The 56,288-nt window shown below is 41.7% G+C and carries 43 protein-coding genes; 28 read left to right on the top strand and 15 right to left on the bottom strand.

Features of this window, described 5'->3' with window-relative positions:
• From Q0K96_RS06110 to purK, 4 genes are all read right to left on the bottom strand, one after another.
• A partial coding sequence (locus Q0K96_RS06110; RefSeq protein ID WP_297333121.1) for an ArsR family transcriptional regulator occupies window positions 1-214 on the bottom strand: 214 nt, incomplete at its 3' end.
• A gap of 258 nt (window positions 215-472) precedes the next feature.
• Complete coding sequence (locus Q0K96_RS06105; protein ID WP_297333120.1) at window positions 473-2,500, bottom strand: M3 family metallopeptidase; 2,028 nt, start codon at window positions 2,498-2,500, stop codon at window positions 473-475.
• A 28-nt stretch (window positions 2,501-2,528) separates the two neighbouring features.
• Window positions 2,529-3,017 (bottom strand): 5-(carboxyamino)imidazole ribonucleotide mutase, encoded by a 489-nt coding sequence (purE, locus tag Q0K96_RS06100; protein WP_297333119.1) that lies wholly within the window; start codon window positions 3,015-3,017, stop codon window positions 2,529-2,531.
• 118 nt (window positions 3,018-3,135) lie between these two features.
• Window positions 3,136-4,311, bottom strand: coding sequence for a 5-(carboxyamino)imidazole ribonucleotide synthase (gene purK, locus Q0K96_RS06095; protein ID WP_297333118.1), 1,176 nt, complete (start codon window positions 4,309-4,311; stop codon window positions 3,136-3,138).
• Between the two features lie 205 nt (window positions 4,312-4,516).
• Here purK and Q0K96_RS06090 point away from each other — a divergent pair, with 205 nt between their 5' ends.
• A complete protein-coding gene (locus Q0K96_RS06090) occupies window positions 4,517-5,980 on the top strand; it encodes a glycoside hydrolase family 130 protein (protein ID WP_297333117.1) in 1,464 nt (487 codons plus the stop codon).
• Here Q0K96_RS06090 and Q0K96_RS06085 read toward each other — a convergent pair whose 3' ends face one another.
• Window positions 5,981-6,175: a hypothetical protein gene (locus Q0K96_RS06085; protein ID WP_297333116.1), complete on the bottom strand. Its 195-nt coding sequence runs from the start codon at window positions 6,173-6,175 to the stop codon at window positions 5,981-5,983.
• 328 nt (window positions 6,176-6,503) lie between these two features.
• Between Q0K96_RS06085 and Q0K96_RS06080 the strand changes: the two genes are divergently transcribed.
• The gene (locus Q0K96_RS06080; protein WP_297333115.1) at window positions 6,504-7,781 is read left to right on the top strand and encodes an MFS transporter; all 1,278 of its coding nucleotides are present in this window, start codon (window positions 6,504-6,506) and stop codon (window positions 7,779-7,781) included.
• 1 nt (window position 7,782) lies between these two features.
• Here the strand turns inward: Q0K96_RS06080 and Q0K96_RS06075 are convergent, their stop codons facing one another.
• The 3 genes from Q0K96_RS06075 to Q0K96_RS06065 form a co-directional block, all read right to left on the bottom strand.
• Window positions 7,783-8,337 carry a hypothetical protein gene (locus tag Q0K96_RS06075; protein WP_297333114.1) on the bottom strand — a complete coding sequence of 185 codons (555 nt, stop codon included), beginning with the start codon at window positions 8,335-8,337 and terminating at the stop codon, window positions 7,783-7,785.
• Window positions 8,338-8,369: 32 nt separating this feature from the next.
• Window positions 8,370-10,448, bottom strand: coding sequence for a TonB-dependent receptor (locus tag Q0K96_RS06070; RefSeq protein WP_297333113.1), 2,079 nt, complete (start codon window positions 10,446-10,448; stop codon window positions 8,370-8,372).
• Window positions 10,449-10,622: 174 nt separating this feature from the next.
• On the bottom strand, window positions 10,623-11,897 hold the full coding sequence (locus tag Q0K96_RS06065; RefSeq protein ID WP_297333112.1) for a sorbosone dehydrogenase family protein: 1,275 nt from the start codon (window positions 11,895-11,897) through the stop codon (window positions 10,623-10,625).
• A 185-nt stretch (window positions 11,898-12,082) separates the two neighbouring features.
• Between Q0K96_RS06065 and hpt the strand changes: the two genes are divergently transcribed.
• From hpt to obgE, 4 genes are all read left to right on the top strand, one after another.
• Window positions 12,083-12,610, top strand: coding sequence for a hypoxanthine phosphoribosyltransferase (gene hpt, locus Q0K96_RS06060; protein WP_297333111.1), 528 nt, complete (start codon window positions 12,083-12,085; stop codon window positions 12,608-12,610).
• A gap of 20 nt (window positions 12,611-12,630) precedes the next feature.
• Window positions 12,631-13,206, top strand: coding sequence for an adenylate kinase (locus Q0K96_RS06055; RefSeq protein WP_297333110.1), 576 nt, complete (start codon window positions 12,631-12,633; stop codon window positions 13,204-13,206).
• A gap of 12 nt (window positions 13,207-13,218) precedes the next feature.
• A complete protein-coding gene (locus Q0K96_RS06050) occupies window positions 13,219-14,493 on the top strand; it encodes a hemolysin family protein (protein WP_297333109.1) in 1,275 nt (424 codons plus the stop codon).
• Window positions 14,494-14,605: 112 nt separating this feature from the next.
• Window positions 14,606-15,616, top strand: coding sequence for a GTPase ObgE (gene obgE, locus Q0K96_RS06045; protein ID WP_297333108.1), 1,011 nt, complete (start codon window positions 14,606-14,608; stop codon window positions 15,614-15,616).
• A gap of 27 nt (window positions 15,617-15,643) precedes the next feature.
• Here the strand turns inward: obgE and Q0K96_RS06040 are convergent, their stop codons facing one another.
• Both Q0K96_RS06040 and Q0K96_RS06035 read right to left on the bottom strand, forming a co-directional pair.
• Window positions 15,644-16,699, bottom strand: a complete 1,056-nt coding sequence (locus Q0K96_RS06040; protein WP_297333107.1) for a nucleotidyltransferase domain-containing protein — start codon at window positions 16,697-16,699, stop codon at window positions 15,644-15,646.
• A complete protein-coding gene (locus Q0K96_RS06035) occupies window positions 16,696-17,448 on the bottom strand; it encodes a nucleotidyltransferase domain-containing protein (RefSeq protein WP_297333106.1) in 753 nt (250 codons plus the stop codon). The genes Q0K96_RS06040 and Q0K96_RS06035 overlap by 4 nt, the downstream gene beginning before the upstream one ends.
• A gap of 179 nt (window positions 17,449-17,627) precedes the next feature.
• Between Q0K96_RS06035 and Q0K96_RS06030 the strand changes: the two genes are divergently transcribed.
• The gene (locus Q0K96_RS06030) at window positions 17,628-19,772 is read left to right on the top strand and encodes a S46 family peptidase (protein WP_297333105.1); all 2,145 of its coding nucleotides are present in this window, start codon (window positions 17,628-17,630) and stop codon (window positions 19,770-19,772) included.
• An 80-nt stretch (window positions 19,773-19,852) separates the two neighbouring features.
• Here Q0K96_RS06030 and Q0K96_RS06025 read toward each other — a convergent pair whose 3' ends face one another.
• A complete protein-coding gene (locus Q0K96_RS06025; RefSeq protein ID WP_297333104.1) occupies window positions 19,853-26,290 on the bottom strand; it encodes an MG2 domain-containing protein in 6,438 nt (2,145 codons plus the stop codon).
• 157 nt (window positions 26,291-26,447) lie between these two features.
• Here Q0K96_RS06025 and Q0K96_RS06020 point away from each other — a divergent pair, with 157 nt between their 5' ends.
• The 18 genes from Q0K96_RS06020 to Q0K96_RS05935 all read left to right on the top strand — a co-directional run bounded on the left by Q0K96_RS06020 (window position 26,448) and on the right by Q0K96_RS05935 (window position 47,635).
• Entirely contained in the window at window positions 26,448-27,806 is a 1,359-nt protein-coding gene (locus tag Q0K96_RS06020; protein WP_297333103.1) for a Mur ligase family protein, read from the top strand.
• 72 nt (window positions 27,807-27,878) lie between these two features.
• Window positions 27,879-28,904 (top strand): Holliday junction branch migration DNA helicase RuvB, encoded by a 1,026-nt coding sequence (gene ruvB, locus Q0K96_RS06015; protein ID WP_297333102.1) that lies wholly within the window; start codon window positions 27,879-27,881, stop codon window positions 28,902-28,904.
• Window positions 28,905-28,939: 35 nt separating this feature from the next.
• Complete coding sequence (locus tag Q0K96_RS06010) at window positions 28,940-29,296, top strand: four helix bundle protein (protein ID WP_297333101.1); 357 nt, start codon at window positions 28,940-28,942, stop codon at window positions 29,294-29,296.
• Between the two features lie 54 nt (window positions 29,297-29,350).
• A complete protein-coding gene (queG, locus tag Q0K96_RS06005) occupies window positions 29,351-30,277 on the top strand; it encodes a tRNA epoxyqueuosine(34) reductase QueG (RefSeq protein WP_297333124.1) in 927 nt (308 codons plus the stop codon).
• 64 nt (window positions 30,278-30,341) lie between these two features.
• Window positions 30,342-32,636 (top strand): NADP-dependent malic enzyme, encoded by a 2,295-nt coding sequence (locus tag Q0K96_RS06000; protein ID WP_297333100.1) that lies wholly within the window; start codon window positions 30,342-30,344, stop codon window positions 32,634-32,636.
• Window positions 32,637-32,689: 53 nt separating this feature from the next.
• On the top strand, window positions 32,690-33,271 hold the full coding sequence (gene ruvA / locus Q0K96_RS05995) for a Holliday junction branch migration protein RuvA (RefSeq protein ID WP_297333099.1): 582 nt from the start codon (window positions 32,690-32,692) through the stop codon (window positions 33,269-33,271).
• A gap of 83 nt (window positions 33,272-33,354) precedes the next feature.
• Window positions 33,355-40,674, top strand: a complete 7,320-nt coding sequence (sprA, locus tag Q0K96_RS05990; RefSeq protein ID WP_297333123.1) for a cell surface protein SprA — start codon at window positions 33,355-33,357, stop codon at window positions 40,672-40,674.
• A 60-nt stretch (window positions 40,675-40,734) separates the two neighbouring features.
• On the top strand, window positions 40,735-41,115 hold the full coding sequence (gcvH, locus tag Q0K96_RS05985) for a glycine cleavage system protein GcvH (protein ID WP_297333098.1): 381 nt from the start codon (window positions 40,735-40,737) through the stop codon (window positions 41,113-41,115).
• Window positions 41,108-41,482, top strand: a complete 375-nt coding sequence (locus Q0K96_RS05980; protein ID WP_297333097.1) for a VanZ family protein — start codon at window positions 41,108-41,110, stop codon at window positions 41,480-41,482. The genes gcvH and Q0K96_RS05980 overlap by 8 nt, the downstream gene beginning before the upstream one ends.
• 46 nt (window positions 41,483-41,528) lie before the next feature.
• Window positions 41,529-42,272: a deoxyribose-phosphate aldolase gene (deoC, locus tag Q0K96_RS05975; RefSeq protein ID WP_297333096.1), complete on the top strand. Its 744-nt coding sequence runs from the start codon at window positions 41,529-41,531 to the stop codon at window positions 42,270-42,272.
• Window positions 42,273-42,520: 248 nt separating this feature from the next.
• Complete coding sequence (cyoE, locus tag Q0K96_RS05970; protein ID WP_297333122.1) at window positions 42,521-43,423, top strand: heme o synthase; 903 nt, start codon at window positions 42,521-42,523, stop codon at window positions 43,421-43,423.
• A 3-nt stretch (window positions 43,424-43,426) separates the two neighbouring features.
• Entirely contained in the window at window positions 43,427-44,011 is a 585-nt protein-coding gene (locus Q0K96_RS05965) for a cytochrome c oxidase subunit 3 (RefSeq protein ID WP_297333095.1), read from the top strand.
• Window positions 44,012-44,056: 45 nt separating this feature from the next.
• A complete protein-coding gene (locus Q0K96_RS05960; RefSeq protein WP_297333094.1) occupies window positions 44,057-45,034 on the top strand; it encodes a cytochrome c oxidase subunit 3 in 978 nt (325 codons plus the stop codon).
• Window positions 45,035-45,065: 31 nt separating this feature from the next.
• Window positions 45,066-45,416 carry a cytochrome C oxidase subunit IV family protein gene (locus Q0K96_RS05955; RefSeq protein WP_297333093.1) on the top strand — a complete coding sequence of 117 codons (351 nt, stop codon included), beginning with the start codon at window positions 45,066-45,068 and terminating at the stop codon, window positions 45,414-45,416.
• Window positions 45,417-45,491: 75 nt separating this feature from the next.
• Window positions 45,492-46,142: a hypothetical protein gene (locus Q0K96_RS05950; RefSeq protein ID WP_297333092.1), complete on the top strand. Its 651-nt coding sequence runs from the start codon at window positions 45,492-45,494 to the stop codon at window positions 46,140-46,142.
• A 6-nt stretch (window positions 46,143-46,148) separates the two neighbouring features.
• Entirely contained in the window at window positions 46,149-46,775 is a 627-nt protein-coding gene (locus Q0K96_RS05945; protein WP_297333091.1) for an SCO family protein, read from the top strand.
• Window positions 46,775-47,371 (top strand): DUF420 domain-containing protein, encoded by a 597-nt coding sequence (locus Q0K96_RS05940; protein ID WP_297333090.1) that lies wholly within the window; start codon window positions 46,775-46,777, stop codon window positions 47,369-47,371. Before Q0K96_RS05945 ends, Q0K96_RS05940 begins: the two co-directional genes overlap by 1 nt.
• 30 nt (window positions 47,372-47,401) lie before the next feature.
• Window positions 47,402-47,635, top strand: a complete 234-nt coding sequence (locus tag Q0K96_RS05935; protein WP_297333089.1) for a hypothetical protein — start codon at window positions 47,402-47,404, stop codon at window positions 47,633-47,635.
• A 2-nt stretch (window positions 47,636-47,637) separates the two neighbouring features.
• Here the strand turns inward: Q0K96_RS05935 and Q0K96_RS05930 are convergent, their stop codons facing one another.
• Complete coding sequence (locus Q0K96_RS05930; RefSeq protein ID WP_297333088.1) at window positions 47,638-49,032, bottom strand: DUF4403 family protein; 1,395 nt, start codon at window positions 49,030-49,032, stop codon at window positions 47,638-47,640.
• 139 nt (window positions 49,033-49,171) lie between these two features.
• Between Q0K96_RS05930 and Q0K96_RS05925 the strand changes: the two genes are divergently transcribed.
• The 3 genes from Q0K96_RS05925 to tsaB are packed head-to-tail and all read left to right on the top strand — an operon-like array spanning window position 49,172 to window position 52,509.
• Window positions 49,172-50,542, top strand: a complete 1,371-nt coding sequence (locus Q0K96_RS05925; protein WP_297333087.1) for a TolC family protein — start codon at window positions 49,172-49,174, stop codon at window positions 50,540-50,542.
• A 10-nt stretch (window positions 50,543-50,552) separates the two neighbouring features.
• Entirely contained in the window at window positions 50,553-51,842 is a 1,290-nt protein-coding gene (locus Q0K96_RS05920; protein WP_297333086.1) for an efflux RND transporter periplasmic adaptor subunit, read from the top strand.
• A gap of 4 nt (window positions 51,843-51,846) precedes the next feature.
• Window positions 51,847-52,509 (top strand): tRNA (adenosine(37)-N6)-threonylcarbamoyltransferase complex dimerization subunit type 1 TsaB, encoded by a 663-nt coding sequence (gene tsaB, locus Q0K96_RS05915; protein WP_297333085.1) that lies wholly within the window; start codon window positions 51,847-51,849, stop codon window positions 52,507-52,509.
• Window positions 52,510-52,511: 2 nt separating this feature from the next.
• Here tsaB and Q0K96_RS05910 read toward each other — a convergent pair whose 3' ends face one another.
• From Q0K96_RS05910 to Q0K96_RS05900, 3 genes are all read right to left on the bottom strand, one after another.
• Window positions 52,512-53,201 carry a hypothetical protein gene (locus Q0K96_RS05910; RefSeq protein WP_297333084.1) on the bottom strand — a complete coding sequence of 230 codons (690 nt, stop codon included), beginning with the start codon at window positions 53,199-53,201 and terminating at the stop codon, window positions 52,512-52,514.
• A gap of 90 nt (window positions 53,202-53,291) precedes the next feature.
• A complete protein-coding gene (locus Q0K96_RS05905) occupies window positions 53,292-54,134 on the bottom strand; it encodes a mechanosensitive ion channel domain-containing protein (protein WP_297333083.1) in 843 nt (280 codons plus the stop codon).
• 2 nt (window positions 54,135-54,136) lie between these two features.
• On the bottom strand, window positions 54,137-56,161 hold the full coding sequence (locus tag Q0K96_RS05900; RefSeq protein ID WP_297333082.1) for a thioredoxin domain-containing protein: 2,025 nt from the start codon (window positions 56,159-56,161) through the stop codon (window positions 54,137-54,139).
• Window positions 56,162-56,288 lie beyond the last annotated feature (127 nt).

Raw genomic sequence — 56,288 nt, 5'->3', positions numbered from 1 at the left:
TATAAATAATTCCCCAATCCATAAGCGCGCGCAGGTTCATACTGGCATTACCACGGGATATCTGAAGCTCTTCCATAATGTCCTCCATAGAGAGCGCATCGGGCGACACCATCAGCAGGGCATGTATCTGCGCCATGGTTTTATTAATGCCCCATTGTGAGCCAAGCGCTCCCCAGGTTTGGATGAATTTATTTTTTGCTTCGTTAAATTCCATGTATCAAAGGTGTATATAAATTCTAAACTTTCAAAAATATTTGAAAATATATTTTATAAGATTTTGCTTAATTATAGTTAAAGAAGAATTTATCATTGCTTCTTTCATCAGATTATTATACTTCATTCTGAATAACAAACAGATAATCAAAAAAGATTTCTCCACTTCGCTTTGCTCAGGTCGAAATGGAAGTAATAAAAACAGCTCCCGCTACAGCGGGAGCTATCTATTATCTTAAATCTATTATCTAGCTGTCTACTATAACAGCCCGGCCCTTTTCAGTAAAGCATCCGGTTTTGGCTCCTGCCCGCGGAAACGCTTGTATAATTCCATCGGGTGCTCTGTGCCGCCTTTAGAGAGAATATGCTCTTTAAAAGAACGGGCAGTTTCAGCATCAAATATACCTTTTTCCTGAAACAGCTCAAACGCATCGGCATCCAGTACCTCTGCCCATTTATAGCTGTAATAACCTGAAGAGTACCCACCCTGAAATATATGGCTGAATGCCGTGCTCATGGCATTTTCTGCCACATCCGGGTAAAGCTGTGTTGAGGCAAACTGTTCCAGCTCAAAAGTTTTTACATCGGTTATGCTGCCGGGGTCAAGGCTGTGCCAGCTCATATCAAGCAGGCCAAAGCTCAACTGGCGCAGGGTTGCCATACCTTCCTGAAAGCTTGCACTTTCTTTAATCTTTTCTATATACTCCATCGGTATCATTTCCCCTGTTTTGTAGTGGTGCGCAAAAAGCTCCAGCGCTTCCGGTTCATAGCACCAGTTTTCCATAACCTGGCTTGGCAGTTCTACAAAATCCCAATACACGCTCGTACCGCTAAGGCTCGGGTAAACCGTGTCAGCCAGCATGCCGTGCAGTGCGTGTCCAAACTCATGGAAAAGCGTAGTAACCTCATTAAAGGTAAGTAATGATGGCTTAGTTTCGGTAGGTTTGGTAAAGTTGCACACTATAGATACATGCGGACGCTCATTAACACCATCTTTTATATACTGTGGCTTGTAAGACGTCATCCATGCGCCGTTGCGCTTACCTTTTCGCGGAAAAAAATCGGCATAAAAGATGGCTGTAAGCTCATCTTTTTCATCTTTTACCTCATATGTCCTTACATCTTTATGGTATTTATCAATATCCTGAACTTCTTCAAATCGGATACCGTATAACTTTCCGGCAATGGTAAAAGCACCGTTCAGCACTTTTTCAAGCTGAAAGTAAGGCTTTAGTTTTTCATCATCAAGGTTAAAAAGCTTCTGCTTTAGCTTTTCAGAGTAGTAAGCCCCATCCCATTTTTGCAGTACATCAATTCCGTCAAGCTCATTTGCAAATTGTGTAAGCTGCTCAAACTCTTTCTGCGCGGCTGGTTTAGCCTTTTCAAGCAGGTCGCCTAAAAAAATAAGCACCTTTTGCGGGCTTTCCGCCATACGCTCCTCCAGTACAAAATCGGCATGCGATGTATAACCGAGCAGGTTAGCGCGCTCGTGGCGTAGCTTTACTATCTGTAAAACAATTTCGCTGTTGTCAAACTCATTTTTATTAAAGCCCTTTGCGCCAAACGCCAATGCCATCTTCTTGCGGAGTTCGCGGTTATAGGCATAGGTCATAAACGGTACATAACTCGGATAGTCAAGCGTAAAAACCCAGCCTTCCTTTTCCTGTGTCATAGCCATTTCGCGTGCGCCTTCAATAGCACCTTCCGGCAACCCGGCAAGGTCTTTTTCATCCGTTATGTGCAGCTGGAACGCATTTGTTTCGGCAAGTACATTTTCACCGAATTGTAAACTTAGCTTAGATAGCTCTTTATCTATCTCGCGAAGTTTAGTTTTTTTATCTTCCGGCAGGTTAGCGCCGTTACGTGAAAAACCCTTATATTTTTTTTCAAGCAGTGTAGCCTGTTCCGGCGTCAGGTTAAGTGATGCGCGTTTATCATATACCGTCTTAACCCTTTCGAACAATTCTTTGTTCAGCCTTACATCATTACCAAACTCCGACAACAGTGGCGATACTTCCTGTGCTATCTTTTGAATCTCATCATTGGTTTCTGCCGAATGCAGGTTAAAGAATATAGATGATATCCTTTCGAGCATTTCGCCACTAAATGATAAGGCAGCAATAGTGTTGTCAAAATCAGGTTCGGCAGGATTGTTAACAATGGCGTCTATTTCAGCTTTTGCCGAAGCGATGCTTTCCTGAAAAGCAGGCAGGTAATCTTCGTTCTTTATCTGGCTGAAAGGAGCTGTATCGTGTTTGGTATTGAATTTTTGTATGAGTATGTTCATGCAATTTTATACTTAGTTATATTGAAAACTATTGCTTATTCTTCATTTCTTCCGATGCCTTGTTCACAGCATCTTTAAGACTGAGCTTATAAGCAAGGATTTTTGCCTGAACCAGCTTGTCATGGCTGCCCAGTATTTGTGCGGCAAGTATTCCGGCATTTTTGGCTCCGTTAAGTGCTACTGTTGCCACAGGCACGCCGCCCGGCATTTGCAGTATAGAAAGCACACTGTCCCAGCCATCTATGCTGTTGCTTGATTTTACAGGTACACCAATAACCGGCAGCGGACTCATACTGGCTACCATGCCCGGCAGGTGGGCTGCGCCGCCTGCACCGGCAATTATTACCGATATGCCTTTTGTATGGGCATCTTTGCTGTATTCATACAACTTATCGGGTGTGCGGTGGGCCGATACAATATCAACCTCTGTCTCTATACCAAAATCTTTTAATATGTTGATGGCATCCTGCATTACCGGCATATCCGAAATACTGCCCATTATAATTCCGACTTTCATATTTTTAGCCCCCTATCCCCCGAGGGGGAATTTGCCTGTAGGGGAAACAGGATTTATATTTTTCTATTTTTAATAACTATCAACCAGTAGCTAATGGCTAATGCCTTTTGCCTAATTGCTACTTATCCCACTCCTGCGTAGGCACGCTGATTACCTTAATGGTGTCCTTAACTTTTTCTGCAATATCACGTGCCTGGCTTATGTCTTTATGCACAATGGTTACGTGTCCCATTTTACGGAATGGCCTTGTTTGTTTCTTGCCGTAAATATGCGGGGTAACGCCATCCATTTTAAGGATTTTCTTCATTCCCTTATATTTTACATCACCAATATAACCTTCTGCGCCTACAAGGTTTACCATTATACCCGCGGCTTTGCTGCCGGTATTGCCCAATGGCAGATTCAGTATTGCCCTTAGGTGCTGCTCAAACTGAGAAGTATAGCTAGCCTCTATAGAATAATGCCCGCTGTTATGAGGCCTCGGCGCAACTTCATTAACCAGTACCTGCTCATCTTCGGTGCAAAACATTTCTACCGCTAAAAGCCCCACGTGCCCAAATGCTTCTGATACCTGTAGTGCTATTTCCTGTGCTTTTTCAGCAACTGCATCCGGTATGCGTGCCGGGCATATAACATACTCTACCTGGTTGGCTTCAGGGTGAAATTCCATTTCTACCACCGGGTAAGTAGCTACCTTGCCTTTTGGGCTGCGCGCTACTATTACCGCCAGTTCATACATAAACGGCACCATAACTTCAGCTATGCACTGCACATCCGGCAGTCCTTCAAAACTTTCTGCCGACCGTATAACCTTAACGCCGTTCCCGTCATAACCACCTTCGGTGCTTTTCCACACAAAAGGCATGGCAATTTCGCCATTATCTACTGCTACTTTTAGGTTATTTATATTTTCAAAACGCCTGTAATCGGCAGTGGGTATATTGTTGGCGGCATAAAAATCTTTTTGTCCGCCTTTGTTTTTAATCAGTTTTAGTGTGGCAGGGCTTGGGTAAACTTTAACGCCTTCAGCCTCCAGTTTTTCAAGGGCTTCTACATTAACGTGCTCAATTTCTATAGTAAGTACATCTACCTGCCTGCCAAAGTTATACACTGTGTCAAAGTCAGTAAGGCTGCCTTTCACAAAATGGTTACAGCCAATTTTGCAGGGTGCCTCATCACTTGGGTCCAGCACATAGGTTTGTATATCAAACTTGCGGGTTTCGGTAAGCAGCATCTTCCCGAGCTGCCCCCCGCCTAAAATTCCGAGTTTAAAATCTGAAGAAAAGTAGTTCATTGTTGTGTTGTAATTTGCAACGCCAAAGATACTTAATGCTGCAAAAATTAACTATTAAAATCTTGGTAATTGTTACAGTTAGATAGGCGTGCCTTTTCTGATAGCTGTAGTATTTTTACTAAACTTTAGCATTTAGCTCTGTGAATTTTCCTGATATTAATTGTAATTTGGTATGATTAATACTTTTATGCCAAAAAACCTGAGTATGAGATTATCTGTAGAACGAAAGCCCGTTAAAGTGTACCCCGACACCAAAAGGGTTATTGCACGTTTCTTTTTTAATGGCGAAGAACGCGCCGTGGAACTCATAAAAAAAATACTGGCAATGGACAGGGAGCGGGTGTTCGGGCTTGTGTCTCCACTGCTTCAGGATTTCTCTAAGCGCCACCGCAGTATTACCAAAAAGCTGCTGCGCCACTGCGAACGCGTAAGGGTTGATATTGAGAGGGCGGGAGCCGACTATGAGACACTCGACGAATATACAAAGCTGTTGATTGGCGCTTACTTTACACACGAATATTCTATAGAATCGGCGGCATTTTTTAATCCTTCTATAGTGGCAGACCCGGACCAGACTAACCTTGAAGAAGGGCAGCTAAGGGTAATTATCAGTTTCAGGGCTGTAGGCGAAGGCCATGTATCTTCGGTGGTTTTCCGCAGGGCAATCATAGACAGGCAGAACAATATTACGGTTACACCCGCAGGCAATTATATTGATGAAGCTGAAAAAATACACAATCTTATTTACCATAAACGCCAGTTTTTACGCAAAGCCAAAGAGGAAGATATAAACGGGGAGTTTTTGGATATTGTTGATAAAAGGCTGGGTGACCGTTTTGATTATGATCAGCTCAAAGCACTTATAATGGAGGTAAAGCAGGATACTAAAGACCCTAAAATTATACGCCAGTATAACATGATACTCTCGCTGTCTGATAGTTACCGCCGTATTTCCTTTTCTAAAGATACCGATATAAGCGACCGCGTAATTTTCCCAATCTCTGATTTTGAGATTAAAGGTATTGAAGATGCACGTTTTGTACGTTTTACAGATGATAACGGCCGTATTATATATTATGCCACCTACACTGCCTATGATGGCGTGCACATAATGCCCAAGCTTTTAAAGACCACCGACTTTTATGAGTTTAAAACAAGCCCGTTGCATGGCGAAGGTGCCCGTAACAAAAACTTGGCGCTCTTTCCGCGCAAGATAAACGGCAAATATGCAATGCTGTCGAGGATAGATGGCTGGAACAATTACCTGATGTATAGTGATAATATTAATGAATGGGATGAACCGATAAAAATACAATCGCCTGAATATTCCTGGGAGTTGGTGCAGATAGGCAATTGCGGTTCGCCAATAGAAACCGAATCCGGGTGGCTGGTTATTACACATGCGGTTGGCCCTATGCGGCGTTACAGCATAGGCGCTTCATTACTTGATATTAATAATCCTGAAAAAGAAATTGGCAGGCTTAAAGACCCGCTTATTGTACCTAACCCTGACGAGCGTGAAGGTTATGTACCTAACGTGGTGTATTCTTGTGGCTCAATAATACATAATGATGAGCTTATTATACCTTACGGATTGTCAGACCACAGTTCAGGGTTTGTTACCGTTAACCTTAAAACTTTACTCGATAGGCTGACAAGTGGTGGGTAGTTAGTTTTTTTTATTCAGTTTTTTGAGGATTTCGCTTCTTTCCGTAGCGTACTGCGGCAGCATTTCGGGATGTTCTCTAAAGAAGTCTAAAAAAGGTCTGTCCATTATCTTATCGTCCTTTATAATGCAATCCCTGAAACCATAGTCCCTGCTGTAAAAATATTCACCAATACATTCAGTGCAGTCGCCTAACATTATTTTTGCGGCATGTGTAAGCCATCGTGTACCATATACATTGGTTCTGTAAATACTGAATTGTATTTTATAACAATCGGGGCTAGGGTTTTGCTCATAATACCTTATCGCTTCAATAGAGTATTATCTGTTTTTTGTTCGGGAGCCTGTCCAAAAGTAGAAACACAAGTGAACGCAAAAACGGTTAAGAGATTCAGTTTCATAAAATTTTAGTTAGCTTGTAACGCTAAAATACTAAAAATCTTCAGTACAGATTTTCAAAAATATAATTGTGTACCTCTGCGTTCAATGCCTGCTGTTGTATATTTGCCGCAAATAACAAGCGGCTATGGAAAATAACGAAGATGAAGGCGGCAGGGGCTTCTTTAAAAAGAACCCCGTACTTAAAATCCGTGAATTCCTTTCGTTTCTCACTATACGTTTCGGGCTCATTTTTGCCCTGAACATGCAGATAACTATTATCTTTTATTGGGTTTACCACCTTACAAACGATAAACTTGCGTTAGGCCTGGTAGGTCTTGCGGAGGTTATACCCGCAATAGGCTGCTCGCTTTTTGCAGGGCATTATGTTGACCTTGCCGAAAAACGTAAAATGGTTTTATTTTGTATTTCGGCATATATATTACTTGGGCTTAGCCTGTTCCTGCTTACAACACCTTATGCGTTGGGTTCATTAGGGCTTTCCAATACGCTGTACCTTATTTACTTTTTAGTGTTTTGCGGAGGTATCATCCGTTCTTTTATGGGGCCTTCCGTCTTTTCGCTGTTCGGGCTTATTGTTCCCCGCAAGCACTACGCAAACGCCACAAGCTGGAGCAGTATGGGCTGGCAACTGGGCGCTGTTGTAGGCCCGCTTGCTGCCGGTATACTTATAGCTGTTAACGGTGTATCTACAGGTATGCTCGCGGTGCTGATTGTAGAGGTGCTAATGCTTGTGCCTATATTGTCCATATCTGTAAAACCCATACTAAAAAAAGAAAAAGAACCCATATTGCAAAGCCTCACACAGGGCATTCGTTTTGTGGTAAAAACCCCTGCTCTGCTTGGGGCACAACTTCTGGATATGTTCTCGGTGCTGTTTGGTGGCGCAGTAGCACTTTTACCCGTTTACCAGAAAGAGATACTGCATGTAGATGAGGTGGGCTTTGGTATATTGCGCGCAGCACCGGGTGTAGGCGCCATAATAACCATGAGCGTGCTGGCTTTCCTGCCGCTTAAAACCAATCCAGGCAGAAAGCTTTTTCTGGCAGTAACAGGCTTTGCACTGTCTATTATCATATTTGGTATCTCAACCAATTTTATACTGTCTTTTTTTATGCTTCTTTGCTCGGGTATGTTTGATGCTGTGAGCGTAGTAGTGCGCAGCACCATTTTACAACTTGTAACACCCGATCATATGCGGGGCAGGGTGGCATCGGTAAACACTATATTCGTGAGCTCGTCTAACGAACTGGGCGATTTTGAAAGCGGCGTAATGGCACACTGGCTCGGTACAGTGCGTGCGGTAGTGGTAGGAGGCTGCCTTACGCTCGGGGTGGTTGCCGTTACTTTTTTCAGTGCACCGCAACTGCGCAATTTTAAATACGAAGAAGAGGAAGAAAAATAAATTAGGAATGGTTGGCTATTTTACGCAGTATATCTTTTGCGGCACTTTTATATGCGGCAGTGTTCTGCGGAAAGTCCTGCGCGAATATTTGCGCAAGCTCCGGGTAAATCCACTCCTGTTTCTTGCCGATAACGTATAAAGCCCGTATCGCATAAGCCTTTGCCGCGACCTTTCCCTCAGGGTCTATAAGCCAGTCAAAACAGGCTTCGGTTACCTGCTGTAGTTGTATTGCAGTAAGAAAGCCGGGCGTTTTTTGGTTGAAGCCGGCAGCAAACAGGCATATTTTGGAAACCGACCGTATTGCGCCTTCGTGCCTGTAATGGTTCAGCGTTTTGCAAAAATCACTCAGGTACGGCTCCAGCAGTTGCAGGTTTGCTTCAAAAACAAGCTCGGCTATCCAGCAGGCTTTATGGTGGTTTTTGTCTTCGGTATTTAAAACAATTTCCATGAGGCAGGGCAGGAGCGTAGTGTCCTGCAACACCATGCCCGAAAGTTCGTCCCTTATGGCGCGGTGTGCCGTGCTTGCTGCAACCCTGTTGTAAAATATACTGTTCATGCTGTTTGGTCTGCTTTCCCGAATGTATAAAATCAGAACGAATAATTTACTGACAGGTTGCCGTAATAATTAACGGGTAGGCCGGGGTAGTAGTAGCGTGGCGCCGCACCCCCAAAGCCTGTTGCGTTTACCAACACCATAGCAGCATAATGCGTATTAGTAATATTGTTTACTCCCGCCGAAAAATGCGCTGACAGATTCTTAAATAATACTGTGCGGTAACCGGCTTTGACATTGAGCAGGCTGTAGCTGTCAGCATACAGGCTGTTGGCATCGTTAAGCGGTATTTTATCGGTAAAATAATAATCTGCCGAAAGGTAAACCCCAAATGGTGCAGTGGCGGTAAACCCAGCATTTATTTTGTTATCGGGTACGCCTGTAAGGTTGTTTCCGCTGTAGTTGATGTCGTTATTAATAAACTCTTTGAACTCATAATTGCCCAAAGAGGCTGCCACATAAGGCTGTATGGTGTAATTGCCATTAAACCGCCAATAATAGTTTATAGCCAACTCTATACCCTGATGTAGTGTTTCACCCGCATTTATGCCTACATACCTGTCATCGTCAACACGCTGTGCAACAAGCAGGTCGTTAACTCTCATGGTATAAGCCGTGACTTCAGCATATAGCTTTTCTCCCGCCAGGTAAAACTTTCCGCCCGCTTCAAAGTTATAGCCGCTTTCGGGTTTAATGTCAGGGTTTATCGTGCCTTCAGGCGTAAGTGTTTCTTCTATGGCAGGCATAGAAAAGCCCTTGCTTGCCGAAAAGTATAGCGTTTGCAGCTTTGCAGGCTTATACTGTAAGGACACGTGTGGCGACCATATTCCGTTATAGCTGTAATTCTGTGTGCCTGAAGTTTCAGCAGAAAAAGTATTCTCGAGCTCAAACTGTGTTTTATTGTAATTGACGCCTGCCTGTAACTCCAGTTTTTTTACAAGTGGTATGCGTGCCTGTGCAAAAATGTTTATAAACTGCCTGTCCTGCCCGGTGCCGGTAAGGCGTTCGCCCTGCAGGCTGCCGTTGCCGTTATTCTGCTCATAGAGGTTGGCAAAGGTGCCGCCTGTAAAACCATCTTTAAAGTACTCCATCCCGGCAAGCCATGTAATTTTAGTTTCATTTAACGGGATATTACCCGTAAACTGCGTGCGTGCCCCGTAGCCTTTCGTGTCCTGCGTGAGTATATCAAATGGGCGTGGTTCATAATTCTCTTTGATGTTCAAAAAGACTGATGTAGCATTTTGCAGCCAATCCGTTAGCTGCCAGTTGTAGGCAAGCCCAGCCAGCCAGCTGTCATACTGTTCGTAGCCTTTGGCGGCATTCCAGGTAAAGGCTGCATTTCGCGGATTATCCTCAAATGTTTCCCTGTCAACAGAACTCGGTATATAGGCTTTCAGATAAGTGTAATTGCCAAAATAGGTAAGGCTGCCTTTCTCACTTTTAAAAACTTCCCCGGCAAGGGTAATGCCTTCGCGGTTATAGGCGCTGTTGCTGCGCCAGCCGTCATTTTCAAGTTTGTGATAGCTGATATTAAGATTCCCTTTTTGTGTGGCATAGCCATAGCGTATGGTGTTTTTAATCAGCCCGAAAGAACCTGTAGTGGTACTGACAGATGCGTTGTGCCCTTCCCCGCTTGTATAGTTTGGCGAAAGTATTATGGCACCGCCGAGCCCTGCACCGTAAATACTCGAAAGTGGCCCTTTGATTACCTCTGTTTTGCCGATAATCTCTACATCTATATCTTCTATAGTAGTTTCGCTGTCGCCCGATGTTAGCGGTATACTGCCGTAAAAAGCCCTTATTTTATTGGTGCCGTATGGCGTTCGTGCCCCAATGCCCCGAATACTGATGCGGTTGGTATTTATGCCGCCCGATTGCATATACACTCCCGGCAAGGTGTTAAGTGCATAAGCTATATTGGTGTTGTCGTTGCGCTGCAAATCTGCTGCCGTAAGGATGCTTATGGCAGCTGGGGCGTTAAGCAGGCTGTCGTTAATGTGATAGCTGCTTATGCTTACTTCCTTAAGCTGTTTTGTGGTATTGATGGTGTCCTGCTGTGCCGATAAGCGTACGCTGAACAGGAGCAGGATAGCAAATAAAATACGTAAAGGCATTGGGTGCTGGTATAAAAGAAATAAGCTGCCTCGCCAAGTACTTTACTTAAGCATCATTCTCATTCTGACGAAGGAAGAATCTCCGGGAATCAATCATTGAGATTCTTCACTCCATTACATTCCGTCCAGAATGACAGTTTTCGAGACAGCCCAATTTATTTAGAAATAATAGTTTTATTTATCTGCCGTTATTTTCCAGATGGTATTTCCGGCATCGTCGTTAACCAGCAGCGAACCATCGTTCATAACTGTTACGGCTACAGGGCGGCCGTAAACCTGTGCTTTTTTCCTGTCGGCAATAAACCCGGTTAGGAAATCTTCGGGCTTGCCTGATGGCTTTCCGTTCTCAAATGGTACAAACAGTACTTTATACCCCACAAGGTTCGACCTGTTCCACGAACCATGCTGCCCTACAAATGCACCGTTTTTATACCTTGCCGGGAATGCATCTTTGTCATAAAAGGCTATGCCGAGTGATGCCGTATGGCTTCCAACAGGTACATCTGGCACTATGGCTTTTTTAACCAGTTCCGGCTTTTTACCTTTCATCCTCGGGTCTTCTATCTGCCCGAAGTAAGAGTAGGGCCATCCGTAAAAACCGCCTTCCTTAACGCTTGTTATATAATCGGGCACCAGCTCGTCGCCAAGCTCGTCACGCTCATTAACCGCCGACCATAATTCATTATTAGCAGGATTCCAGTCCATTCCCACAGGGTTACGCAAGCCGCTTGCATATACCCTTTCGCCACTGCCGTCAGGGTTAATTTCAAGAATATTGGCACGCCTTATTTCTTCATCCATACCATATTCCCCCACATTGCTGGCAGAACCTACGGAGATATATATTTTAGAGCCATCGGCACTGGCAATCAGGTTTCGTGTCCAGTGGTGGTTGTATCCGCCTGCCGGAAGGCTTACAATTTTTTTACCTTCGGTATCTATTTTAAGCGCATCCTTTTTGTAGGGGTAGCGGTATAGCCCATCGGTGTTTGCAACATAAAAATAGTCTTTCAGTATCAGCATACCGTAAGGCTGGTTCAGGTTCTCCAGGAAAACGTTACGTGTTTCATAAGTACCGTCTTTATCCTTATCCCTGAAAACAGTAATCCTGTCGGCGCTGCTGTGGGTGTTAGATTCCGCTACAAAAATATCTCCGTTAGGCCCTATATAAGTGTTGCGCGGATTTTCTAAATCCGTTGCAAATTTGGTTACGGTAAACCCTGCTGGTACTTTTGGCCCCTGCCCGTCGGGCCAGTCGGTCATGCCACTGCGTTTGGTAACCGATTCTGTAGCATAGGGCGCGGGGAGTGTAAGCTCGCCAACGGCTGTTTGCACAGTGGTACTGCCCTGGGCACGTGCCTGTTCTTTTTCTTTTTTGCTTACCTGCCCGTTGCAGGAGCTTAACGATATTAACCCGATGAGCGTTAATAATGTAGCTTTATTCTTCATCAGATACTTTTATTAAATGTGATTTAAGGCTATCTAAATTAAGCAATATCATAAAAACCGGTGTGTAACCTGCTGAATATTAATTATATTTTAACATCTGTAAAATTTTGCAAAATAAACATTGGTTTTCGGGTACCTGTGGCGTAATTAGTATATTTGCAGATTATTACTAACATTGAATTTAATTGATACAGCTACACGATAAGCACTTTGTGCCTTTTATTACAGCAGGCGAGATTGATGTTGCCATTGCCCGCATGGCAAAACAGGCAGAAACAGATATGGGCGATGAAGTGCCCGTTTTTGTAGGGGTTCTTAACGGTGCCTTTATGGTAGTGTCAGATTTCGCCAAACATTACACAAAGCCATGTGAAATAAGTTTTGTAAAGATGGCATCTTATGAGGGTACTGCTACCACCGGGCAGGTTAAGAAATTGATAGGTGTTAATGAAAGCCTTGCAGGCCGCACCGTGGTTATTATAGAAGATATAGTAGATACCGGAAACACTGTGGTAGAGCTGAAAAAAATGTTTGAAGCTGTTAATGTAAAGTCGCTTAAAATAGCTACGCTTTTCTTTAAGCCTGAAGCTTATAAGAAAGACATTAAACTGGATTATGTGGGCATAGAAATACCCAACAAGTTTATAGTAGGCTACGGGCTCGACTATGACGGGCTTGGCCGAAACCTGCCCGAAGTTTACCAATTGCAATAACTAACAACAATAAAACAACAATGACTAACATCGTATTATTCGGCAAGCCGGGAGCAGGAAAAGGTACCCAGGCAGAATTTTTAAAAACGCGTTATAACCTTACCCATATTTCTACCGGCGATGTGTTTCGTTACAACCTTAAAAACGAAACGGCGCTTGGCAAAGAAGCCAAAGAATATATGGACAGGGGTGACCTTGTGCCGGATGAACTGACTATAAAAATGCTACAGGATGAGGTAGAAAAGCATCCTGATACCAACGGGTTTTTGTTTGACGGATTTCCGCGTACCATAGCACAGGCGGAAGCCCTTGACAAGTTTTTAGAAACCAAAGGCTGGAAGGTAAATGCTACCATAGCGCTCGAGGCTGATGATGAGGTGCTTGTGCAACGCCTGCTGGAGAGGGGCAAAACCAGCGGACGCAAAGACGACCAGGATGAAAACCTGATACGCAACCGCTATGTGGAATATAACGAGAAAACAGCCCCATTGATGGATTATTACCAAAACCAGCATAAGTTTTATGCGGTTAACGGTATAGGCTCTATAGCCGAGATTACAGAAAGGCTTAGCCTTGTAATCGAAAAGATTAACTAAAACCACACCTAATTGGAAATAGTAATAATTCTATTGCTGATACTGCTTAACGGTGTTTTCTCTATGAGTGAGATTGCGCTGATATCTGCGCGTAAGAGCCGTTTGGAAAATTCAGCAAAAAAAGGCAATACTAGTGCACAAACTGCTTTGGATCTTGCCAATTCACCTAATAAATTTCTAAGTACGGTACAAATAGGTATTACGCTTATTGGTATTCTTACCGGTATTTACAGTGGCGACAAGGTTACAGATGATGTAGAGGTGTTTTTCATGCAGTATGAGTCGCTCAGGCCTTATGCCGAGCGCATTGCAGTTGCCGTTGTGGTTATTATCCTGACATTTTTTTCGCTGGTGCTGGGCGAATTGCTGCCCAAAAGGGTGGGGCTTACCTATCCGGAATCTATAGCAAAACTCGTTTCTGTGCCAATGAAGGTTGTCAGCATCATAACCGCGCCTTTTATATGGCTGCTTACTTCTTCTACCGATATGCTGATGAAGCTGTTTAACATACGCCCTACGGCAGACGGTAAAGTAACAGAAGAAGAAATTAAGGCAATTATTAAAGAAGGTACCGAAGGCGGGGAGGTACAGGAAATTGAGCACGATATTATGGAGCGTGTGTTTCATATCGGCGACAGGAAGGTTAACTCTTTAATGACACACCGCAAATCGGTTTCTTATATTACTTTCCAGTCAGATAAGAACGAAATACGCGATATAATGCTCGAAGAGCTGCATTCGGTTTATCCTGTTTGCGAAGACAATCTTGATGATGTTGTGGGTGTGGTACAGTTAAAAGACATTTTCGCGAATTACGAAAAGCCGGGCTTTAACCTCAGGGCCATTACCAAAGAGCCGGTTTACCTTATAGAGCATACATCGGCTTACAAAGCACTGGAAATATTCAAGAAAACAAAAGTGCATTATGCCTTTGTTACTGATGAGTACGGCGTTTTTCAAGGTATAATTACGCTGAATGATATTTTAGAGGCACTTGTAGGAGATGCATCCGATTTTTACCATGATGAGTTCCAGCTCCTGGCTAACCCTGACGGTACATGGACGGTTGACGGGCATTATCCGCTGCATGATTTTCTTACCTATTTTGACCTTGACGAACTGACAGGCGATTATGATGTTACCACCGTTAGCGGACTTATAATGACAGAGCTTTCATATATACCCAAAGAGGGTGAAAAGCTGGCGTGGAATCTTTATGAGCTTGAGGTAATAAAAATGGACGGAGTTAAGATTGATAAGGTACTGGTAAGGTCTATTAAAGAGTAAACAGGTAAGAGGCAATAGCGAACAGATAATACCTGCTTATTCAGGTTAATAAAATAGTTAATAAGGATGGGGTTGCAGGTAATAAACCTGGAACCTGAAACAAAAAAATAAAATGACAGAAGGGAATTTTGTAGATTATGTAAAGATATATGTAGCCTCAGGTAAAGGAGGGAAGGGATCTACACACCTGCACAGGGAAAAATTTATTGAAAAAGGAGGCCCCGACGGTGGCGATGGCGGCCGTGGCGGCCACGTATTTATAATAGGTAACAAAAACCTCTGGACGCTGTATCATCTTAAATTTGCCCGCCATATAAAAGCCGGGCACGGCGGAGATGGCGGCAGCTCGCGCAGTACAGGTGCCGATGGTGAAGATCAGTACATAGAGGTGCCATTGGGTACTGTTGTTCGCGATAAGGAAACCAACGAGGTGCTGTTTGAAATTACTGACGACGGAGAGCAAAAGATACTTGCCAAAGGAGGTAAGGGCGGCTTGGGTAACTGGCACTTCCGCAGCAGTACCAACCAGACACCGCGTTATGCACAGCCGGGTTTGGCAGGAGAAGAGCTAGATATTATCCTGGAGCTTAAAGTACTGGCAGATGTGGGGCTTGTGGGCTTCCCCAACGCCGGCAAAAGCACATTGCTTAGTGTGCTTACCTCTGCAAAGCCTAAAATTGCCGATTATCCGTTTACTACGTTAAAACCCAATTTAGGTATTGTGGCTTACAGAGATTTTAAATCGTTTGTTATTGCCGATATACCCGGTATTATAGAGGGCGCTGCTGAAGGCAAGGGGCTTGGTCATTACTTCCTTCGTCACATAGAGCGTAACTCTACGTTACTATTCCTCGTTCCTGCTGATGCAGAAGATATTAAAAAAGAATATAACATATTGCTGGATGAGCTGAGGCGCTATAACCCCGAAATGCTGGATAAAGACAGACTGGTTGCCATATCTAAAAGTGATATGCTTGATGAGGAGCTTAAAGCCGAAATGAAAGCCCAGCTTGACGAAGAACTAAAAGGTGTGCCTTACCTCTTTATATCTTCTGTGGCGCAACAGGGGCTTACAGAGCTTAAAGATAAGTTATGGCAGATGCTTAATGTCGAGAAAGAATAAAAAGCGCCCTTTAAAGGGCGCTTTTGTTTAATATAGTTCTTCTCTTAATCTTACAAGTAGTGCCTCCGCCTTTTTTAAGTCGGGTTTTGCAGGTAATGTTGATATATCCGCTGCAGCCTCGATTTCCTGAATGAGATGACTTGCTTTAGCCATCAAATCATCATACTCTATTGCTCCCGATTTTATTTTTAGAAGTTCTTCGCGGTTACTCACCCTAATATTTAATGAACCATTTGTAAGTATTTCTTTAGCTGATTGCAATAGCCTTATCGTGTGCATCATATTTTTTGAATCGTAGTTTTTTCCATGTAAATTATTGGTGTTATACCGGTCATCATTACGCTTTGCAATCCAATCCCAATATTCTCTATAATCTTTACAATAGGCAGAATAAGCATCTTTATTACAGTACAAATAGCCAGCTTCCCTAGCTTCCTTAGGCACTGATGACAAAGACAATTGATTGGAGTCATCAGACTTGATTAGGCCTCTGTAATTAAAGTCATTACATTTATCAATAAAAATAGCATAGACATCCTTTAAATGAGGAATATTAATTATGCCACACTGCTCTTGTGTTATTTCCTGATGTTTCAACCATTTTTTTAAAGGCAAACTTTTATACCCTGACACTATATAACAAAAGTCTAAAAGATCTTTTCGCTTTTTCGGGAGCGGATTGAGTATCTTCTTTTTTAATCCTGTTGCTTTTTTTATTTGCGTGGCTGCATAACCCGCAAAAGTTTCTTTACATAGCTTAGATAAAAAGAATTCAAGTTTAATTTTACTCATAATTGGATGACTGTAAATAATACAGCTTTCCGGAGAAGCAAGCAGCTCAATAATATTAGGATTGTTTTTAGTAAGTAACTCTATGAACCTGCCCAATTCATAGTAAACCACATCATTTGTCTCATTATTTATCTGTGGAATGTATTCTAATCCAAAAAACTTTTCTTTAGGCAGATAAAAAACTCCTTTTATGTCTGTGTCTGATGTTGCAGTGTCCAATCCAAACGACCTGCTTCCTGCAATTACTTCAAAAAGAATTAGGTTTTGGTTTTTTAAATCTTTTATTGTCATTTATATTGTATCTCATTTCTAAAAAAATCCTCAAGCTTTTTGTTGTCTTTTCTGCCAGAAGAAAGTTGTGATGCATTTGTCTGATTATAATTTATAGTTTCCTTTAAAAAGTTCGTAATAATTTCTTCTCTCGGGTGCAGGTATTTCTCATCATTAACAGCTTTTATAGCCATTAGTTTTTTTGCCATATCCTGAACTTCTTCCGGTGCGAGAATTAATAGCTCATTAAATGATACGGGAGGGATTGTTTGTTTATCTACTATCCATTTTCCGGCTAATGCCGATCTCATAGCATAAAAATAGCTTTTCAGTTTTACATTATCCGCTTCACATACATCCATAAAATTTTTACAGGTGCCTAAGTAGTGGTAAAGTGTGGTGATAGGAGAAAAGTTTTCTTTGGCAAGGGTTTGAATCTGCGATAGAAATCTGTTGTCAAATAAGTAAGTAACAGGTGGAAAAAGCCACTCCAGCAGTGCTCCGTTAGATTTAGCCAGTAGTTGCAAAGTTTTATTAAGATCCCAACCGGCCCCATCAAGGTCATCTTCTGTAATAAATTCAATAGTATCAGGCTTATCCCATAAGGTTAGGTATTCTACATAAGGTCTTTTATAAATAAACCTTATGTCATAATCACTATCCGGACTGGCAAATCCCCACGCCCTGCTTCCAGATTCGACAGCATGGAGAATTGTAATGTTATGTTTCTCTTCTATTTCAGATAATTTTTTCAGAATAGTCTCTTTCATAAAGATTTATTTTAAAGCAAATTTATACAAATGATGTTATGCTTCTATAATTTTAAAGAATTCTCAAAATAAATTATCTTCGCAGCATTATAATAAAAAGATGATAAAGCTACTGTAACAATTTTTAATGATTGTGTACTCATCATCGTAAAACTATTAACCTAAATATTTTCAATTTAATGAAAAAACTGATTTTGTTCGTTACCATGTTCATCATGGTGTTGCCTGTAAGGGCAGACGAAGGAATGTGGTTTTTAATGTTCATTGAACGTTTAAACCACAGGGATATGCAGAAAATGGGCCTTCAGCTTACGGCAGAGGAGATTTACAGCATAAATAACCACAGCCTTAAAGATGCCATTGTGCAGTTTAACGGTGGCTGTACTGCCGAGGTTATCTCTAAAGAGGGGCTTGTTTTAACCAACCACCACTGCGGATATGATGCCATTGCAGAATTGTCTTCGCCTGAGGCCAATTACCTTAAAAACGGGTTTTGGGCTGCTACCCGCAAAGACGAACTGAAGCCTAAAGACCTCTACGTACGCTTTTTTGTGCGTATGGATGACGTATCTAAAAGGATACTGAGCAAGGTTAACGACCAAATGACTGAGGCTGAAAGGGAAAAAGCTATCAACCAGGAAATTGCAAAGATAGAGCAGGAAAATAACGAGGGCGGTAAATATACTGTTTCGGTACGTTCATTCTTCCAGGGTAATGAGTACTACTACTTCGTATATCAGGATTATACAGATGTCCGCCTTGTAGGTACACCTCCGGAGAGCATTGGTAAGTTTGGTGGCGATACAGACAACTGGGAATGGCCACGCCATACGGGCGACTTTTCTATGTTCCGTATCTACGCTGATAAAGACGGTAACCCTGCTGAATATTCTGCAAATAACGTTCCGCTTAAGCCTAAGCACCACCTTCCGGTAAGCCTTAAAGGAGTTCAGGAAAATGATTTTGCCATGATATTAGGTTACCCGGGCCGTACCAACCGCTGGATGCCATCGGGCGGTATAGAGCAAAACGTTAAGTATGCTTACCCTGCATGGGTAGAAGCTTCTAAACTGGGCATGGATAAAATGAAAGTGCATATGGACAAGAGCGACCAGGTACGCCTTAACTATGCATCTCAGTATGCACAGGTTGCCAACTACTGGAAAAACCGCCAGGGTATGATTGATGCGCTTACCAAGCATAAAACGGCTGCTACCAAGGCTAAAGACGAAGAGAAGTTTAACAAGTGGGCTAACAAGAAAGAGAACAAAGCCAAATATGGCGATGTTATTGCCACCCTTAACAACTACTACAGCAAAACAAACGAAAAGGTACGCCACGATAACTACCTTATAGGGTTATTGCGTACCAGCACGTTTGCCGTATTGCCATACAGCCTGGGCCGTGGTTTAGAGGCTTATGCCAATTCTAATCAAAATGGCCGTGCCGCAATGATGCCGGAGCTTCAAGAAGGTATAAACGAAAGCTATAAAACGCTTTATCTTCCGCTTGAAAAAGATGTGCTTGCCGCACAGCTTAAGCTATATGCAACAAAATCTGTGGGTTACCCTATAGCTCCTTATATAGATGAGCTTGGCAAACCGGCCAATTATGATTATACTGCTATTGTTAACAAAGCGTTTGATAACAGTATATTTGCCACTAAAGAAAAACTAATGGCATGGATGCAAAATCCTGACATGGAGGCTTTAAATAACGACCCGCTCTATAAGCTGTCTAATGCTATTATTACCCAGTACAGGGCTAAAACAGATGAGCAGACAGAACTTGATGTCCAGTACAGCAAAGCATTCCGTCTGCTTGTTCAGGGCATGAGGGAAGCTAACCCTAACGCCAAATACTACCCTGATGCTAACAGCACACTGCGCTTAACATATGGTAAAGTAAGGTCGCTTCCGGCTGATAAAAGAAATGATGCCAAAGTAAACTACTACACGACCATGCAGGGCGAGGTAGCCAAGTATAAGCCAAACGATGAGGAGTTTGACCTGCCAAAAAGGCTACTTGAGCTTTATGAGAAAAAAGACTTCGGTCAGTATGCCGATAAAGCAGGTTATATGCCTGTTAACTTCCTTACCGATAATGATATTACCGGTGGTAACTCAGGTTCGCCCGTACTTAACGGTAAAGGAGAGCTTATAGGCCTTGCTTTTGACGGTAACATAGAAGCTATGGCCGGAGATGTTATATTTGACAAAGACCTGCAAAGGACAATTAACGTAGATATCCGTTATGTACTTTGGGTAATAGACAGGTTCTCTAATGCCAAGCACATTGTTGACGAAATGACTATAGTAAGATAATATCTGTCTTATTGATAACTAAACACCTCTGCATTGCAGGGGTGTTTTTATTATGTAATATGTGAATAAAATGTATGCGTCTATTCAACAGCTCTGATGGTAGTTCCTTCACTATGCCCTGAAAACTCAGGGGCATACATACTCTGTATAGTACTGATGCCACTGCTGAATTTTCCTGCGTTATTTACGCGTACATCATACTGCAACACATAGGTGCCTTTGTTAAGCCTGCTAAAGAAAAAATGGGTAGCAGCGTCGCGTGTACTGCGATAGTAACCTATGCCATCTGTATAATGATATCCTGACAGTACATCAAGCGGTTCAAAAGCAGATGCCCTTACATCTTTAAGGTGTACATATTCTAAATCTTCATTTGCTGTAACTGTAAGTTTTATGGTAACAACGCTGCCTAATTTTAAGGGTTTACCTTCTGTTAGTTTTGTATAACTGTTATCTTGCTTACTGTAAATTTCACGCTTAATATTTAATAGCCCAAGCTGTGCAGGTTTAATTTTATCAATATCTTCAAAATATTGCCAGTATAAGCCGCCATAGCCCGGCACACTGCTGTTATTGCTGATTACAGCAGTAGCCATATCATGCTTTATTTCATCTCGGCCCCAGTTAAGCTTTATGTAACCGCTGCCGGCTTCCGGGCCTACATCTTTTAATTTATCGCTAATATTAGCTGTTCCTAATTTAATATTCGTATTATCATTCACTGCGAGCCAGTTGCTTCCACTCATTAAAAGTGCATAAGCAGCCTCTGTAGTACTCTTTGTAGTGCTCCAGTTCTTTCCCTGCTTTTGCTTTAACAACCATACTTTCATTGCATCGACAGATGCGGTATCATTTTCAATTTCTGTAAAAGCCTCAATCAGTAATGCCTGTGTTTCTACTTTTGAGTTATACCAATACCATCCGGATTTGTTGTTTATCCAGTACATACCATTTTCATTATTTAAAGCTGCAGTATCTTTAAGGCTTTTAATAATCTTTCGTGGCGTTTCTGCATCCCCATAACGGTGCAGTACCAAAGCCGCCATTGCTTTTTCGTATAAAGAATAATTTACCCAGTCCTTCTTTATTATTTGTATATATTCATTTGTAGCATTAAGGCTTTCCAGTTCAATAGGACAATTATCTAAATGGTAACTGCGTGCATATAGATAATGAAGTACTCTTCTTATATCAGATGATCCAGGTTCATATTTCTTTTTTTTATTTTGAGTTTGAATTAAGTAATTATCAATAAAAGACTTGGTTATAAAAGCTATACCTTTCTTTGTAATAGTAGTTGTTGTTTCCTCCTTTTGTTCTATAGCACCTATCATTTTCAGGCGGCCTATTCCGGCAATTATATGACGGGTTATAAAGTCATCTTCTTTACCACCGGAAAACCAGGCGAAACCGCCAGAACTTTCCTGGCGTTCTTTTAATTTAGCCAGATTAATTGCTTTATCGGCAGCCATCTTATCAAGGTCAAAAAATAACGCGAGCCTGTTTTTTTGTTCAGCTTCATCCTTTATATCGAGCATCCACGGCGATTCAGCCATGATGACCGATTTAAGTTCTTCGTTTTGTTCAAACTTTGATAGCTTAGTGCCATTTTTTCGCCACTCTTTTAAAACATCAGCAATTTTAGGATTACTATTTAAGATATGGCCTGCTACCGCATTGGCATAGATTTTAGAGAATAATTGCTCAGAACAATCGTGCTCGAATGTCATGAGATAGGGTAACGATTTTAAAGCCATCCACGCGGGGTTGGATGTATACTCGAGCACTAAGTTATGGTTAATGCGTGTTGACGATTCAGCATCTTGCAGATTTGTTAGTGTAAAACTTTTTTCGGAGTTGGGTTTAACCCATACAGGTACAGATTCTGTAACCAGCATGCGGTTGCTTAATACCGGTATTATGTTTTCTTCGCCATCAGAAAAGCTGCCCGCACTTGCTACAATCTTATACTGAACTCCCTGTATGCCCAATGGTATATTAACTGTCCAGCTTACAGCTGCGCTTTCTTTTGCCTGTAATGTAAAGGGAACTATTATGCTGCCTTCAAAAATCCCTTCGAGCGGTTTCATGGTTTCGGCATCAAAAAGCTTAAGCATTGCTTTTCCGGTTTTGGCTTCATTTGTGGTGTTCGCAATTTTTGCTTTAATAATAATTTTATCACCCTCCCTGAAAAAACGCGGCATATTTGGCGATATCATGAGATCTTTTTGTGTAAAGGCCATATAGCTATATACACCTGACTGTGCTTCTTTATTATGTGCCAGCAGCCTTAGGTTCCATGTAGTAAGTGCCTCGGGTGATGTAAAAGAAAAACTGAAATTACCTTCCTTGTCCGTTTTTATATCCGGGTAGAAAAAGGCGGTTTCCTTAAGGTTTTTACGGGTAGCTACTTTAGTAAGCTGTTCCATTTCACTCATCATGCCCTGCCGTGTGGTAATAACTATTACCCCATTAGCACCCTGGTTACCATAAATTGATGTAGCGGCAGCATCACTAAGAATACTGTAACTAACAATATCATTTTGCTTAATGCTCATGAAACCATCTTCATCAACGGGTATGCCATCTACTATAAATAAAGGTTCTGGGTTACCATTCATTGAGCCAACACCGCGCAGGATTATAGTAACATCTTCGCCGGGCTGCCCTGAACCTGATGCGATATTAAGTCCGGCGACCTGGCCCTGAAGGCTTTGCAGAATGTTGGCATTTGCCCTGTCCTCAACACCAAATACAGAGACTGCTGCAGCAGATACTGATTTTCGTGTTGTAGTTCTGTAACTATCTTTAACAACCGCTTCAAGGTAAGTGGGCTTCAGTATTATATCTAAAGTATATGAATAACCCGCCACCATAGTTTGGGGTTGATATGCTACATAGTAAAACTCTACAGTTTCTCCTGCTTTTACCTGTATGCTATAGTTACCTTCTATATCCGTTTGTGTACTTCTCTGCGTACCTACAATAATTACACTTGCACCGGGTAGTGGTCCTAATTCATCGGCAACTGTACCGCTTAAAATAAATGCGCCTTCAATAGTGGTAGTGTTTTCGGGTGTTACACTGTAAAGCCTGATATCTGTATCTGTAATATCAAATTTAAATTCATTAAGCTTATCCGGTTGTGGTAATGTTATCGGTGCAGTTGGGTATGCAGCATAGTAAGGTGTCTGATAGGTGCTGTTTGTCAGTATTCTTCTGTAAGGAAAGTAATTGTAAAATTGATTTACTTTTAAGTTCCACCAGTAATCTGAAGCAAATTCGTCTAAAGAACTGTCATACATGCTCGCCAGGACTTCAGCAGGCAGCCTGTTCGAGTTGGTGAGTGTAAAAGACCATGTTTCTGATTTGCCGGGAGTAAGTTTATTATTAATTACTTTGGTTACAAAACCAATTCTTTCTTCTGGCAGCGCTAATTCTTTAAAAAATTCTTCTTTATCTAATTGATTTTCCCATAAGTAATAAAGGCCAATATCTACCCTGTCCCAATCTTTTTTTACCGGTACTTTTACTGTGGTGCTGCCAGGTTTTAGCTCTTTCCATTTATTATAAACACCTTCGTTTTTATATTGGGCCAAAATATTAATGTGCATGCAAGGAACAGCAGTATAAAGTTCGAGCTCAACATAGCCGTCTTTTATAAAATCGGTATTTAACACTTGATATTTTAGGATATGTGCCCCTGTTATTTCTTTAGTTTTGTTATAAGTAAAAGCAGTAGTTGTTTCGCGGGTGTTACCTTTCTCATCTGTAGCTGTAACCACCATTTCATATTTTCCTGTATTCAATGTGGCGTCCCACGGAACTAATTTTTGATCTTCTTCAGAGATAAAAGATTTTTCATAAACTTTTTCGACTCTTACACGTACAGGCTTTGCTTCATAAGAGTTATAAGGGATATTAGGAAAGTTTTTCCTGAATTCAGCCTCGGGAATAATTTGCAGTTCCGGTGCTGACCATGGCCTTTCTTTATAAACAACATTTTTATCATCAGCAAGCCTGTATATGGTTATGTTGCATTTTGCCGGGACAAACTTGTTATTAAGGTTAGTGGTTTTAACCGTAATTTCAGATTTGTCTCCTGCAGTAACCTCAATAGGCATATTAGCCGAAACCTGAACTGCATGATAACCTGCATACACGTTCGTTTCACATACATGAGCTTCACCTGTAACATCAGTAACAGTACATGTTACACTATAGTTAAATATTGGGAGTTTTGCCGCATCGGCATTTTCATCGGGAGTGGCGTTAAATTCAATTTTAAATTTACCGTCAATACCACCAGTTGTAATTTCACCCTTAGCAATATCTGTAGGTTCAGAATAATGGTATTCGGTTGTAAGCCTGGTATGTCTTTTTACGATATAAGTAACTTTAGCACCTGATAAGGGTGCTCCACTAAAAGAAACGGCATTTCCGGTAAGGGTTATAGTATCATTTATGGTGGCATTACCCGTATATTGTTCTATGGCTGCCTCAAAAGTGGGTCGTTTATATTCCTCAACCCTAAATCTGAAATCTTCATCATCAAAGTATAAGTCGTCCCTGTCCCAAAAAGGATGTTCTTTCCCTTCATATTTATCGTCTTCTTCAACACTTAAATAAAAATCACCGGTCATAACATTCTTCGGAATTTCGAATTCTCCATTAAATGAACCAAATTCATTCGTTTTTAGACGCATTTCTTTTAACTCATTGCTGGTGGCGTCATGAATAGTTACAATTACATGAATGTCAGGAACAACGGTAACAACATCATTCGTGTTTTGAGTAACAATACCTTTAAAATATACTGTCTGCCCTGGGCGGTAAATAGCCCTGTCAAAATAAACTTTAGAAGTCGCATCAATAAAATCAATTTTTTCCTTTTTTTCGGAGCGTGTATAAACATTATGATGCTGGTTTAAATATAATGTGTCTGTACCGTGAATTACAAGACTCTCATGATTTCCCGATTTTGTTAATTTTAATTCTGCATAACCGTTTCTGTCAGCATAAATTGTTTTACCGTTACTAATTATCTTAGCTTTTTTCAGGGGTTTACCGGTTTTTTTATCTAAGATTATATATTTATGGTCTTCATTTACTACTGTTATATCAGAAACCTGTACTGAATATCCGGGGATTGAATTTGATAAACCTGCCGGTATTGTATCTTTCCGGTTTTCGGGAAATGCAACTATGCTGTATTTGCCGTTTTCAAGTGGTGGTAATATAATTTCAGTTTCATAATTAAAATAACCATACCCTTCGGGCAGTTGGTAAGTCTTTTCTATAACCGGCTTTGTAATGTATAGACCTGTTGAATCTTTTACCTTATTTTCTTTTCCATAATATTCCCGGTATATCTTTACAGTAATTGATGTTAAGTTAGCAAAATTTACTTTTGCAAGCATTGGGCGCCCGGTAAACGGATGTTCTTCTGTAACAATACTTACCCATGGCTGCTTAATATTTTGCTGTAAAGCACTGGCTGTATTATAAAGATTGTTGTAATCTCTGTTGCTAATTATCTCATCGCACAACGCTATAGCCTTAATGTTATACTCTCTGTTTTTGGTTTTGTTGGCAAGCGATTTATAAAGTGTGGCACCAACCAGCATTGCCTGGTAAGTGTAAGGGCTTTTTTTGTCCCATTTATCTATGTATTGTAATATGGTTTCAAGGTAAAGGTCATTATGCATGCCGTACGTTAATTTTGCTGCAAAAGCAAGCCTCCTCAGTACAGCACCCTGTAAGGCGGTACTATCCTTTTCATTAATGTACAGGCTTTCAATTTCCTGTAGCAGTGCAATTTTTTGTAATAAATTATTTTTAGCGTTGTTTTCAGATGTAAACTTTAAAAAAGCAGGAGAATCCTTAAAGAGTAAATATGTTGCATCTCCAGATGTATTTGGTGTTTCAATGCTGCTGTTCAGTTTGCGTTCGGCCAAATAGTCATAAACTGAACGCCCTGTATTAATATAAGCAGGGTTCAGCTCCATAATATCTTTATAATTTAAAAGAGGAGTATGGTATAACACCATCTTGTTTTCTATGCTTCGGTTAAAAGATTCTGCAATTTCCTTTCTGAAATTATCTGTGCTCCACTCGCCGATATTTTCAAGTGTTGCATTATCCAGCGTCATCCTGTTTCCTATTCCATAACGCAGGTTTAAAAATAAATTTTCAAGATTTTCAGCATACATACTCTCTACAATTGCTCTTCCCGGTTCACTCAGGCTCTCCTTCTCCTGCTGTAGCCGTATCAGTATTTTCTTGGGGGCATCTTCTTCCAGTACAAGCGAATAACGCGATAAGAACAAAAGCGTTTTTATTATCTGCGGTTCATTATTATCTTTTTTGGCAAGGGCATATATTTTTTTTACCTCTTCGTTGGCAGGAGCTATCCTCGCTTCGGCCTCATAATTAATAACTGTTTTCCACAAATCCTGGTAAGTTTGTGCGTTTGCCGTTATACACAAAAAAAATAATAGAGAGTAAAGTATTTTCATTGGTTGGTTATTTTCTGACAATATAGTATTTTTTTAAATGTACATGAATGTAGTTCATCTGTACGATTTTATTATTTTTGATATCCCTTCTATACTACAATAATAAGAGTAGATAAAAGAATAAAAGGTTGGGAAACAACAGGAAATATTTATTTAGATGCGTACACACTTTATAGCCATAGGCGGCGCTGCCATGCACAACCTTGCACTGGCACTTCATGAAAAAGGATATAACGTTACCGGCAGTGATGATGCCATATTTGAGCCGAGCAAAAGCAGGCTCCAGGCCAAAGGGCTTTTGCCGGCAGAGATGGGCTGGTTTCCTGAAAAAGTAACTGCCGATATTGATGCCATAATACTCGGCATGCACGCCAAAGCTGATAATCCAGAATTACTTAAGGCGCAGGAACTTGGGCTTACAATATATTCATACCCGGAGTTTTTATATGAGCAGTCTAAAGACAAAACCCGTGTGGTTATTGGCGGCTCTCATGGCAAAACAACCATTACCAGTATGATACTCCACGTTATGCATTATCATAATTTTGAGGTGGATTATATGGTAGGGGCACAGCTTGAAGGTTTTGATACTATGGTTCGACTAACAGAAGATGCCGACTTTATAGTGCTTGAGGGTGATGAATACCTTAGTTCGCCCACAGACAGGAGGCCGAAGTTTCATTTGTATCAGCCCAACATTGCCCTGATAAGCGGAATAGCGTGGGATCATATCAATGTATTTCCTACCTACGAGAATTATGTGGAGCAATTTGAAATTTTTATCAGTAAAATAACCAACGGCGGTATACTGGTTTATAACGAAAATGACCCCGAAGTAAAGCGTGTAGCAGAGACCGCTGCCAACCCTATACGTAAAATTCCGTATCACACACCTGAATACTCTGTTGAAAACGGTACAACTTTGCTTGGAACACCCGAAGGGCCAATGCCTATAGAAGTATTTGGTGCGCACAACCTGAATAACCTTGCCGGGGCAAAATGGATATGCCAGAACATGGGTGTTGATGAAGCCGATTTTTATGAAGCCATAGCTACCTTTAAAGGGGCAAGCAAGCGCCTTGAAAAAATTGCTGAGAGTAGCAAAAATGTTGCCTACAAAGATTTTGCCCATTCGCCAAGCAAGGTGGCAGCAACCACAAAAGCGGTAAAAGAGCAGTACCCAAGCCGCACACTTATTGCCTGCCTGGAGCTGCATACTTACAGCAGCCTTAACGCCGAATTTTTAAAGCAATATGAAGGCGCATTGGATAATGCCGATGTGGCGGTTGTATTTTATTCGCCCGATGCTGTAAAAATAAAGCAGCTTGAAGAGGTAACTTATGAGCAGATAGCAAAAGCATTTAACCGCGAAGACCTTATCATTTATACCAATCCGGCGGAATTTAAAGATTACCTTTTTAACCTGAAACCGGATAATAACGGTATGGCACTCCTGTTGATGAGTTCCGGTAATTATGGCGGGCTTAATTTTGATGATGTAAAAAAGCTGGTTTAATACCTAACCAAATATAATTTTTGCACAATAGCGGGAGTGAGTTTCTAAACTCATTTCCGCTATCTTTGTGTTATGAATCCGAATTTAGACCCTACCAATTCACAATATAACGCTGATGAGCTTGACCTTGAAAAAAAGCTCAGGCCCCTGTCGTTTGACGACTTTACAGGGCAGGACCAGGTACTGGAAAACCTTAAGGTTTTTGTGCAGGCGGCAAACCTGCGTGGCGAAGCGCTCGATCATACCCTTTTTCATGGCCCGCCGGGTTTGGGTAAAACTACTTTGGCAAACATACTGGCGCAGGAACTGGGTGTGGGTATAAAAATAACCTCGGGCCCGGTGCTCGATAAGCCGGGCGACCTGGCAGGGCTTTTAACAAATCTCGATGAACGTGATATCCTTTTTATAGACGAGATACACCGCCTTAGTCCCGTAGTGGAAGAATACCTGTATTCCGCTATGGAAGATTTTCGCATTGATATAATGATAGAATCGGGGCCTAATGCCCGCTCGGTACAGATAGGGCTTAGCCCGTTTACACTGGTTGGCGCCACCACGCGTTCGGGTTTATTAACCGCTCCCATGCGGGCCCGTTTCGGCATTCAGAGCCGACTGCAATACTATACTACAGAGTTGCTTACAACCATTGTGCAGCGCAGTTCGGCAATACTCAGTATGCCTATTACTATGGAGGCTGCTATAGAAATTGCAGGGCGCAGCCGAGGCACACCGCGTATTGCCAACGCACTGTTGCGCCGTGTGCGTGACTTTGCCCAGATAAAAGGCAATGGTAAAATAGATATTGAGATAGCTCGGTATTCGTTAAAGGCTTTGCATGTAGATGCACACGGGCTTGATGAGATGGATAACAAAATACTGACCACCATAATAGATAAGTTTAAAGGAGGCCCCGTTGGGCTTTCTACACTTGCCACTGCGGTATCAGAAAGCGGTGAGACAATAGAAGAGGTTTACGAGCCGTTTCTCATTCAGGAAGGCTTCATTATACGTACACCACGCGGGCGTGAAGTTACCGAGAAAGCTTATAAGCATTTGGGCAGGGTAAGGCTTGGTAATCAAAGCGGATTATTTGATTAAAATTTATGATTTAAGATTGAAGAATTAAGATTGAAATGACTTCAGAGCAACTTAAACATCGTACTAAGCAATACTCTTTAGCAATAATTTCTTTGGTAGAAAAGTTGCCAAATACAGTTGCCACAAGGATAATATCGAATCAACTTATCAGAAGCGGTACATCTGTAGGTGCAAATTACAGGGCTGTATGCCGTGCAAGAAGTAATAAAGAATTTATAGCAAAGCTTACCATTGTGACTGAAGAGGCTGACGAAACTTTATTTTGGCTTGAAATAATTTTAGAAAAGAAGTGGCTTGATAAGGCGACTGTACAGGAGGTTTGGAATGAAGGCAATGAACTAACCGCTATTTTTGTAAGTTCATTAAAGACTATAAAAAGTTCTTCCGGTTAGAAATTATTGGTAATAATAAATCATAAATCATAAATCATAAATCATAAATCATAAATCATAAATCATAAATCAAAATATTCTTCCTTCATAAAATCCGTAGCCAAACGCCTCGGATTTTTGTCATGTGGTATATCAAGAGCCGGATTTCTGGAAGAAGAAGCGCCGCGCCTCGAAAAATGGCTTAACGAAGGCCGCCACGGGCAGATGCAGTATATGGAAAATCACTTTGATAAACGCCTTGACCCGACATTATTGGTAGACGGAGCTAAAAGCGTTATATCATTACTGCTTAACTATTACCCCGAAGAAACCCAGGTTGACAATACCTATAAAATATCTAAATATGCCTACGGGCAGGACTACCATTTTGTAATAAAATCAAAACTGAAAGAACTGCTGCATTCCATTCAGGAACATATAGGAGAAGTAGGAGGCAGGGCATTTGTAGATAGTGCTCCCGTTTTAGATAAGGCATGGGCGGCAAAAAGCGGGCTGGGCTGGATTGGCAAAAACAGTAACCTGCTCAGCAAGCAGGTGGGCTCATTCTTTTTTATTGCCGAACTGATAGTAGATATAGAGCTGGAGTATGATACTCCGGTAACCGACCATTGCGGAAGCTGCACCGCCTGTCTTGATGCCTGTCCCACGCAGGCCATAATAGAGCCTTATGTTGTTGACGGCAGCAAATGCATTTCTTATTTTACGATAGAGTTAAAAGACAACCTGCCCAATGAGCTTAAGGGTAGTTTTGACAACTGGGCTTTCGGGTGCGATGTGTGCCAGGATGTATGTCCGTGGAACCGTTTCAGCAAACCGCACCGCGAACCGCTTTTTAATCCGCACCCTGATTTACTTTCCATGACCAAAAAAGACTGGGAAGAAATTACAGAAGATACCTTCCGCAAAGTGTTTAAAAACTCAGCCGTAAAACGCACCAAATTTGAAGGGCTAAAACGCAATATAAACTTCCTTAAAGAATAAACGTTAAAAATTTCCAAATTTCAGTCATAGGGTTACCTTTGTAAATCGTGTAAAAAACCGAAAAATGAATCAGTACAGTAAAAGGCGCGAAGCCCTGTTATACCATGCCAAGCCCCACCCCGGCAAAATACAGGTAGTGCCAACCAAAAAATATGCAACCCAAAGAGATTTATCTCTTGCCTACTCTCCGGGTGTTGCAGAGCCCTGCCTTGAAATTGCAAAAGATGTAAATAACGTATATAAATATACCGCCAAAGGTAATCTGGTTGCCGTAATATCTAACGGAACGGCTGTTTTAGGCCTGGGCGATATTGGCCCCGAAGCCTCTAAACCCGTAATGGAGGGTAAAGGCTTGCTGTTTAAAATATTTGCCGATATAGATGTTTTTGATATTGAGGTAGATACCAAAGATGTAGATAAGTTTATAGAAACGGTAAAAAATATAGCCCCCACATTTGGAGGTATTAACCTTGAGGATATAAAAGCGCCGGAGTCTTTTGAGATTGAGCGCAGGCTGGTAGAAGAGCTAAATATCCCGGTAATGCACGACGATCAGCACGGTACGGCAATAATATCGTCGGCAGCTTTGCTAAACGCCATAGAGCTTGCCGAGAAAAATATTGCAGATGTAAAAGTGGTGGTATCGGGTGCAGGGTCTGCTGCGCTTGCCTGTGCCAACCTATACCTGCTGCTTGGTGTTAAGGCCGAAAACATAACCATGTTTGATAAAGACGGTATGCTTGTAAAAAGCCGTACCGATTTACTCTCTATACAACAAAAATATGCTAAAGAAGGCGAGGCTGTAACACTTGGCGAAGCCATAAAAGGCGCCGATGTTTTTCTTGGGCTTTCTGTAGGTAATATACTTACCCCTGAAATGCTGCTTGCCATGAACCCGAACCCCATAGTTTTTGCTATGGCTAACCCGGTTCCGGAGATAGACTATAACCTTGCCATAGCCACCCGCGATGATATTATCATGGCAACGGGCCGCAGCGACCATCCTAACCAGGTTAATAATGTATTGGGCTTTCCATACATTTTTCGTGGCGCGCTAGATGTAAGGGCTACGGTAATTAACGAAGAAATGAAGATGGCGGCTGTAAGGGCGCTTGCCGAACTGGCAAAAGCCCCCGTGCCCGAGCAGGTAAATATTGCTTATGGCGAAACCAAGCTTAACTTTGGACGCGATTACATTATACCAAAACCTTTTGACCCGAGGCTCATAGCAGTGGTAGCGCCTGCAGTGGCAAAAGCCGCAATGGACAGCGGTGTAGCCATGCACCCTATTAGCGATTGGGATAAATATACAGAGGAACTGCTTGAGCGTTTGGGTAACGATAACAAGATGGTGCGCCTGCTTACCAACCGTGCGAAGACCGACCCTAAACGTATTGTTTTTGCTGAAGCTGATCATTTAGATGTGCTGAAGGCGGCACAGATAGTGCACGAAGAAGGCATAGGCAAACCGATACTTTTAGGCAGCAGGGAAATTATAGAGGAACTGATGCAGGAGATAGATTTTACAGATGAAGTTACCATTATAGACCCTAAAACGGATGAAGAGAAAATCCGCCGCAGCAGGTATGCCGATGCCTACTGGCAGGCAAGGCAGCGCAGGGGATTAACCCAGTTAGATGCCCAGAAGTGGATGCGCGAGCGCAACTATTTTGCCGCTATGATGGTTAACGAGGGCGAAGCCGATGCTATGGTTACAGGCTATTCCCGCAGTTATCCTGCCGTAGTGAAGCCGATAATGCAGCTTATAGGCAAAGCGCCCGGCGTTACACGCATTGCTACCACGAACATGATGATGACCAAGAGGGGGCCAATATTCCTTTCTGATACCGCCATAAACCCAGACCCGTCTGCCGATGACCTTGCAAAAATTGCCTTAATGACGGCAAGAACAGTGCGTATGTTTGGTATGGAACCTGTTGTTGCCATGGTATCTTTCTCTAACTTTGGCTCGTCATCAGACAGGAGCGCTAATAAAGTTAGGGAAGCAGTTGCATTCCTGCATAAAAATTACCCTGAACTTATTGTAGATGGTGAGGTGCAGGCCGATTTTGCCCTGAACCCCGATATGCTTAAGGATAAGTTTCCGTTCTCCAAACTTGCGGGTAAAAAGGTAAATACCCTTATTTTCCCTAACCTGGAGTCGGCTAACATAACATATAAACTTCTTAAAGAACTTAACAAGGTTGTATCTATAGGCCCTATAATGCTGGGTATGGATAAGCCGGTGCATATTTTCCAGCTTGGCGCCAGTGTAGAAGAGATGGTTAACATGGCTGCCGTGGCCGTGGTAGATGCACAGGAGAAAGAAAAACGCCTTAAAATAGCAAAAACAAGATAACGGTTCAGGATTAAAGAATTTTACTATTTTTGGGAATTGTTTAAAAATCAGATATGATAGCACATCTACAGGGTAGGCTGGTAGAGAAAACACCAACAGAAGTGGTGATAGACTGCAACGGGGTAGGCTATCAGGTTAATATTTCGCTGCACACTTATTCGTTACTTCCCGACTCAGAAAGCCTGAGGTTGTACACCTATTTACAGATTAAAGAGGATGCTCATACGCTTTTCGGCTTTATGGAAAAAGCCGAAAGGGAGCTTTTCAAGCTGCTGATATCAGTATCGGGTGTAGGGGCGGGTACAGCTCGCACCATGCTGTCGTCTTTAGAGCCAAAACAGGTTATACAGGCTATAGGCTCAGGAGATGTTGCCACTATACAGTCTATAAAGGGAATCGGGACTAAAACCGCGCAGCGTGTTATACTCGACTTAAAGGATAAAGTGTTAAAACTATACGATTTAGAAGAAGTTTCTGTTTCAGGTTACAATACAAATAAAGATGAAGCGTTATCTGCCTTGGAGGTATTGGGCTTTAACAAAAAAATGGCAGAAAAAGCCGTAGAAAAAATTGTTAAAGAGAACCCGCAATCCACTGTTGAAACTATTATAAAACAAGCATTAAAACATTTATAATCTTGAAAACAGATTACTCTAACGAATTTTTTATTAAACTAAAATATACGCTTTCCGCAGTTTTTTTGCTTTTTGGTCTTGCAATGCAGGCCCAGGTAGATGAAGAAAAGGAAGAGGCTGCACGTGATACCATAAAAGGCTATAATACAGGTAAGGTAGAAGTGCCAAACCCAAGGAGTATTATTGAGGCTTATACCTACGACCCTGTTACCAACCGTTATATTTATACCGAAGACTTTGCCGGATTTAATATAAGTTACCCTATAATTTTGACACCCGAGCAGTATGAAGAGCTGGTGCTTCGCGAATCAATGCGCGAATATTACCAGGAAAAATCGAGAGCGATGGATGGCAAGGGTACGGAAGAAGAACAGCGTAACCTGTTGCCGCGTTATTACGTAAACTCGAGATTTTTCGAAACTATATTTGGTAGTAATACTATTGATATTAAGCCACAGGGTTCGGTAGAGCTTGATTTAGGCGTACGTTTCACCAAACAGGATAACCCGCAGCTTTCTCCCCGTAACCGCCGTACGTTTACGTTTGATTTTGACCAGCGTATCAGTATGAGCCTTCAGGGTAAGGTGGGTACAAGGCTAAATGTTACCGCCAACTATGATACGGAATCTACGTTTGCCTTCCAGAACCTTATCAAACTTGAATATACTCCCACCGAAGACGACATTATCCAGAAAATAGAAGTAGGTAACGTGAGTTTCCCGCTATCCAATTCATTGGTAAGGGGTGCACAAAGCCTTTTTGGTGTTAAGGCACAGTTGCAATTTGGTAAAACTACCTTTACAGGTATATTTTCAGAACAAAAATCGCAAACCCGTACAGTAACTGCCGAGGGTGGCGGTACCATACAGGATTTTGAGCTTTTTGCGCTTGAATATGATAACGACAGGCACTTTTTCCTGTCGCAGTATTTCAGGAATCGCTATGATAATGCCCTGCGCAATTATCCTTACATAGATACACGTGTACAGATTACCCGTATAGAAGTTTGGGTAACCAACAGGCAAAACCGTATCAACGCGCAGGAAAATAACACCCGTAATATTATTGCCCTTCAGGATTTAGGCGAAGCCCCACTCACAAAGCTGAGCATTGTTAGCAATGATGTGCAGGATATTACAGATGAGACAGTAGGTTTTGCGAGCAATGGCTCTGCTCCGGCAGGCTTCTTTACCAATCAGCAGGGAACAGTACAGTTTAACTCACCGCCGGATAACAGCAATAACAGGCTCGACCCGGCACAGATAGGTACTACAGGGTGGCTTGCCTCATCCGTAAGGGAAATAGTAACAGTTAGCGATGCCAGCTTTACAAACGGCCTTGATGCCGATGAAGGGCGTGACTATTCTAAGCTTGAAAATGCACGTAAGCTAACCACAAGCGAATTTACCTTCCATGAGCAGTTAGGTTATATATCATTAAACCAAAGGCTGCAAAATGATGAGGTACTTGCAGTTGCTTACCAATACACCATTGGCGACCAGGTATACCAGGTGGGTGAATTTGGTACTGACGGGATAGATGCCACTGTAGTTACCAACCCCAATGAGCAAAATCAGGATCCGGGCACTGTGTCAACACAAAGCCTTATTTTGAAGATGCTTAAAAGTAATCTTGTTAATGTAGAGGAGCCGGTTTGGGATTTGATGATGAAAAACATCTACCAGATACCCAACGCCTACCAATTAGAGCAGGAAGATTTCAGGTTTAATATATTATATACAGATCCTTCTCCGCTAAACTACATTACGGCTGCCCCGGGAACGCCGCAGCACCCTGCAGCCCCGCTGCCGGAAGAAGCGGTTGACACGCCGCTTTTGCGTGTTTTTAACCTTGACAGGCTTAATTATACCAACGACCCGCAGGAAGGCGGCGACGGTTTCTTTGACTATGTGCCGAGGCTTACTGTAGATGCACAATATGGGCGTATTATATTTACAACAGTAGAGCCTTTTGGTGAATATTTATATGACCTTTTGGATACTACCGATGGTTCTGTTGAAGACTATGATGAGGATGAGGATGAGTCCGGGTTTAACGCCAACCAGTTCCGATATGTGTACAGGAGCCTTTATAAATCTACACAGGCAGATGCATTGCAGGACAGCGAAAAGAACAAGTTCCAGTTAAGAGGGCGCTTTAAATCGAGCGGTGGCGATGGTATTCCTTTAGGGGCATTCAACGTTCCGCAGGGTTCGGTAGTGGTTACTGCAGGTGGGCGCGTGCTGGTAGAGGGTGTAGATTATACAGTTAACTACCAGATAGGTCGTGTGTATATACAAGACCCCTCTTTGCTTGCTTCTAACACGCCAATAGAAGTTTCTGTAGAGAACAATGCCGTTTTCGGGCAGCAGACCAGGCGTTTTGCAGGTTTTAATATCGAGCATAAATTCAGCGACAAGTTTTTAGTTGGTGCTACGATGCTGAATATGTCCGAAAGGCCGTTCACCACCAAAACAAACTATGGGCAGGAGTCGGTTAACAATACTATATTCGGGCTTAATACTATTTACAACACAGAGGTGCCTTTCTTTACAAGGCTTGTTAACAAACTGCCTAATATTGATACCGATGTGCCTTCTAATTTCTCTTTCAGGGGAGAGGTTGCCTATCTTAAACCGGGTGCATCTAAAGCAGACCAGTTTAATGGTGAGGCTACAACATATGTAGATGACTTTGAAGGTTCTCAGACAACTATAGATATGCGTTCGGCGCAGGGATGGACATTATCCAGCGCCCCTATAACCATGTTCCCTGACAATAATCCTCCTACCAACGACCTTTCGTACGGATTTAAAAGGGCAAAACTGGCATGGTACAGTATAGACCCTATTTTTTATAGTAACCAGCGCCCCGTTAGCCCGGCAGATCTTTCTTCTAACAGGACAAGGAGAATCTATTATGACGAGCTTTATCCGGTAACAGATGTGGTGCCGGGACAGGTAAGTGTTGTAAACACGCTCGATCTTACCTATTTCCCGCAGGAAAGAGGTCCTTATAACTTTAACCCTTTGCTGCAGGGCAGTAATACTTTTACAGAGGCAGAAGCCGAAACCAACTGGGGGGGTATAATGCGTGCCATTAACTCAACCAACTTTGAGCAGACAAACGTAGAATACATCCAGTTCTGGATGCTTGACCCGTATGACGGTAACCCCGGCGCAGCCGATTTTGACAATACGGGTACCCTTGAAATAAACCTGGGTGAAATATCGGAAGATATACTTAAGGATAACAGGAAACAGTATGAGAACGGCCTGCCGGAAGCAAATGGTAACCAGCCTGTTTTTAACAGCGTTTGGGGAGATGTGCCTGTATCACAATCACTTATTTATGCTTTTGATACCAGTACGGCAAACCGTAACGTTCAGGATGTAGGCTTTGACGGCCTTACCGATGCAGAAGAGGCCGCTAAGTTCCCCGGATTTGACGCTAATGACCCATCTGCAGATAACTACCAGTTTTACCTTAATGCACAGGGAGATGTAATATCAAGATATAAAAACTATAATGGTACAGATGGTAACTCGCCTGTAGATGTGGGTGACGCTAACCGCGGTAATACTACCCTGCCTGATACAGAAGATGTGAACAGGGATAACACCATGAACACCATAGACGCTTATTACAGGTACAGGGTGCCTATTGGGCCGAATGCGGTAATAGGACAAAATTATCTTGTTGATGAAAGGCCATTTACACAGGTTGAACTGGCAAATGGTAACCAGGCACAAGGTAGGTGGTTACTTTATAAAATTCCGATAGAAAACCCTGACCGTGAAGCAGTAGGCGGTATAAGCAGTATACGTGCTATTCGTTTTATGAGGATGTTCGTTACCGGCTTCAGGCGCGAAATAACACTTCGTTTTGGTGCACTAGACCTTGTGCGTGGCGAATGGAGAAGGTACGTCAACACACTTGACCCGAATGAAAACAATGAGCAGAACAACCAGGACAATACAGGCTTTGATGTGGTTGCGCTTAATATTCAGGAGAATGGTGACCGTTCGCCTATACCTTATGTATCGCCCCCGGGTGTGCAGAGAGAGCAGCTTTATAACAACAACGCAGTTATAAACCAGAATGAGCAGTCGCTTTCATTAAGGGTATATGCAGGTGACGGCGACGCTAACGGTGGGCTTGAACCGGGAGATGCCCGTGCCGTATTTAAAAATGTGAATGTTGATATGCGCCAGTATAAAAAGCTGCGTATGTTTTTACATGCCGAGGCACTGCCAACCGATACCAACCCGCTTTTGGATGGTGAAATGAAAGCCTTCCTGAGGTTTGGTAATGACTTTACCGAAAACTTTTATGAGGTAGAGATAAGGCTTAATGTTACAGGCCAGACTGAAAGAACGGCAGAGGCTATATGGCCGGAGGAAAATGAAATTCAGGTTGCGCTGGATGCGCTTACCAAACTTAAAATAGCGGCACTTAACGGTACTGCACCTACACCTAACGAACTGGGCGTTATATATGCAGAGCTTAACGACCTTATTTCGGGTTCTGACCCTGATAACAGGATGCGTATCGGTATTAAGGGTAACCCTAACTTTGGGTATGTCCGCACGCTTATGCTCGGGGTAAGGAATGGTTATGAGCTTGGCGAACCGGGCGCCAAAAACCTGAGGGGAGAAGTATGGTTTAACGAGTTCCGCCTTAGCGATATGGATAATAAAGGAGGTATGGCAGCCGTAGCCAGTATGGATACCAACCTTGCCGATTTTGCCACTGTTTCGGCTACCGGGCGCATGAGTACTATAGGCTTTGGTTCTGTAGAGCAAAGCCCTAATGAAAGGAGCAGGGAAGACGTGCAGCAGTATGATATAGTAACCAATGTTAATTTAGGTATGCTGTTGCCTAAAAAATGGGGTATTAATGTTCCTTTTAACTATGGTGTTGGCGAAGAGATCATAACACCTGAGTATGACCCGTTCCAGCAGGATGTAAGGTTGGAGCAGATGATAGATGAAGCTGATTCTGAAGCAGAAAGGGAAAACCTTAGGAACAGGGCTATAGATTATACTAAGCGTAAGAGCATCAACTTTATTGGTGTTAAAAAAGAAAGGGCACCTGAGCAGAAGCCACACGTATATGATGTAGAAAACGTTACGCTATCCTATTCTTATAACCAGGTTAACCACCACGATTATGAAATTGAAAGCCTTCTTGACCAGCAGGTAAGGGTAGGGGCAGATTATACTTATGCATTTCAGAGCAAGCCCGTAGAGCCGTTAAAGAATGTAGAGTTTATGAAAAAGAGCCAGTACTGGAAGCTGCTGAGCGATTTTAATTTTAATTACCTTCCTAATAATATTTCTTTCAGTTCTAATATTTTAAGGCAATATAACAGGCAGCAATACAGGAATGTTGAGGTGGAGGGAATTCCTATTGACCCGCTTTACAGGAGGAATTATTTCTTTAACTACAATTATGGCTTTAATTATAATATAACCAAATCGTTGAGGTTTAACTATAATGTTACTACCAGCAATATTGTGCGCAATTATCTTGATGAAGATAACAGGCCGGTACAAAGCTATGATGTGTGGCACGACTTCTGGAATGTTGGCGAGGCTAACACCCATACCCAGACATTTGTATTCAATTATGATTTGCCACTATACAAGTTGCCGGTATTCAGCTTTATTAAATCTACCTATACTTATACAGGTACTTATAACTGGCAGCGCTCATCAGAGGCTTTATCAAGCATAGAGCAGAGAAATGAAGAAACGGGGCAGCTTATTAGTTATGATTTGGGTAATACCGTTCAGAACAACAGCCAGCATAAGTTAACCGCATCGTTCAATCTTGATTCTTTCTATAAGTATATAGGGCTAGTTCCTAAAAAACCTGCTGCACGCAACGCAGCGCCGCAGGCTGCACCTAGGCCGGGAGAAAAAATTACGGCTAAGCCGCAACCGCAGCAAAGTGGCAATACATTTGTTAACGGGCTTATAGGTATAGTAACCAGTGTTAAAGATATTCAGGTAAACTATGTTGAAAACGGTGGTATCTTTTTACCGGGTTACCTGCCAAGCATTGGTTTCTTAGGTTCTACAAGGCCTACAGTAGGTTTTGTGCTGGGCAGCCAGGATTTAGATGTTAGGCAGGAGGCAGCACAAAACGGCTACCTTACTACATACAGCGAGTTTAACCAAAGCTTTACACAGGTGACTTCAGAAACACTTAACCTTACTTCGGCAGTAGATTTATTCCCTGATTTCAGGATAGACCTTTCGGCCAAAAAAATAAAGCAGGATAACTTCTCTGAACAGTATGACCTTACGGATCCAGACGGTGACGGCATTTTTGATTATAATTCGCGCTCTCCGTATAATTTTGGTAATTTCCAGATCTCTACCATAATGATAAAAACGGCTTTCAGCCAAAGTGATGTAAACGGTTCTGAAGCGTTTGACCAGATGAGGGAAAACAGGCTGACAATTGCCAACAGGCTTGCCGAGCAGTTTTATGGCACTACTGATTTTAACCGTTACGGAGACGGGCAGCCGGGAACCCCTACAGGGGAGTTTGCAGATGCAAATGCAGGATACCCGGTTGGTTTTGGCAAAAACAGCCAGCGAGTATTACTGCCGTCGTTTATGGCAGCATATACAGGACAGGATGCCTCTAAGGTATCTACAAGCGCCTTCAGGAGTGTGCCGCTGCCTAACTGGATTGTTAAGTATACCGGGCTCATGCGTTACAAGTTCTTTAAAGACAGGTTCAGGAGGTTCTCGGTTCAGCATGGATATACGGCTACCTATAATGTTAATGCTTATACTTCTAACCTAGAATACAATTCTAATCAGTTGCAGCCCGACGGTACGCTGGTGCAGTCTCAGGTTGATAATGGCGGTAACTTGTTCAACAGGATGATTATCTCTAACATTAGCCTTTCAGAGCAGTTTAACCCGCTGATAAGGTTAGATTTTGAGATGAAAAATTCGATAAAGGTACTTGCAGAGATAAGGAAAGACAGGACGCTTAACATGAGTTTTGACAATAACCTGCTTACAGAGGTTAAGGGTAACGAATATACGCTGGGCCTTGGCTACCGCATTAAAGATGTGGTTATAAACTCTAAACTGGCAGATAACCCTACCAATACTATTAAGAGCGACATTAACCTGAAAGCCGACTTTACATTAAGGAAAAATGAAACCATAGTGCGTTACCTTGATTATGATAACAACCAGCTTGGCGGCGGTCAGAATATCTGGTCGGTTAGGTTTACGGCAGATTATTCGTTTAGTAAAAACCTTACTGCGATTTTCTATTACGACCATTCGTTCTCTAAGGCTGTTATCTCTACGTCCTATCCGCTTACCAACATAAGGACGGGCTTTACCCTGAGGTATAATTTTGGTAATTAATGATTAAAATCATTTTAAATATATTGCATTAAAACATACATTTGCTAAAAACAAACAACAATGAACATACCTGCAGATTTAAAGTACACTAAAGACCACGAATGGGTTAAAATTGAAGGCGATACAGCTACCGTTGGCATTACAGATTTTGCTCAGAAAGAACTTGGCGATATAGTATATGTTGAGGTGGAAACCCTTGACCAGTCACTATCTAAAGATGAAGTGTTTGGTACCGTTGAGGCTGTTAAAACAGTATCTGACCTGTTCCTGCCACTTAGCGGCGAAATAGTAGCGTTTAATGACGAGCTTGAAAGCACTCCTGAAAAAGTAAACTCTGACCCTTACGGAGAAGGATGGATGGTAAAAGTTAAAATAAGCAATCCTGCCGAAGCTGACGAGCTGCTTAGCAGCGAACAGTATAAAGAACTTATTGGTGCGTAACATTTATCTTGGCGCTGCCATTGCCTGGACCGTTTTCTTAACCGTGCTGTGTCTTGTAAGCATGGAAAAGCTGGGGCCGGTTAATGCGTGGCAACTGCCGTATAAAGATAAAGTAGGACATTTTGTTTTTTATTTTGTGTTCACCATTTTGTGGTATGCTTATTTTTACAGCCGCAAAAAATCAAATCTTGTAAAGCTTAGGTATATTGCACTCATTGCAGCCTTTATATATGGCTCGCTGGTAGAGTTATCGCAATTGCTTTTTACAAATGGCAGAAATGCCGATATTCTTGATATAGCATTTAATACTATGGGTAGCGCTGCGGCAGTATTGTTGCTTTGGCTACTGCAAAAAAGTAAAAAATAATATCATATCCCTCCGCAATAACGGGGGGATATTTATTTATACAATTATGGATATAAAACAGTACCTCGATTCAACTTACCTTAAAACTGCCACCCAGGCAGGGCTGTCTGAACAGGAGAACTTAGAAGTGGCAATAGCCACAGTCGCCGAGGCTATACAGCAGGGTTTCAAACTTGTTATGATTCGCCCCGAAGTGGTTAAACCGGCAAAAGAGATGGTTGTAAATGCAGGCTCGGGGGTATTAGTAGGTACTGTTATAGATTTTCCGGAAGGTAAAGGCAGTCTTGAAGATAAGCTTACTGAAGCACAGCAGGCTGTTGAAGACGGCGCTGATGAACTTGACTTTGTTTTAGATTATTCTGCTTTTAAAACAGGAGATGCTGCAATGATAAAAGAGGAGGTGTTGGCCTGCACACGTTTTGCTTTACAACAGGGCAAAACAGCTAAGTGGATTATAGAGGTTGCGGCACTTACGGATATGGAAATAATTAAAATCAGCGCACTGATAAAAAATATAGTGATTTCTAATTTCGAGGAAAAGGACTATAATAAGGTTTTTGTAAAATCATCAACGGGTTTTTATAAAACCGAAGAAGGCTTGCCAAACGGAGCAACCCTGCACACAATTAAGCTGATGCTCGAAAATTGTTTCCCTTTGCCGGTAAAAGCTGCCGGGGGCGTGCGTACTTTTGAAGAGGCACAGCAAATGATACAGCTTGGGGTGAAACGCATCGGGACATCGTCTGCAAAAGCTATAGCGGAAGGCAGTGGGGCAGATGACGTATATTAATAAACAAAGCCTTTCTATTAACAGAAAGGCTTTGTTCTCATAGCAATTAATCCCAAATTTTCTTTTTCATACAGGTTAGGCTTTCGCCTGTACTGCAATTATAAGATGCAGTTTTTACAGACGGGTTGCGTGGCAGGACTAAAAAAAATAAATTATTTTTTCATTTTCTATTTTAACGGGCATTCCTGTTGAAGAAAAATATTTTTTGGAGTATCTTTGCACAAGTTTTTTAAACCATGAAAGTTACATTGAACGCTACAGAAAACCAGGTCTCTATAAAATCTTTAATAGCCGATTTTACTGCAATTACCAAGGCCAGGCTTGCCCTTAGCGTAGTTTTTTCTTCTGTTGCCGGTTATCTTCTCGGCTTCTCGGCAGAACATCCTTTTAGTTGGTTAACGCTTTTTTTACTTACAATTGGCGGTTATTGCATGGTAGGCGCCTCAAACGTTTTCAACCAGATTATAGAAAAAGACCTTGATGCGCTCATGAACCGCACCAAGAACCGCCCTTTGCCTTCAGGTAAAATTTCGGTTCGTAATGCATTTGCCCTTGGCGCTGCTCTAACCGTGGCGGGTATAGCTATTTTATACAGTATTAACCCTAAAACAGCCATGTTTGGGGCTATTTCAATATTTTTATACACAAGTGTTTACACACCGTTAAAGCGGATGACGCCCCTTTCTGTTTTTGTTGGGGCATTTCCGGGCGCAATACCTTTTATGCTGGGCTGGGTTGCCGCGACCAATAATTTTGGTATAGAGGCAGGTACATTATTTCTTGTGCAGTTCTTTTGGCAATTCCCTCATTTCTGGGCCATTGGCTGGTTCTTGTATGAAGACTATGAAAAGGCAGGCTTTTTTATGCTGCCCACCGGTAAAAAAGATAAAAAGACTGCCCTGCAGGTTATTCTATATACGGTTTGGTTGATTGTGGCTTCTTTGCTGCCAGCAACAGGTTTTACAGGAGAGTTGCATATAAACCTTATTTCGGCAGTTGTAGTGCTGTTGCTTGGTTTATGGATGCTTGCCAGTGCTGTAAAGCTGTACCGCGATATGGATGCAAAGGCAGCCCGGAAGCTGATGATAGTAAGCGTGTCTTATATATCGCTGCTACAGGTAATTTATGTTTTGGATAAATTTATTTTTTAAGATATGGAACTGAAAATGTCACTTAAGGAACATAATGAGCGCAAAGCAAAATCATACAAGATGCTGCTTTGGTTCGGTATGATAAGCATGTTCATGATGTTTGCGGGGCTTACCAGCGCTTATGTGGTGAGTACATCGCGCCCCGACTGGCTTAACGATTTTAAGCTGCCAAATGCATTTGCATTTAGTACCGCAGTAATTATAGCAAGCAGTATAACGTTTCACCTTGCTAAAAATGCCATTAAAAAAGACAACAGGGGTTTAACCGGTGCGCTGCTTTTGGCTACCCTTGCTTTAGGTGTTGCCTTTGTTGCGTTGCAGTTTTACGGGTTTTCTCAGGTAATAGAGGCCGGTTTTTACTTTACAGGTGCGGCAAGTACAGTTACTACTTCGTTTCTGTACATAGTAACCATAGTGCATTTAGCCCACCTTTTCGCTGGGTTGGTGGTGCTGTTGGTTGTAATTTATAATCATTTTAAACAAAAATACAATCCTTCTCAAACCCTTGGAATAGAGTTAGGTGCAATGTTCTGGCATTTTCTCGATATTTTGTGGGTTTACTTGTTTTTATTTTTCTATTTCTATTAATGAAAAAAAATGTAAATTTGAAAACTTTTTAACACTTAACACTATATGGCAGCGACAGTTACTACAACAGCTACTACTACAGGCAAAACCTGGGGCGGCGGAAACGAGCCAATGGGAGCGAGCTACGGCAAGATGATGATGTGGTTCTTCATCGTGTCCGATGCCCTTACATTCTCCGGTTTTCTTGCTTCTTACGGTTTTTCAAGATTTAAGTTTATCGAAACATGGCCAATAGCCGACGAGGTATTTACTCACTTCCCGTTTTTACATGGTGTTGATGCACCTATGTACTATGTGGCTTTGATGACCTTTATACTTATCTTTTCATCAGTTACCATGGTACTTGCCGTTGACGCAGGCCACCAGATGAAAAAAACCAAAGTTGCCATATACATGCTGCTTACAATTGTGGGTGGTTTAATATTCCTTGGCTCTCAGGCATGGGAATGGAAAAACTTTATAAAAGGCGAGTATGGTGCAGTAGAAACTTCGGGCGGTGCAATACTACAGTTTGTAGATACCAATGGTAAACGTGTAAGCATTGATGCGTTTGCTGCAAACATACCTTCAACAAGGGTGCAGAAAACAAGGAGTAACGGTGTTTGGTTTGAAGAATCTAACAGCCTTGGAGAGCATTCTGTAGAAGAAGTAATAGCGGGCTTTAAAGCTAACCCTGACATACTTATCAGGACAGAATGGATTAAAGACAAAAAGAAGACTGTACTTTCACGCGAAGAATCGCTTGCAAGGTTGCAGGATGCACAAATAGTAGTAAGAGGTGCAGACCTTATAAGGAATGAATACGGACACAAACTGTTTGCTGATTTCTTCTTCTTTATTACAGGTTTCCACGGTTTCCACGTATTCTCGGGGGTTGTAATTAACATCATTATATTCTTTAATGTACTTTTAGGTACTTATGAGAAAAGGAGAAGCTATGAAATGGTTGAAAAGGTTGGTTTATACTGGCACTTTGTAGACCTTGTGTGGGTATTCGTGTTTACCTTCTTCTACCTTGTATAATCAGATTACTAAGTTTAAAAAATTATAAGACATGGCACATTCGCACGAGTCTAACGTAAAAAGAATATGGACAGTTTTCGGGTTACTGTCAGTTATAACAATAGTAGAGGTTGCCCTTGGTATTGTTAAGCCTGACTTCCTTTTTAAAACTGACCTTTTAAAATTAAATCTCCTTAACTGGATATTCATTATCCTTACGGTTGTAAAGGCCTACTATATTATGTGGGCGTTTATGCACCTCGAGGGAGAAAAAGCTAACTTTAGGTGGACCATTGTGGCACCCTTGGTTTTCTTAATTATCTACTTAGTGTTCATCTTACTTATGGAAGGTAATTATGTTTATGACGTGTTTCATGGGTCTCATTATAAATGGATTTTCTAAAACACATTAATTATAAAAAAGGCGGTTATTAAACCGCCTTTTTTTAATTTTGCAATACATTTAAAGAACCTCATAATGAAAAAGACAATAGTGCTTTCTGTTTTGTTTGCATTACCTATTGTGGCTTATCTTTTCTTTGCTTCGGGGGTTAATACTTTTGCCAAGCTGCCTGTTGTAACACCGGGTATCAATGAGTTGCCCGCATGGCAATCACTATCGGGAGAAGATATAAAGCTTAAAGATAAAATTACCATTTTAGGCTTTCCGGGAGAAGATATACTTTACAACAAAGGCAATGCCTTTAACCTTAACCAAAAGATCTACAACAAAAACAGGGAGTTTACCGATTTTCAGATGGTAATGGTTGCCCCACTGGGTACAGAAGGGCAGGCGAAAGAACTGCTTTCAGAATTAAGCAGGCTTACAAATGTTTCGGGCTGGCATTTTGTGTTTGCCCCTAAAGAAGAAATAGAAACATTTCATGCATCTTTAAACCTTGTTGGCGGACTTGATGATAAAGCCGGCACACCAAATGTTTATATTATAGATAAAGACCTTAACCTGCGCGGACGCAAAGGCAAGAACAAAAAGGGAGAAGAAGAGTATAAAGAGGGGTATAATACTATATCTGCCGCAGAGTTGCATAACGATATGAGTGATGATGTAAAGATTATCCTGGCAGAATACCGCCTCGCCCTAAAGAAAAACAACAAAAGGAAGATTTAAATCCTGATGAAAAACAAATCATATATTGGTATTTCGTTTATAGTACTGATTTTTGGTATTTGGGCTGTGCCTAAAATAGTCGCTAAATTCCAAAAGTCAGATCTTGTTACCATTGGCCCGGTGCCGTCTTTTGAGCTGACTAACCAGAACGGGAAAACCATAACTGACGAAGATTACCTGGGTAAGGTTTATGTGGTGGAGTTCTTCTTTTCTACCTGCCCTACCATATGCCCAAAAATGAACCAGAACATGCTGAAGCTGCAACAGGAGTTTTATGGCAATCCTGAATTCGGAATTGCATCTGTAACCATAAACCCGCAGTACGACACACCACAGGTACTAAAAGAGCATGCAGAGCATTTGGGTGTTAAACACTATAACTGGCATTTTTTAACGGGAGATCAGGAATATATTTTCAACCTTGCCCGTAACGGTTTTAACCTCTACGCAGGCGAAAATAAAAAAGTAGCCGGCGGGTTCGAGCATTCGGGGCTTTTTGCGCTGGTAGATAAAGAAGGTAAAATTCGTTGCCGTATAGATAAGTTTGGTAACCCTATAATGTATTATGACGGATTGGATGACAAGGGCGTGCAGGATATAAAAGAAGATATTAAAAAGTTATTGGAAGAGTAATGGAAAATATAATGAACAGCAACGAGGCTGAAAAAAAATATAATAAATGGATAGTGCTGCTATCGGTAGCTATACCGGTAGTGGTGGCGCTGCTCTTCGGCGTTAAGCTGAAAGACCTTGGGTATGATGTTGAGCCGCTGACATTTCTTCCGCCCATTTATGCAGGTATTAATGCACTTACTGCCGTAGTGCTTGTAGTTGCAGTTATGGCTGTAAGGAGAGGGAAGCAAAAGCTGCACGAAAACCTTATGAAGTTTGCCATAAGCCTCTCGGTACTGTTTCTTGGTATGTATGTAGCTTACCACATGACAGCCGATTCTACCAAGTTTGGCGATACTAACCATGACATGGTGCTCTCTGCCGCAGAAGAGGTAACTATTGGTGCTATGCGCTATGTGTACCTGTTTATTTTGCTTACCCATATAGCCCTTTCGGTTGTAATAATTCCTTTTGTACTGATAACCTATGTAAGGGCTATTACAAACAGCTTTGAAAGGCACAAAAAGCTTGCACGTGTAACATACCCTATGTGGTTGTATGTTGCTGTTACAGGTGTTATTGTATATCTTATGATATCACCATACTACGCTAACTAAACCGGAGGAGTTACAGATATAATGATGAAGATGAAAAATGTAGTTTACACACTCGCAGTTTTATTTATGACACTATCTGCAAACGCGCAGTGTGCTATGTGCCGTGCCGCTTTAGAGAGCAGCGACAGTGGTATTAAGCCCGAAGCGGTTAATGATGGTATAGTTTACCTGATGATTTTTCCTTACCTGCTTGTAGCACTTGCAGGCTATGCGGTTTACAGGCTGCGCAAAAAGAAAAACGCGCTGCCCGAAGCAGAGGGATGAAATTACTTCATCCCGTCTATCTTCAGGTTCATTTTGCCTGACCCTTTTATAAAAGCAATAATAGCTTTATCGGTAAGTTCTATTTTTTCAAATTCAAAATCGTTCATACTGCCGTTAATAAATACACCCGGCATAGGGGAGTAGTTGTTAAGGTAGGGTGCCATGTTCTTTTTACCTTCCTCAAGGTTTTCTTTTATAGAGTAGCGGCAGCTTTCCTGTATCTTTCTTAGTATCATGCCTTCGGCAAGCCAGTTAGCAGTTTTAAGCAGTACGCTTTTGGTGTCTAAAACATAATCAAGCTGGTCAAAGTAAATTTCTTTTGTAGCAGCATTGTAGCTTGGGTAACCCGAAAGATAAATAGTACCGTTAATGCTACCTGTAAGGTCAAGCGCAATGATCATTTTACTGTCTTTGCTCCACAGGTTTACGTTTTGTACGGTAACCTTGCGCTTGCCTGAGCCAAACTCCTGCCCCTGAAAGTTCTTGGTAATTAATTTGCTTGCACTCTCATAAGTAGATACCGCTGCCACTGTAGCCGTAATTTTATCCGGCATTTTGCTTACAGCCTTTAATACAACATTCTCTTTTTTAAAGCTGCTTGCCGGTTTTTCGCCCACCCAGGTCTGCATGCTGCATTTCATGCCCATGTCCATTGTTATCTGTTTTTTAGAAAGCACGGCATCGGTAACATAAAGTTCGTTAGGTGTTACCATAAACCAGGTTTCATACTGCTCGTTAGCAAGAAAGGGAGTGCTTATTTGTTGCAGAGCATCCAGTACCTGGGGTTTAAAATCCATAGATTTAGACATGGCTTTATCAAGCTCGTCTTCAATCTGCTCTTTAAACAGCTTAACGGCAGGGTTAATCAGGTAAGTTATACTTATCTGCTTGCTGCCTATGGTAACGCTGGGGCTTTCTTTCCACTCTAAAGACTCTATGGTAGTAGCTGTTGTAATCTTCCAGTTAGAAAGCCCTATCTTGCTGTTAAAGGTTATTACGCCGTTCATGTTAACCTCGCGGGTGTCATAAAGATTCATGCCCAGTGCGTTTGTACCATACCTCACGTTTGCTGTAATTTTTATAGGCACAACGGTTTGCAGCTTTCCGTTTTTTTCACTGAATTTTATAGGTGCTGTCTTCCAGACCTTCATAGCGATGTTATCATCTTCTATCTTTTTGTCTTCATAAACAAGGCCGTTAAGTAATTTGTTAACCTGTGTTTCCACATCGGCTATGGAAATGGTTACGGGCAGGTTAATGAAAGATGTGGTGGTTTCTACGGCAACGGGTTTATCATTTCCCGGTTCCGGTTTTAATGCTTCTATCTTTTTTGCAGAAGAGCAGGATACCAGTAAAGCCGATGCAAGCGCAGCAACGGCAAAAAGTTTTAGCTTCATATAAGGCATAGTTAAAAAAACGGTGTAAATGTAGTATATAATCTGTAACAAAAAACAGTCTAAATTGTCTAATCATTGTACATTAAACAGTCAACTTTAGATAATTTAAATACCTTTGTAAAAAATCCTTTTCAGCTATATGAGAAGCAAACCAACGGCTATATACATACTAATGTTCTTTTTACTGACGGGCTATATGCACGCACAGCAAAAAAAATGGACACTTAAAGAGTGTGTAGAATATGCTTTAAAAAACAACATTTCGGTACGCCAGGCCGAACTAGACCTAAAACTCAACCAGATAGATAAAAAAGATGTATTGGGCAACTTTTTGCCAAGTGCCAATTTTACGGCAGGGCATTCCTGGAACATAGGTCTTATCCGTAACTTTTCGGGTATCCTTCAACAGCAGACAACACAGTTTACTACCGGAGGTCTAAGCACAAATGTAGATATCTTTAAGGGGCTGCAAAACCAGCGCACTAACCAGCGCGCAAGGCTAGCTGTTATTGCCGGGAAATATAATATCACTAAAATGCAGGAAGATGTGGCGCTTAACGTAGCCAATGCTTATTTGCAGATATTATTTAACCGCGAAAACCTGAAGGTGCAGAATGAGCAGCTTGAAGTAGACCTGCAACAACTGGAGCGCTCGCAACAGCTTTTGGAGGGAGGGGTAATACCACGTGGCGACCTGCTTGATATAGAGGCTACCGTTGCCGCCGACAGGCAGCGTATTATTGATGCCGAGAACCAGCTTTTGCTTTCGCGCCTGAGCCTTGCACAGTTATTACAGGTTGAGGATTTCCAGAATTTTGATATAGCCGATGAAGAGTTCATTAAAGAAGACAGCGAAGTGCTGGTGCAGACTCCTGAAACCATTTATAACAAAGCAAAAGATGAACAGACTGTAATTAAACTTGCACGCGCCAACCTTGAGGTAGCCCAGCAGGATGTAAAAATTGCAAGATCGGCATACCAGCCTACCCTACAGGGCTTTTACAGTCTTGATACAAGGGTTACTTATGATGATTATACTTCGTTTGGTGAAGACGGACAAGTAATTTCGCAAACACCACCACCATTCTGGAACCAGGTATGGGATAACAAAGGGCACTCTTTCGGGTTCCAGCTTTCTATACCCATACTTAACGGCTTTGCGGTAAGGAATAGCGTTGAGCGTGCAAAGGTTGCCGTAGAGCGCTCTAAACTGGCACTTGAGCAGCAGGAACTTGACCTTGAGCGTAATATTTACACAGCCTATACTGATGCTATTGGCGCGCTAAGAGCCTATGATGCTGCCGTTGCAGCTGCAGATGCCCGCCGCCAGTCGTTAGATTATGCCCGCGAGCGTTATGATGTGGGGCTTATCAATGTTTTTGATTTTAACCAGGCGCAGACGCTTTCTGTAAATGCACAAAGCGATGTTTTGCGTGCCAAATATGATTTTATCTTCAGGGTTAAAATACTTGAGTTTTATTTCGGAATACCAATTCTTGAACAACAATAAGAAAAAAGTTATGTCTAAGAAAACATTATATTACATATTAGGATTTTCAGTACTTATAATCATAGTACTTATCGTGTTAAGTAAAACGGGGGCTATAGGTAACCGTGAAGAAGGCAAAGAAGTAGAGGTTGCTACTGTTAAGCCTATAACCATTGTAGAAACAGTTACAGCCACAGGTAAGGTACAACCCGAAGTAGAGGTTAAAATATCTTCAGAAGTGTCGGGAGAGATAATAGGGCTTCCGGTTAAAGAGGGGCAGGCCATTAAAAAAGGTGACCTGCTTGTGCGAATCAATCCTGACCTGTATGAATCAGGAGTAAGCCGTACTGCGGCATCGCTTTCTACAGCCAAGGCAGGCTTAAGCCAGGCTGAAGCCCAGCTAAAGGAGGCAAAGGCAAATTATGAGCGTAACAAAAAGCTTTTTGATAAAGGTGTAATATCTAAATCAGAATGGGACAAAATAATTTCGGCTTATGAGGTTGCACAGGCCAACAAGCAGTCTGCCTACTTTAGTGTTCAGAGTGCCGGGGCAAATGTTACCGAAGCACGCGATAACCTGAACAGGACAACCATATATTCTCCGGTTGACGGAACAATATCCAAGCTAGATGCCGAACTGGGTGAGCGCGTTGTGGGTACACAGCAAATGGCAGGTACCGAAATTATGCGTGTTGCCAACCTTAACAATATGGAGGTTGAAGTAGATGTTAATGAAAATGACATTGTAAAAATACAGATAGGAGACCCTGCAGAGATTGAAGTTGATGCTTATCTGAGAAGGAAGTTTAAAGGCGAAGTAACCAGCATATCAAATTCGGCGAGCAGCGACCTTACTGCCGACCAGGTAACTAATTTTAAGGTGAAGGTAAGGATACTTAAAGATTCTTATGCTGATATGACAGAGGGCAAGCCTGCCAACTATTCCCCTTTCAGGCCGGGTATGACTGCCACAGTTGATATTATTACCGAAAGAAAAGAAGAAGTATTGGCAGTGCCGATTAGTGCGGTTGTTGTAAAATCTGACACTACAGGTGTTAAAAAAGATGTGGTAGCCGAACTTGAGGAGAAGGAAAATGAAATGAAGGGCGGGAGCACCGATAAAAAATATGAATGTGTGTATATAAAGCAGGGCGATAAAGCAATTTTAAAGCCTATCACTACAGGTATTCAGGATGACACCAATATAGAGGTTAAAACAGGTCTTAAAAAAGGAGATGTAGTAATTACAGGGCCATATACTACAGTTACCAAAGAACTTAATTCTGACGACAAAGTACGCGTAAAGGGTAATACACAGTAATACTATGCCTCTTATACTTAACCTTGAAACGGCAACAAAAAACTGCTCGGTATCTGTTGCAGAAGATGGTGTAACCCTTTCTCTAAAAGAATTTGCAGGTGAGGGCTATGCACATGCTGAAAAACTGCATGTTTTTATAGAGGAAGTACTTGCCGCTGCCGGTAAATCATTTAAAGATATTAATGCTGTTGCAGTAAGCATGGGGCCGGGCAGCTACACCGGGCTGCGTATAGGAGTTTCGGCAGCTAAGGGTTTGTGCTATGCGCTTAATGTGCCACTTATTGCCATTGATACCTTAGAGCTTCTTGCAAGGCAAATTACCGAACAGGAAGGGGTAATTATCCCGATGATTGATGCAAGGCGCATGGAAGTATATAATGCTGTTTTTACTACTGACTTTATTAAGCTAAGGGAAACCAAAGCGGAGATTATCACTGCGGATTCTTTTACAGAACTTAATGGCCCTTTGCATTTATGTGGCGACGGTGCCGAAAAGTGCCGTGAGGTATTAGGTAATCAAGGTAAGTTTGTTTACCACAGCAATGTACAATATCCATCATCATCTCAAATGAGCCTGTTGTCATATAATAAATATAAAATAAGCGACACTGTTGATGTCGCTTATTTTGAACCTTATTATTTAAAAGATTTTATTGTAAACAAATAGCCTTAGATAATTGTGCTAAGGTAAGCTCCGAGTTTTTTAAGGTCGTTGTCGTTAGAAGGGTCTATCCTGTTTTCTTTAACGTATTCCTTAATTTCTTTTTCTTTACCCGGTACTAAAGAGTAAACATCTTTTTTCTTGTCAGACATAAATACTACAGGCCCTCCGTTAAACTGAATGTAATATTCAGGATCGAGTTTCTTGTAGTTCGCAGCCTTATACCTTTGGTAACCGCCTGTAGGGTGTTGCTCCGGCTGTAGCTCTACACGTTCCCTTTTATATATTGTTACGTTAGGGGTTTCACTAACAACAACAAGATAGTTTTGGCTTGCCACACCATCTTCGTTGGTGTATTTGGTAAACTTATACATTGCCATATTGTTGGTTAGCCTTACAATGGTATTTTCTTTAGGATCTAATACCATTATATTGTTGTCGTCAACTTTTAGTTCCATTTCATCGCTATAGGCATTATAGCGGGCAAGTATAAGTTCTTTAGTGTCATCAACCCTTGCAGCATTAAAGTTCTCTATAAAATATTGTGTACCCGTTGCCGGCTCGCTTGGCGCTTTTTTGCTTAGCGTATATCCTAAACGGCCTGACTCGCTCACGTAAGTCTGAGATTTAAATTCCTGTGCCTGCGAAAATGCGGCTGTGCATAGTGCTGTAAGTGTAAATACTTTTAAAATTTTCATTATTATAGTTTTTAATAGTGGCTCAAAAATAGAAATTTAATTTTTCTGTAATGTTATTCATATAATATTTAACAAATAACATGCCATCTATTAAAGTACTGAGTTGTCTTTGTCCGGTAACGCCCTTACATTAATATCGCGCTGCGGAAAGGGAATCTCAATCCCTTCTTTATCAAATTCAATTTTAGTATTTTCCTTAAAGTCAGATAACATCTGCCAGAAATCAGCATTAGTGGCCCATACAAACACCTGAAAGTTAACCGAGCTGTCAGCCAGATCTTTTATACGTATTACAGGTGCAGGATCTGCCAGTATTGTTTTATCCATTTCTATAATGCGGATTAAAACACTTTTTACATGGCTAATATCGCTGTTATAGGCTACACCAATAATAAGTTCTGCTTTACGTATCGGTTCTTTAGAGTAGTTTTTAATATTTCCGTTAGAAAGTGCTCCATTAGGTATATATACCACTTGGTTATTAGGGGTAAGCATGCGGGTATATAAAATCTGTATTTCAGTAACGGTACCCCCTTCGCCCTGCACTTCTATAAAATCGCCAACCCTGAAGGGTTTAAATAATATGATAAGTATGCCTCCTGCAAAGTTAGAAAGCGAACCCTGCAAGGAAAGGCCTATTGCCAGACCGGCCGCACCAATAACGGCAACAAATGCAGACGTCTCTACACCCAACGCGTTTACTACCATTATAAAAAGGAAAATCCTTAGTATCCAGGTAAGCAGGTCCATCAGGAATTTTATAAGTGTTGGGTCCATATCCTGCCTGCGTGTCATGATACGCTTCATGAACCACCTGAAAAACTTAATGGCGATTATGCCTATAATCAGTATGGCAATAGCCTTTAAAAGATTAGGAAAAAAATCGACAAGGCTTTCGCTGAGCCTTTCTAAAGCATCATTAAAATCGTTCATTTTTAATATTTAATTTTAACATCATTTAAAGCTTCTTCTGCTGTAGAAACCGGCAAATTACAAGCCTTATTCTTACAAACATAAAACATTAAAGTATCTTTAACAAAGCGGTTTTCAAGAAAAGGAATATCAGACGGGGTTATAGCGCCTGCTTTTATAACATGCGGCAGGTATTCTTTATTTATCTCCTTTATGGCATATAGCGCATTGCTTCCGCATACGGCAAGTTCCCTGTTTTCTGCCGAAAGGCTAAGCCATAGGTTGAGCCAGTTAGAAAATGCTGAAGGATAATCGAGCGAGGGCAGTATATGATACAGCATTTGCAGTGCAATTTTCTCATAATGGCTATTATTGTACAGCAGGCTTAGCGTGTAAAGCACATTTGCCATAACTGAATTAGAGGCAGGTATTACATTGTCTTCGGTCTCAAAATGCGGAGCTATCAGTTTTTCGCCGTTAAATGAATTATAGGCAAAAAATTGCTGCTTTTCATCATAAAAATGATCAAGGCAATAATCGGTAAGCTGGCGTGCATACGTTAGCCATTTTTCATCAAGAGTTGCTTCATATAACCTGATAAGTGCCTGCGCGGTCAGCGCATAATCCTCCAGGAAGCCTTCTATTTTGGTAGTCCTGTTTTTGTAGGTTCTCCATAAATTGCCTTCCGGGCTCCACATAACTTCAGTTATAAATGCAGCATTTTTAAGCGCAGCAGTAAGATATTCTTCTCTTCCCAACGCCATGTAGCAGTCTGCGTAGCCTTTTAGCATAAGCGCATTCCATGATGTCAGCACTTTGTCATCAAGCCGTGGACGCTGTCTTTTTTCACGTTCTGCAAACAGCAGCTTTTCCCATTCGTGTTTTTTGTGCCTTAATGCTTCTTCGGTAATGCCTGTATTCTGCGCCAGCTCATTTAACGGAAGCGTTTGTATAAGCACAAACTTACCGTCTTCCCAGTATCCTGTTTCATTTATATTGAATACAGCGGAAAATAAGTTAAAATCCTCACCAAGCAAATCTTTAAGTTCCTGCTTTTCCCATACATAAAAAGCCCCCTCCTCTAAATGATTGGCAGGCGTAAGGCTATCGGCATCCAGCGCACTGTAAAAAGCGCCGGATTCGTGTGTCAGCTCACGCTTTACAAAATCCATTGTTTTTTCTATTACTTCTTTATAAAGCGGGTTATTTGTGCGTTTGTAGGCTTCTGCATACAGGCTCATTAATTGCCCGTTATCATAAAGCATCTTTTCAAAATGCGGCACGTGCCAGCGCATATCAACCGAATAGCGCGAAAAGCCGCCGCCAACAGTATCAAAAAGTCCGCCCCATGCCATCCGGGTGAGGGTAAGGTCTGTAAAGGCTAAAATGTCAGGCCTGTTTTCCTGATAACCGTAGCGCTGTAAAAAAAGGTAATTATCCGGCAGCATAAATTTTGGTGCACGGGCATAGCCACCATACTCATCGTCAAAGCTGCGCGACCATTTTTCTATAATCGGCTTTATGTTATCAGGGTGTGGTATAGGGCCTTCTTCAGTATTGCCTACCGGTATCATAGCCTGCACGCCTGCATGCAGCTTTTCGGCATACTCTATTACTTTTTCAGGTTCGCTTTTAAAAAGCCCCTGTAGTTGCTCTAATGCAGATATCCAGTTTTCCTTACGGAAGTAAGTCCCGCCCCAAACGGGCCTGCCGTCTGGCAGCAGTACTACATTCATAGGCCAGCCACCCTGCCCGGTCATTAACTGAACCGCTTTCATATAAACAGCATCTACATCAGGCCTTTCTTCACGGTCAACTTTTATCGAAACAAAATGACTGTTCATTACTTCCGCCACTTCATCATCCTCGAAACTTTCATGCTCCATAACATGGCACCAGTGGCATGCTGAATAACCAACACTTAAAACAATAAGCTTGTTTTCGGCTTTTGCTTTTTCAAGTGTGGTTTCGTTCCATGCTTTCCAGTATATCGGGTTATTGGCATGTTGTAACAGGTATGGGCTGGTTTCTGTAGAAAGTTCGTTCATCAGGCGTGTAATTTATACTGTAAAGTTAGGTAAAATGCCTGTGGGAGCAATAAAAATAACTTTACTTAACAGCCACTAAATGTATAAGCAAAAGTGAAGTTAAAACATGAATATATCATGTTTTGAT

The sequence above is a fragment of the Flavobacterium sp. genome (genome assembly GCF_024305175.1).
Lineage (GTDB): Bacteria > Bacteroidota > Bacteroidia > Flavobacteriales > Flavobacteriaceae > Flavobacterium.
This window is presented reverse-complemented; position numbering and strand designations above follow the sequence as displayed.

What these genes read in the sequence shown, in the direction of transcription:
- Q0K96_RS06105 (WP_297333120.1), bottom strand. Translation starts at nt 2,500, where the DNA reads ATGAACATACTCATACAAAAATTCAATACCAAACACGATACAGCTCCT.
- purE (WP_297333119.1), bottom strand. Translation starts at nt 3,017, where the DNA reads ATGAAAGTCGGAATTATAATGGGCAGTATTTCGGATATGCCGGTAATG.
- purK (WP_297333118.1), bottom strand. Translation starts at nt 4,311, where the DNA reads ATGAACTACTTTTCTTCAGATTTTAAACTCGGAATTTTAGGCGGGGGG.
- Q0K96_RS06090 (WP_297333117.1), top strand. Translation starts at nt 4,517, where the DNA reads ATGAGATTATCTGTAGAACGAAAGCCCGTTAAAGTGTACCCCGACACC.
- Q0K96_RS06085 (WP_297333116.1), bottom strand. Translation starts at nt 6,175, where the DNA reads ATGTTAGGCGACTGCACTGAATGTATTGGTGAATATTTTTACAGCAGG.
- Q0K96_RS06080 (WP_297333115.1), top strand. Translation starts at nt 6,504, where the DNA reads ATGGAAAATAACGAAGATGAAGGCGGCAGGGGCTTCTTTAAAAAGAAC.
- Q0K96_RS06075 (WP_297333114.1), bottom strand. Translation starts at nt 8,337, where the DNA reads ATGAACAGTATATTTTACAACAGGGTTGCAGCAAGCACGGCACACCGC.
- Q0K96_RS06070 (WP_297333113.1), bottom strand. Translation starts at nt 10,448, where the DNA reads ATGCCTTTACGTATTTTATTTGCTATCCTGCTCCTGTTCAGCGTACGC.
- Q0K96_RS06065 (WP_297333112.1), bottom strand. Translation starts at nt 11,897, where the DNA reads ATGAAGAATAAAGCTACATTATTAACGCTCATCGGGTTAATATCGTTA.
- Q0K96_RS06055 (WP_297333110.1), top strand. Translation starts at nt 12,631, where the DNA reads ATGACTAACATCGTATTATTCGGCAAGCCGGGAGCAGGAAAAGGTACC.
- obgE (WP_297333108.1), top strand. Translation starts at nt 14,606, where the DNA reads ATGACAGAAGGGAATTTTGTAGATTATGTAAAGATATATGTAGCCTCA.
- Q0K96_RS06040 (WP_297333107.1), bottom strand. Translation starts at nt 16,699, where the DNA reads ATGACAATAAAAGATTTAAAAAACCAAAACCTAATTCTTTTTGAAGTA.
- Q0K96_RS06035 (WP_297333106.1), bottom strand. Translation starts at nt 17,448, where the DNA reads ATGAAAGAGACTATTCTGAAAAAATTATCTGAAATAGAAGAGAAACAT.
- Q0K96_RS06030 (WP_297333105.1), top strand. Translation starts at nt 17,628, where the DNA reads ATGAAAAAACTGATTTTGTTCGTTACCATGTTCATCATGGTGTTGCCT.
- Q0K96_RS06025 (WP_297333104.1), bottom strand. Translation starts at nt 26,290, where the DNA reads ATGAAAATACTTTACTCTCTATTATTTTTTTTGTGTATAACGGCAAAC.
- Q0K96_RS06020 (WP_297333103.1), top strand. Translation starts at nt 26,448, where the DNA reads ATGCGTACACACTTTATAGCCATAGGCGGCGCTGCCATGCACAACCTT.
- ruvB (WP_297333102.1), top strand. Translation starts at nt 27,879, where the DNA reads ATGAATCCGAATTTAGACCCTACCAATTCACAATATAACGCTGATGAG.
- Q0K96_RS06010 (WP_297333101.1), top strand. Translation starts at nt 28,940, where the DNA reads ATGACTTCAGAGCAACTTAAACATCGTACTAAGCAATACTCTTTAGCA.
- Q0K96_RS06000 (WP_297333100.1), top strand. Translation starts at nt 30,342, where the DNA reads ATGAATCAGTACAGTAAAAGGCGCGAAGCCCTGTTATACCATGCCAAG.
- ruvA (WP_297333099.1), top strand. Translation starts at nt 32,690, where the DNA reads ATGATAGCACATCTACAGGGTAGGCTGGTAGAGAAAACACCAACAGAA.
- sprA (WP_297333123.1), top strand. Translation starts at nt 33,355, where the DNA reads ATGCAGGCCCAGGTAGATGAAGAAAAGGAAGAGGCTGCACGTGATACC.
- gcvH (WP_297333098.1), top strand. Translation starts at nt 40,735, where the DNA reads ATGAACATACCTGCAGATTTAAAGTACACTAAAGACCACGAATGGGTT.
- deoC (WP_297333096.1), top strand. Translation starts at nt 41,529, where the DNA reads ATGGATATAAAACAGTACCTCGATTCAACTTACCTTAAAACTGCCACC.
- Q0K96_RS05965 (WP_297333095.1), top strand. Translation starts at nt 43,427, where the DNA reads ATGGAACTGAAAATGTCACTTAAGGAACATAATGAGCGCAAAGCAAAA.
- Q0K96_RS05960 (WP_297333094.1), top strand. Translation starts at nt 44,057, where the DNA reads ATGGCAGCGACAGTTACTACAACAGCTACTACTACAGGCAAAACCTGG.
- Q0K96_RS05955 (WP_297333093.1), top strand. Translation starts at nt 45,066, where the DNA reads ATGGCACATTCGCACGAGTCTAACGTAAAAAGAATATGGACAGTTTTC.
- Q0K96_RS05950 (WP_297333092.1), top strand. Translation starts at nt 45,492, where the DNA reads ATGAAAAAGACAATAGTGCTTTCTGTTTTGTTTGCATTACCTATTGTG.
- Q0K96_RS05945 (WP_297333091.1), top strand. Translation starts at nt 46,149, where the DNA reads ATGAAAAACAAATCATATATTGGTATTTCGTTTATAGTACTGATTTTT.
- Q0K96_RS05940 (WP_297333090.1), top strand. Translation starts at nt 46,775, where the DNA reads ATGGAAAATATAATGAACAGCAACGAGGCTGAAAAAAAATATAATAAA.
- Q0K96_RS05935 (WP_297333089.1), top strand. Translation starts at nt 47,402, where the DNA reads ATGAAAAATGTAGTTTACACACTCGCAGTTTTATTTATGACACTATCT.
- Q0K96_RS05930 (WP_297333088.1), bottom strand. Translation starts at nt 49,032, where the DNA reads ATGAAGCTAAAACTTTTTGCCGTTGCTGCGCTTGCATCGGCTTTACTG.
- Q0K96_RS05925 (WP_297333087.1), top strand. Translation starts at nt 49,172, where the DNA reads ATGAGAAGCAAACCAACGGCTATATACATACTAATGTTCTTTTTACTG.
- Q0K96_RS05920 (WP_297333086.1), top strand. Translation starts at nt 50,553, where the DNA reads ATGTCTAAGAAAACATTATATTACATATTAGGATTTTCAGTACTTATA.
- tsaB (WP_297333085.1), top strand. Translation starts at nt 51,847, where the DNA reads ATGCCTCTTATACTTAACCTTGAAACGGCAACAAAAAACTGCTCGGTA.
- Q0K96_RS05910 (WP_297333084.1), bottom strand. Translation starts at nt 53,201, where the DNA reads ATGAAAATTTTAAAAGTATTTACACTTACAGCACTATGCACAGCCGCA.
- Q0K96_RS05905 (WP_297333083.1), bottom strand. Translation starts at nt 54,134, where the DNA reads ATGAACGATTTTAATGATGCTTTAGAAAGGCTCAGCGAAAGCCTTGTC.
- Q0K96_RS05900 (WP_297333082.1), bottom strand. Translation starts at nt 56,161, where the DNA reads ATGAACGAACTTTCTACAGAAACCAGCCCATACCTGTTACAACATGCC.